Here is a 54,229-nt window from a genome sequence, read left to right on the forward strand (position 1 = left end):
AATGGATCTTGCATCGGGCCGCAGATTTTCCACCACTCCTGCGTCACCGGGTCCGCAGCGATCGCGGCGGAATCGGCATCAAAATCCTGTCCGGTGTATTCCCAGTAGCTGAACATCAGCATCTCGGGTTCGCGCAGGAAGATGGAGTAATTGGTGATGTTGGATTGCCGCAGACGCGCCAGAACCTCGGGCCAGACATCTTCGTGCAAACGCTTGTAAGCCGCGACATTCTCCGCGCGCAGCCCGATCACATGCCCCATTCGTTGCATTCTCAGTTCTCCCCTCAAAGCGACAGATCGTAGACGCGGATCGCAGTTTGCGAAAACAGCGCATCGCGTTCATGCGCGCTCAGGTCTCGGGCCAGGCTTTGCGCCGCAGAAAGCCAGCCCGGGTAGTCGCCCGCCAGCTCCAGCACGGGCCAGTCGCTCCCCCACATCAGCCGATCAGCGCCAAAGCACTCCAGCACATGATCGAACACCGGGCGCAGTGTCTCGGCGGACCATCCGGGACCATATTCGTTGGCCAGCCCCGACAGTTTGCAGCTGATCTGCGGGTGGGCGGCAAGGCGTCGCATGCCCTCTCGCCACTTCGCACCGGGATCGCCATCCGTGAACGCGGGCTTTGCGCAGTGATCAACGATAATCGACAGTTCCGGCACCCGTTGTGCCAAGGCCGCGATCACGGGCAGATGGCGCGGCGTTACCAGCGCGTCCAACCTCAGCCCGGCGCGCGCGACCTGTTTCAGCCCCGCGATCACATCATCGCGCAACACCCATTCGGTCGCGTCAATGTCCTGCAACATCGGACGAATCCCCCGCAACAGCGGGTGCGACAGGCGCGCAAGCTGTGCGGGCACATCGGCCGTCAGGTCGATCCAGCCGACAACCCCTTTGATCAAGGGGGACTCTGCGGCCAGGCCCAGCAGAAATTCGCTTTCCGCCACCGTCGGCGCCGCCTGCACGACAACGGTGCCGGTCACGCCAGCTTTCGCCGCAAGGGGGGCGAGGTCAGGGGGCAGGATATCCCGACGGATGGCCGCCACACTGTCGTTCATCCAGGAATAATCCCCGCGATTGATCCGCCAGAAATGTTGATGAGCATCTATGATCACGGTTTTTCTCTTGCATGGGAGTTGGTTCTAAATAATAACAAACCAAAATATGACGACCGTCAATGGAAAACTCCATCCGGGTCTGGCAGGATCGAGGCGCAGAAAACGCCCGCAAACTGCCGCCAGTCCGACCGGCCTTTGATGCGAGCAGAGATTTTCGCCACAGGAGATGACAGGGATGAAAACGCGACAGATTGGCCAGACCGGCCTCAGGGTAACGGAAGTCGCCTTTGGCTGTGCCAGCATCGGCAATCTGTACCGCGCCGTCAGTGATGCTGATGTCGAGGCGGTGCTGGAGCGTGCCTGGGATGCCGGGATCCGCTACTTTGACACCGCGCCGCACTATGGGCGTGGCCTGTCGGAACAGCGGCTCAAGCCATTTCTGGCCACGCGACCAGAGGCCAAGGTCTCTACCAAGGTTGGTCGCGTGCTCTCTCCCGCCGCTCACCCGATCCCCGAGGCCGATAGCTACGTCAACCCAGCACAAAACGATGTGCGCTATGACTATTCCGGTGACGGCATCGAGGAAAGCCTGGAGCAAAGCTGTGATCGCCTTGGTCGATGCGGCATCGACATCGTCTATGTCCATGACATTGGCGCATACACCCACGGCGAGGCCGGAAACAAACCTCATATGGAGGCCCTTCTTGGCTCCGGTTACGAGCGGCTGGTCCGCTTGAAAGAGCAAGGCCGCATCAAAGCCTTTGGCTTGGGCGTCAACGAATGCGAGGTCTGTCTGGACGTGATGAAACAGGCCGGCCCCATCGACGTGATTTTGCTGGCGGGCCGCCTGACGCTGCTGGATCGCTCTGCGGAAGCAGAGCTGGTGCCCGCCTGTCAGGCCGCGGGAACCAGCCTGGTGCTGGGGGGCATTTTCAATTCCGGCATTCTCGCGACCGGCCCCGTTGAGGGCGCAACCTATGACTATGGCCCCGCCCCAAAAGAGGTTCTGGACCGGGTGCGCGATCTGCAAGATCAGGCGGCGGGCTACGGCCTCCCGCTTGCCACCGCAGCGCTGCATTTTGCGATACGCCACCCCTCGGCAGCCTCGGTCCTGCTTGGCACGGCAAAGCCGTCGTCACTGACGCGAAATCTGGATGCGCTGAGCCACCCCTTGCCAGCAGACGCCGCAGATATGTTGCGCTAAGCGCGGCGCAGATTACCCCAAGTCGTGGTGGCGCAGCGACGACAGAAGCGTCGTCTTGGAGGTACGCAGATGGCGTTGTGCTGCGTCTCGGGCGGCCTCGCCATCGCGCGCCTCCAGCGCATCTATGATCTTCAGATGCTCGTCGATCGCGGCAGCATTGCGGCCCTTTTCCTCGGTCTTGTCCCACATGTAGTGGTAGTGAAAAATCAGCGAAATCACCTTTTGGAATTCTGCGATAAAGCGGTTTTTCACAACAGAATTGATGGTTTGATGAAAGCGCTCATCCAGTTTTGAGAACTCGTGGAAATCCGTGTCGATTGCCGCCTTCAGCGCCAGGTGGTCTTGCCGCAACTCAGCGAGTGCGTCCCAAACCGGATGATCAACGGGTGCCTCGGCGACCTGCATCACCGCATTGGATTCCAGCACGGAACGGAAATCCGACAACTCAATTGCGTATTCCTTGGTGAAGCCAAGCAGCATCCAGCCTCCCTTCGGACGACGGCTGACCAGCCCGAAACGGCTCAAACCGGCCAGAAACTCCTTCAGGTCATATTGCGGCACATCAAAGGTACGCGACAACTCCGCCACCGAGAGCGGCGTGTTCGCCGGGACATCGAATTTCAGCACCCAACCCAAAAACCGCTGCTCCAGATCCCGCGTCGGCTGGCTGGCCTCCGGCATCGCAATGCGATCCTCGACACGCGGCCTGCGCAACAGGCGCTTTTCACGCCCTTCCCAGGAGATAACATTCTGTTCTTTCAGACGGCTCAGGCAGCGGCGGACCACGGTTCGGCTCACGCCGACCATCTCAGCCAATTGCATTTCCGACGGGATCTCTCCCTCCAGCGGCAGGGTTTCGCAATGCATCAGAAGCTGGTTATAGGCTTCTCTGAACCTCGTATCGCTGCGCGCCATCTGCTCTGCCCTTGCTGCCCCGCTACGGGGATTAAATGTATTTGTACGAAATTATAAAAAACCGTTGACAAGAATCAACCCCTGACCGCTTATGTATTAAATAATAAAAAGCCAAATACGCGAGGAGGCGTATGTCACAAGCACTCAAACCCGCAGCGACCGGCGGCGCAAAGCCTTTTGCACAGTTGATGCCCGACGCCGCCAAGATGCATCGGCTCTCTGCCCTGTTGACACTGCTCCTGCTGATCGTCGGGTTCTCGATCGCAAGTCAGGCCTTCTTTTCGGTGAACAATGCGCTGACCGTGCTGTTGCAAACCTCGGTCATCGGGCTGTTGGGCATCGGCATGACGATGGTCATTATCACTGGCGGGATCGACCTGTCCGTGGGCTCGGTTCTGGCGCTTTCGGGTGTCGCCACCGCGATGAGCATCAAGGCCGGGTTCCCGGTGGCCCCCGCCATGGCCTTTGGCGTTGCGGTCGGCGCCGTTTGCGGTGCGATCAACGGTTTGATCGTCACCCGTCTGAAAATCCCGCCCTTTGTCGCAACCCTTGGCATGATGCTGATGGCGCGGGGCTTAGCCCTGCAACTCACGGGTGCGGCGCCGATTTCCCGCCTGGGCGAGGCCTTTGGCCTGCTTGGAAATGGCGCGCTGTTCCGGGTGGTCGAGATGCAGGACAACGGGTTTCCCAAGGTTGTGTTTCCCGGCATTCCCTACCCCGCGATCCTGCTGCTGCTGGTGGCCATCGCCGCCGCCTATATGCTGCGCCGTCGCCAGATTGGACGCCATATCTACGCCACCGGATCGCATGAGGAGGCCGCGCGCCTGTCGGGCGTTCGTGTCGATCAGATCAAGCTCTACGCCTATGTCATGTCCGGGGCGCTCGCCGGGCTGGCCGGGAACGTGCTGATGTCGCGTCTGGTCACCGCCCAGCCCAGCGAAGGCGTGATGTATGAGCTCGACGCCATCGCGGCTGCGGTGATCGGCGGCGCGTCGCTGTCGGGCGGGGTCGGGACCGTGTCGGGCACCATGATCGGCGCCTTTATCATCGGCATCCTGCGCAACGGGCTCAATATGGCCGGGGTATCGGCCTTTATCCAACAGATCGTCATTGGCGCCGTGGTGATTGGCGCAGTCTGGATCGACCAGATCCGCAATCGCCGCTGACGTCCAGCCCCATTCGGCGACGCAGGAGGGCGCCGCCGAATATATCAAAAATACCAATATCTTAGCAGAGGAGGAATAAGATGAGGTCCCTAAAACTTGGTATGTTTGCATCCGCAATCGCCCTGTCCGCCGGCATGGCGCAGGCAGGCGAGATTGCCGTCATCGTAAAAACCACCAGCTCCAACTTCTGGCAAAACGTCAACAAGGGCGCCGAAGCCGCCATTGCGGGCCAGTCCGAGCACAGCTTCACCTTTGATGGTCCCGCAACCGAAAGCGCGGTCGCCGATCAGGTCAACATGGTGGAAAACGCCATCAACCGCGGCGTGTCCGGCATCGTTCTGGCACCATCCGACCCCGAAGCGCTCGCACCGGCGGTAAAGCGAGCCTATGAGAGCGCGATCCCGGTTGTGATCATCGACAGCGCGCTTGCTGACAGCGCCAAGGGCACCTACCAGGCGTTCCTGTCCACCGACAACTGCGCCGCTGGCGAAGAAGTCGCCAAGCGTATGATCGACGAGGCCGGCACCGAGGGCAAAGTCGCGGTGATGTCCTATGTCGCGGGTGTTGGCTCGGAAATCGGCCGGGTTGGCTGTTTCTCGGACTATCTCGCCGAGCATTCCGATCTGGAAATCGTCGGCCCCTACTACTCCCAGAGCCAAATGGCGCTGGCCCTGAACCAGACCACCGATATTCTGGCCTCGAACCCGGATCTGGTGGGTATCTTTGGCGCCAATGAACCGACCGCCGTCGGCATGGGCCGCGCGATCATGCAGGCCGGCAAGGCCGGCCAACTGGTGGCGCTCGGCTTTGACGGCAACGAGGACTTGCAGCAATTCGTCCGCGATGGGCTGATGGCGGCCACCGCCGTCCAGGGCTCTTTTGCGATGGGCGAGATGGGCGTCAACACCATCATCGACATCCTCAATGGCGAGAAGGTCGAATCCTTCATCAACACCGGTGTGGTGCTGGTCGATCAAGAGAACATCGACTCCGATAAAGCGCAGAACGTGCTCTATTAATTTCCTCCCGGAGGGGGCGCCCTGGTGGTGCCCCCTCCCCCAAGACACTCCCCGTCAGAAAGGCAGCCCATGTCGCAAACCCCTCTGGTCGAGATGATCGGCATCGAGAAACATTTTGGCGGTGTTCGCGCCGTTGATCATGTCTCGCTGGACCTTTACCCCGGCGAGGTTGTTGGCGTTCTGGGGCACAATGGCGCCGGGAAATCCTGTTTGATGCGTATTCTCGCAGGCGCCATGACACCCAACGAAGGCGAAATCCGGGTCAATGGCACTCCGGTTCGTTTTGACGATCCCAATGATGCGCGCGACGCCGGGATCGAGACGATTTATCAAACGCTGGCGCTGGCGGATCATCTTGACGCCCCCTCCAACCTATTTCTGGGACGTGAGCTGAAGACCCGCTTTGGCAACCTTGATGACGCCCGCATGCTAAAGGCCGCCCGCGAGGTGCTGGCCCGGCTCAACCCGAATTTCAAGAACCTGTCGGACCCGGTCTCTTCGCTCTCTGGCGGTCAGCGACAGGTGATTGCCATCGCCCGCGCCATCTATTTCGACACCAAAGTGCTGATCATGGACGAGCCCACCGCGGCGCTCGGCCCCTCGGAAACCGCCATGGTGGCGGATCTCATTCGCCAGTTGCAATCCGAAGGGATCGGCATCCTGCTGGTGAGCCACGACATGCATGACGTGTTTGATCTGTGCAATCGGGTGGTGGTGATGAACAAGGGCCGCCTAGTCGGCGCCCATACCATCGAGGAAGTCAACAAGGACGACGTCCTGAGCCTGATCGTCAAGGGAGAGCTGCCCGCCGACTGGTCCGCCCGCAATCTGGAGGCGGCGCAATGACCAGCAGCGTACAGGAGACCATGGCCTGCGGCGTCTGCTTGGAACCCGGCCGGTTCGCCATTGAATCCCGGCCAAAGCCACAAAGCGCGCCCGACGGCTGGCGACTGGTCGATATTGCCGCCATCGGCATTTGCGGAACCGACTATCATATCTTTGAGGGCAAGCATCCGTTTCTGAACTACCCCCGCGTCATCGGGCATGAGCTCTCCGGTTATCTGGCGGATGGTCCCGACAAGGGCGATCTGGTGGTTGTGAACCCCTATCTGTCCTGCGGAAAATGCCGCGCATGTCAGCGCGGCAAACCCAATTGCTGTAGCGATATCGCGGTGCTTGGCGTGCACAAGGACGGCGGCATGTGTGCCCGGATCGCCGTGCCGGAACAGAACCTCTACACGGTGGCGGGCCTGACGCCCGTACAGGCCGCGATGGTGGAGTTTCTGGCGATTGGCGCTCATGCGGTGGCGCGCTCGGACTGCGGACCGGGCGACCGGGTTTTGGTTACCGGCGCGGGCCCCATTGGCCTTGGCACCGCGCTCTTTGCCCGCCTCACCGGCGCCGATGTGCATCTGATGGACCTCAGCGCCCGGCGTCTGGCGCTTGCGTCAGAGCTGTTTGATTTCACCAAGACCCACCAGCCCGGACAGGACATCCTGCACGGGGAACTGAGCGAGGGGTTTGACGTGGTGTTTGATGCCACCGGCAACGCCAAGGCGATCGAGGCCGGATTTCCGCTGGTGGCCCATGGCGGCACCACGGTGCTGGTGAGCGTGGTGAAAGAGACCATCACATTTACAGATTCTGAATTCCACAAACGAGAGGCCCGCATCATCGGCAGCCGCAACGCGCTGAAGGCGGATTTTGACCGCGTTGTCCAAGCGATCCGCGACGGGCATATCCCGACCGATGCCATCGCCTCTGCCATTCTCCCCCTCGACGAACTCCCGGGCCGTTTCAGGGAATTGACCCATAGCCGCGACCACCTCATCAAGGTGCTCGTGACACCATGAAAGACCTCGCATGACCGACCAGCCCTTTGCACTCTGCCTGCATGATGCGGACAACGTCTATGTCGCCCTGCGCAATATCCCCGAAGGGACCGCGCTGCCGAATGGCGTCGAGGCGCAAGAGACCATCCCCTCGGGGCACAAGGTCGCGCTAAAGCCTATTCCGGCGGGCGCGGCGGTCCTGAAATACGGGCAGATCATCGGTGCGGCCAATGCCGAGATCGCCCCCGGTGCGCATGTGCATGTGCATAACCTCGGCATGGGCGCACATAAGCAGGACTATAGTTTTGCAGCCGCAGCGACCCCCTTGCAGCCTGCACAGACCGTGGCGGAGTTCATGGGCTTTCATCGCCCCTCGGGTCGGGTTGGAACCCGCAACTACATCGGCATTCTGACCTCGGTGAATTGTGCTGGCTCCGTCGCCCGCTTTATCGCCGAGGCTGCCGAGCGCAGCGATCTGCTCAAGGACTTCCCGAATGTGGACGGTATCGTGCCGATCGTGCATGGCACCGGCTGCGGCATGTCCGGCAAGGGCGAAGGCTATGAGACCCTGTTCCGTACCCTTGCAGGCTATGGCCATAACGCCAATTTTGGCGCAATCCTGATGGTTGGGCTGGGTTGCGAGGTCATGCAGATCCCCGACCTGATCGACCGCAAGGCGCTAAAGGACAGCGCCCGGTTTCGCTATATGACCATCCAGCAGCAAGGCGGCACCCGGGCCACCGTCGACAAGGGGCTCGCGATCCTGCGCGATCTGGCGGTTGAGGCGGATAAAGCGGTTCGAACCCCCGCCTCTGCCGCGCATTTGGTGCTGGGCATGCAATGCGGTGGCTCGGACGGCTATTCCGGCATTACCGCCAACCCGGCGCTTGGGGTGGCTTCCGACCTGCTGGTGCGCCATGGCGGCACCTCGATCCTGTCGGAAACATCCGAGATTTACGGCGCCGAGCACCTGCTGACGCGGCGGGCGGTCGATGTGGAAACCGGCCAGAAGATCGTCGACCTGATCGACTGGTGGGAGGATTACACCGCCCGCAACTTTGGCGAGATGGACAACAACCCCTCGCCCGGCAACAAACGTGGTGGTTTGACGACCATTCTGGAAAAATCGCTCGGCGCGGTGGCCAAGGGCGGCAGCGCGCCGCTGGCCGGCGTCTATAAATTCGCCGAGCCCATCGACCGGGCCGGTTTTGTCTTTATGGACAGCCCCGGCTATGACCCCTGTTCGGTCACCGGGCAGGTCGCCTCGGGCGCCAATCTCATCGCCTTCACCACCGGGCGCGGCAGTGTATCGGGCTATCAGCCGGTGCCCTCCATCAAACTCGCCTCGAACCCGGATCTCTGGTCGCGTATGAAACCGGATATGGATGTAAACTGTGGCGATATCCTGGACGGCGTCAGCCTGGAGGACAAGGGCCAGGAGATTTTCGACCTGCTCTTGCGCGTCGCCTCGGGTGAGCAAACAAAGAGCGAAGCTCAGGGATTTGGTGCGGTGGAATTCGTGCCTTGGCAAATTGGCGCGGTGATGTGATCGCCGCGCGCATGGAGGAAGAGAATGACAACTGATCTAACGGGCCAGCGGGTCCTGATCACCGCCGCCGCGCAGGGCATCGGTCGCGCCAGCGCCGAAGCCTTTCAGCGCGCGGGCGCGCAGGTTCTGGCCACCGATATCAATGCGGCGGGCCTCAGCGGGCTGGAGGGATGCGAAACCGCAGTTCTTGATGTGCTCGATGCCGCCTCGGTTGCCAAAGTCTGCGAGGATTTCGGCGCCATTGATGTGCTGTTCAACTGTGCCGGGGTGGTGCATGGCGGCACCGTGCTGGAGTGTGGCGACGACGAGATGGACTTTGCCTATGACCTGAACGTCAAGGCAATGGTGCGCATGATCCGCGCCGTCCTGCCCGGCATGCTGGACCGCAAATCCGGCACAATCATCAACATGTCCTCGGTTGCCTCTTCGGTCAAAGGCGTGCCCAATCGCTTTGTCTATGGCACCACAAAGGCCGCCGTAATTGGCCTCACCAAGGCCGTCGCCGCCGATTATGTCACCCAGGGCATTCGCTGCAATGCGATCTGTCCAGGCACCGTGCAATCTCCCTCGCTCGACGAGCGGCTGGCCGCCACCGGCGACTATGACGCCGCGCGTGCCGCCTTTATTGCGCGTCAACCCATGGGCCGCATCGCCGAAGCCAGCGAGATCGCGGATCTTGCCGTTCATCTTGCCTCTGCCACCTACACGACAGGCCAGGCCTATTGTATTGATGGTGGCTGGAGCCTCTGACCAACAGGAAAGACACTTATGAAACTGCTACGCTATGGTGCCCCGGGCGCTGAAAAACCTGGTCTCATGCATTCCGATGGAACCCTGCGCGACCTCTCCGGCGTGATTGACGATCTCTCCGGCGCCAACCTGTCGCCCGAGGCACTCGCCAAACTGGCCGACACCGACGCCAGCACCCTGCCGGTGGTCGAAGGCAACCCGCGCCTTGGCCCGCCCATCGCCAACACCGGGAAATTCATCTGTATCGGCCTGAACTACGCCGACCACGCTGCCGAAAGCGGCATGGATGTGCCGCCGGAACCGGTGATCTTCATGAAGGCGACCTCTGCCATCTGCGGCCCCAATGACCCGATCATCATCCCGCGCGGCTCCGAGAAAACGGACTGGGAAGTTGAACTGGCCGTGATCATCGGCAAACCCGCCAAATATGTCTCCGAGGAAGAGGCGATGGACTATGTCGCCGGGTATACCGTGACCAATGACGTCTCGGAACGGGCCTTTCAGGCAGAGCGCGCCGGTCAGTGGACCAAGGGCAAGAGCTGCGACAACTTTGGCCAGATTGGCCCCTGGCTGGTCACCAAGGACGAGGTCGCCGATCCGCAAAACCTCGCCATGTGGCTGACGGTCAACGGTGAGACGATGCAAAACGGCTCCTCCAAAACCATGGTCTACGGTGTGGCCCATCTGGTGCACTACCTCAGCCAGTTCATGACCCTGCATCCGGGAGATGTGATCTCCACCGGCACCCCTCCGGGTGTTGGGCTCGGCATGAAGCCGCCGCGCTACCTAAAAGCAGGTGACGTCGTGGAACTCGGCATTGAAGGGCTCGGCCAGCAACGCCAGGATGTTGTCGCCGACTGAAACTTGACAGGCGCCCAATGACCTCAAACGCCTCGCTGCCCCGAGCGGCGGGGCGTTTGATTATTCTTGGCCAAGGCCCGGCTGACGCAAGAAGAGAGCCGGTCACGGCAGCAGAGTGGTCGGATCCGCAATCGGCAAGAGCCGTTTTGTCGCGCCATAGCCCAATTCGACCAATTGTTCAGCGGGATCATCACTGGCCCGCCCGTCCGAGGTCTCGAACCCTTTGACCCGACCGGTATCAATGGATTTCATGGCCTCGACCGCCAGACCGAAATGGTGCCCGTCCTTTTGCAGCACCAGAATACCGGCATCTGCCCCAAACTGTCCGACACCATAACCGCGACGCTGCGCACAATCATAGACTGGCATCAGGCGATCCCGGTGTGACAGGTTCACCAGGTGACCGTCAAAATCGGCATCCTGCACCGCAGCGGGCAACCTCATGATTTCACTGACAGCCTCGATCGGCACCGCAAATTCTCCGCCTGCGCTGATCGTCAGATAGCGATTGGAGCGCGACACAGTCCCTGCATGCATCTGCTCCGACGAGAGGTCGCGTCGCAATTGCCGCTGGGTCTTTGGGTCCATCTTTCCATGTGGCGACGTTCCCTTGCGGTGAGAGGCCTCCGCCATCATCCGCAGATCGGGATCTGCGCAGCAAGCAGCCACGTCGATCACGAAGCACTGCTCCCCGTGTTCGTCGATATGCACCCCGGAGAACAGATGCCGGCAATAGGTCACGCTGGGTGGAAAATCATGGATCGCATCCGCCTCGATGTTCATGACGCTGCTCACGTGGTCCACGTTGAACGCCAGCGCATGATCGTCGGGATACTCCAAAATGATCCCTGCGGAGTGCTGTGGACGAAGCCCGGGAGAGGGAAACCCTAGATTGGCAAGCGTATCGAGCATGGGCATTTCCATACCGTGGCGCTCAATCAATCCCAGACAGCTCCCCCCCGCCACAGGCCAGGGTTCCAGCACGCAGGTTGGAACGGTCGAAGAAATATCTTTCATCGCAACGAGGAAGTTCAGCTCGCCCACCCGGAAACGGATGTAAGGGTCGCGCCGTATCTTGGCCCGTCTCCGCGCGGTTTCAGAAATCTCGTCGGACGGGGCGAGCGGGACACGCAGCAACTCCGCCACCGAGAGCATCGAAAAATGCCCGTTAGTATCGCAGATATAGCCGCCACATATCAGCCCATCCTGATCCTCCGCGATATTCTGGCGCCACATATCGCCCAGCTGCAACAGGCAGCGGACGGAATCCACCAACAACCCGGCAACCCTGCCGCCGTCTCGCACCACGACGATCACGCCGCCCGCGCCATCCTCTTCCGCAGGCCCCGCCTGTAGGTCAGAAACGTCTGCCCCCAAACGGCGGTGCAGGCTTTGGACCGGAATAACCTTGCCCCGCAGGATCACTCCCCCCAGCAGATCGGGGTGCTGGCTTGGCAGGCGCTGAAACGTCGCCGGGGCCGGAATAACCTCTCTGACGCTGCTGATCGGAATCGCAAAGAGCATCCCGCCGATCTCGACCACGCCAACGATCATTTCCGCGAGATCTTTGGCACCGGTGTGATGTGGATCTTCGTACTCTTCCCTCACAGGATCATGCCACCTTTGGCTCGTCGGACAGGGCGCCAATCAGCTCCACGACCTGTTTAGATGCCGAAAGCTGATTTTGCGCGGCGCTGGAGATCTGATCGACCGTTTCGCCGGTTTGCGTCACACTCTCGGCAATGCGGGCAAACGCGTCCCGTGCAGCGAGCGAGCGGGTCGTGCCCTGATCCACACGCACCTCGGATTCGGCGATCAACCGCGAAATTTTCTGCGCCGCCTCGGAGCTGCGCTCGGCCAGTTTACGCACCTCTTCAGCCACCACCGAGAAACCCACACCATGTTCTCCGGCACGAGCTGCCTCGATCGCCGCATTGAAGGCCAGAAGATTGGTCTGATTGGCAATTTCGCCAATGACTTTCACGATCTCGGAAATTTCACCAGATGACCGCTGCATCAATTCGATCGTATCAATGGTATGGTTCAGGGCTTCGATACCCTGATTGGCGTTTTGCTGGGTGTCATTGGCCTTGCTGCGGGCCTCGCTGCTGGCGAAAGAGATGTCTGAAATCGCCTCGCTCAACGAATCCACCACGCGGGTCATTTCCGCCGCCTTTTCGCAGATCACCTTTTCACGGGCCACTTGTTCGGTCACGTCAGACGCATATTTGATCACGCCAATGGGATCGCCATGCAGGTCAACCAAGGGCGCGTAGGTGGCCTGGATGTGAACATCGCGCCCGAATTTCCCAACCCTGTGATAGCGGCCGGATTGATATTCCCCGCGGTTCAACGCCAGCCAAAAATCACGATAGGCCTGCGATTTCAAATGGTCGGCCGTACAGAACATCGCGTGGTGTTGGCCGATGATTTCGCGCAGCGAGTAGCCCATCACGCTCAGGAAGTTTTCGTTGGCCGCCACCACATTTCCATCCAGATCGAACTGCACAACGGCCTGGCTGCGATCAATTGCTTGCATCTTGTTGGTGGCATCGACTGCCTTTTCCTTCGCGGCGGTCACATCCGTGGCATACTTCACCACTTTCACCGGCTTGCCGCGCAAATCAAAAATCGGATTGTAAGTCGCCTGGATCCAAACATCCTTGCCGTCATGGCCGATCCGGCGATACTCTCCGGCAGCGAAGTCGCCCCGCTGCAATTGCGCCCAAAAGTCGCGATAGGCCTCGCTGGCAGCATAGTCGGGGTCACAGAACATCCGGTGGTGCTGGCCGATCACCTCTTTGGCATCGTACTCCATCAGGGCAAGGAAATTTTCGTTTGCCGCCAGAACAATACCATCCAAGTCCAGTTCTACCACTGCCTGGCTACGGCTGACAGCATTCAGCTTCGCCTCGGCTTCGACCGCTTGTTCGCGCGTTTCTGTCAGATCATTGGCGAACTTGACGATCTTGATCGGCTTGCCGTCCGGATCAAACACCGGATTATAGGTCGCCTGAAGCCAGAGATCGGTACCATCCTTGCGCAGGCGCTGATAAATGCCACTGGCATATTCCCCCACACTCAAGCTGCGCCAAAAGGCGAGGTAGCGTCGGCTTTCAACTTCCTCTTTCGCGCAGAAAATCCGGTGATGCTGACCAATGATCTCCTCTTCGTTATAGCCGGTCAGTTCCAGGAAGATCTCATTGGCCCGCAGTACATAGCCCTCCAGGTCGAATTCGATCACCGCCTGGCTGCGATTTGCCGCTTCCAGCCGGGCTTCCATCTCGGCGCGTTCCTGATGGCCCTCGCTGACATCGGTGGCGAATTTCACAATCTTCAACAGTGAACCATCCGGGCCATAGACCGGATTATAGGTGGCCTGCACCCAGACCGGCTTGCCATCCTTGCGCAGGCGACGGAATTCGCCCCGCTCGTAGTCTCCGGCGGCAAGTTTGCTCCAAAAATTGGTGTAGCCTGCGCTCTTGGCGGTGTCCGGGTCGCAGAACATCCGATGGTGGCGTCCGACAACCTCTTGCCGGGTATAGCCCATGAGTTCGAGGAAATTTGCATTCGCGTCCAAGACCGTTCCGTCGAGGTCAAATTCCACCACAGCGTTGTGATGGCTCAGCGCGTCGAGTTTGCTCGCGCTGTCGGCCGATTGGAGTTTGCTCTGCGTGACATCCATCGCGTATTCGACAATGCGCACCGCTTTGCCTTCGCGATCAAAAATCGGATTGAACGCCGCCCGCACCCAGATCTGATTCCCTTTGCGCCCGACACGCTGGTATTCGCCTTCAACGCCATGTCCCTCGCACAGCTGGTCCCAGATCTGTTGATACCCACCCGGTTTATCCTGGGTCTTTGGCCACAAGATACTGTGGTGCGCCCCGATCAGTTCGCCTTTCTTGAACCCTGTCAGGGCGCAGAAATTGTCGTTCACCCGCATGATGGTGCCGTCGACATCATATTCTGCGATCGCCTGCGCGCGTTCGATCGCCGCAACGTAGCCAAGAATCGCCTCGTCGGGCTTCACGATGCCGCCGGTCAGGAAGAGATGATCATCCTGTGATTTCTGAATGATTCCAAAAAATTGCGATGATGTGGGCGTATCCTCCAGGCGCACCCGGAACGGCGCGCTGCCCTGACCAACCGCGGTCGAGTTCAGATCCCGGCGCAAACAGGGCTGATCGACCACAAGATCCGTCAGGGTGCTGGCCTCGGGGGTGCGCAGACGTGCAAATTCCTCGCGTGCGTTTTCACTTGCAGCCACCACCTCAAGCGTATCGGGATGGATCTTGAGAATGATCGCATGGCTCATCAGCGCCTCGCCAGCGCCTTTCAGGTCGATCTCTTCGAATTTTTTGACCATATGCCTCATTCCCTGTTTCTAAACGCCTTTTGACGTTGGGGCCTTAAATAAAGTTGCGGAGATTACTGCACGCTCGCCTTTAAGAAGCGGTAAAGTCCGGCCGGCAGATCAAAAATTTCTGGTGAATTGAGGGTGCAAATTTGCCCGATGTCCCGTATCAGGACGCATGCGAAGGACGGCACCGATCCGACAGGTTGCGTGGCGTTCGACGAGCCCGATTTGCCCGACCCGGAGACCAAGATGAGCCGCTTTCCCCAGACCGATAGCCGTCTCGCCGCCCTGCGCGCACGGATGGCCGAGACCAAGACCGATCTGGTTGCGCTTGGCCCCTCCAGCCATATGGCCTGGCTATCCGGCGTGCATCCTCATGGCGACGAGCGCCCGGTCCTGCTGCTGGTCAGCCAGAGCTATGCCGGTTTTCTGATGCCAGCCCTGAACGCCGCTGCCGCAGGGGCAGAGACCGATCTGCCCTTTCACCCCTGGCGCGATGAAGAGGGCCCCGACGCGGCCCTCGCGGCGCTGATCAACGCCTGCGAGGCGACCGGGCCGGAGCTATCCGTGGTGCTGGATGAAACCATGCGCGCCGATTTTGCGCTGCGCTTGCTGGACGCGCTGGATCAACCGCGCCGCCGCTTCACCGACGACACCATCGCCGCCTTGCGCGCGGTCAAGGACGAAGACGAGTTCCGGGCCATCAAGGCGGCCCATCTGATCAACGACCGCGCCGTGCAGGCCGCGATTGACGCCCTGCGCCCCGGCCTCACTGAGCTGGAACTGGTCGAGATCATCAAATCCGCCTATGCCAAGGAGGGCGCTGCATTGGAGTTCTGCTCCATATGCTTTGGCGCCTCCAGCGCCTTTCCGCACCATTACCCCGGTGACACCAAGCTGGAACCCGGCATGGCGGTCCTGATCGACACCGGCTGCCGTGTGGACGGTTACCCGTCGGACATGACCCGCTCCGGGTTCTTTGGCAGCGCTAATGCGACCTATACCGAGGTCTTCGCGGTGGTCGAACGCGCGATTGCCGCCGCGCTGGCGACCGCAAAACCAGGTGTTCGCGCCTCGGATGTGGACAAGGCGGCCCGGGATGTCATCACCGCGGCGGGCTATGGCGAGTATTTCCTGCATCGCACCGGACATGGGCTCGGCATTGATATCCACGAACCACCCTATATCGCGGCCAATTCCGATGTGGTTCTGGCCGAGGGCAATGTGTTCTCGATCGAACCCGGCATCTACCTCGCCGGTCAATTCGGCGTGCGGCTGGAGGAAATCGTCATCCTGCGAGAGACTGGCGCCGAGATTTTCTCGGAAATGCCCCGCGACATGTTCACGGTCGAGGCCTGAGGCGCGCGATTGGTGCGGGGTCGCAGGCGGCGCGGCGTTCAGTCGGCCTCTGGCCTGCGCGCGGTGATCGCATAGCGGTGCTCGACGCGCCGAAGCAGCGACTTGCGCCACCCCAATTGCGCCGCCTGCGCGCGGTGGATCGGGCGCAGGTTGGTGTCGATCTGCACATCTTCAAACCCGGCCTCTTGTAGCAGGGCCGCAACCGCATCGGCCTGCGCGCCGCCCGAGAAATGCACCCGGGACAGGATGCCCTGATGCTGCTTGACCCTCTCGCTGACCGCCGTCGGGGCCGAAAAGCGGGCAAAGAGCCGCGCCATCCAGGTCTTGGACACAAAATCACCGTCCACCAGCAACAGCTGCCCACCCGGCGCAAGCAGACGATGCCATTCTGCAAAGGCCGCGGCAGGGTCCACCAAGGTCCAGACCAGATGTCGGGTCACGATGACGTCGACGCTGGCATTCGGCAACATTGTCCGCTCCGCATCCGCCTGATGAAAGGTCACATCCGGCAGCTTCGCCCGCGCCCGCTCCAGCATCGCCTCCGACCAGTCCAAGCCGGTGACAGCAAAGCCAAGCCGCTTGCACAGCCGCGAGATTTCCCCGGTGCCTGAGGCAAGATCCAACAACCTGCGCCCCTCCGCCGGACCAAGGTGGCGGCGAAAGAGATGTTCCCAGGCGGCCATCTCGGCCCCGTCTGCGATGCGATGCCCCGGATCATTGTCGAACCCGGCGGCCCGCATCGACCAATAGTCCCGGATATCATCCCGCAGATCGCGATTGGACCCTGTGACAGATTGCATGAACGTGACCTCCGATATGGACGGGGCGATGTCTGACGAAACCTAGTGATTTTGTCAACTTATATGATTGACTATAATACTCGGAATTAATAGGGGATGGGCATTCTCACCTAACCAAGGACAGCATCATGCCCCTTCGTTCCCTGTTCAGCGCCGCAGCGCTGACCGTCATCTCAGCCAGCCTCGTGCAAGCCGATCCCCTCACACTGACCGACATCACCGGTCGCGAGGTCACCGTCGACGCACCGGTCGAGCGGGTGATCCTGGGCGAAGGTCGGCAGATCTTCTTTGCCGCCGTCCTGGACCGGGATGACCCGTTTCACCGCGTCGTTGGCTGGCGCGATGATTTTCGCGAAGCCTCGCCCGAGAGTTACGACGCCTATGCGGAAAAATTCCCGGAGCTGACCGATATTCCGACTTTTGGCGGTTTCAAGGACGGCAGCTTTGACATCGAACAGGCGGTCTCGCTGAGCCCGGATGTGATCATCCTGAACCTGGAGGCCAAGGCCGCCACGGACGAGGCCAACTACGAGGAAAAGCTGGCAAAGGTCGGCATTCCGATCGTCTACGTGGACTTCCGCGAAAAGCCCTTTGAGCACACCCAAAAGTCGATGGAAATCATTGGCGAACTCTTTGGCAAGGAAGATCGCGCCGAAGAATTCAACGCCTTTTACGCCGAACAGCTGGCCCGCGTCACCGATGTGATTGACGCGCAGGACGACCTGAAACGCCCGCTGACCTTTGTCGAGCGCGCAGGCGGCTATTCTGAAGATTGCTGCATGTCCTTCGGCCATGGCAACTTCGGCACCTTTGTAGAACTCGCTGGCGGCGAGAACATGGCCAACCCCTTCATCCCAGGCACCTTCGGCACCGTCAATGCCGAGCAAATCATCGCCTCTGACCCCGATCAGATCGTGGTGACCGGCGGCAATTGGGATGCCTATGTTCCCGGCGGCAACTGGATCGGCGTCGGCCCCGGCTCGGACGAGGCGGTTGCGACTCAAAAGCTCGCCGCCTTGATGGAACGGCCCGCCTTTACCGGTGTGAAAGCCGTCAAGGAGAACGAGGTCCACGCGATCTGGCACCAGTTCTACAACAATCCCTACAGCTTTATCGCGGTGCAGCGTCTGGCCACCTGGTTGCACCCGGAACTGTTCCCAGACCTCGACCCCGAGGAGACGCTGAAGGAGCTGCATGCGCGCTTCCTGCCGGTGGAGTATCGCCCCGGCTACTGGGTATCGCTGAAATAACAACAAGCAAGGCGGCCTTTGGGCCGCCTTTGCGGAGGACGACCAATGAGCACCAGCCTGACTTCCAATCCCCCCCACACCGCATCGCACGCCATGGCCTACCGTGGTCTTGTGGCCCGCAGACTCGCAATTCTTCTGGGTCTGACCGGATTGCTGGTGCTGTCGGTTGCCGTCGATGTCTCGCTCGGCCCGGCCCGCTATGCGGTGTCCGATGTGTTGAAAACAATCTTTGCCCCCGCCAGTGTCGAGCTGCAAATGCGCGTTGTGGTCTGGGACATTCGCATGCCCATGGCGCTTCTGGCGGTCACCGTCGGGGCGAGCCTGTCACTGGCCGGGGCCCAGATGCAAACCATCCTCGCCAACCCTCTGGCCAGCCCCTTCACACTCGGTCTCTCGGCAGCGGCGAGTTTTGGGGCCGCTTTGGCGATGGTGCTGGGCATTGCGATCTTTCCCGCCGCCGTGTCGCTGATGGTGCCCATCAATGCCTTTGCCATGGCGATGATGGCGTCGCTGCTGATCTTTGGCCTGTCCACATTACGGGGCGTGACGGTAGAGACCATTGTTCTTCTGGGGATCGCGCTGGTCTTTACCTTCAACGCCGCGCTGGCCTTGCTCCAGTATTTCGCCTCTGAACAGGCGCTTTCGGCGGTGGTGTTCTGGACCATGGGCAGCCTGACCAAGGCGACCTGGGGCAAGGTGGCCATCACTGCCGCGATCCTCGTCATCTGCACGCCGCTGTTTGCCCGCCGCGCCTGGGCGCTGACCGCGATCCGGCTGGGCGAAACCCGCGCCGCCGCCATGGGGGTCCGGGTCAAACGCCTGCGACTGGAAGCCCTGATCCTGGTCTGCCTGCTTGCGGCTGTGCCGGTGTCCTTTGTCGGCACGATTGGTTTCATCGGCATTGTGGGGCCGCATGTGGCCCGCTTGCTGCTGGGCGAGGATCAGCGGTTTTTCCTGCCCGGCGCGATGCTTTCGGGGGCGGTGATCCTCTCGGCCACCTCTGTGCTGTCCAAGGCGCTGCTACCCGGTGCCGTGCTTCCCATCGGCATTATCACCGCATTGGTCGGGGTGCCCTTCTTCGCCGCCCTGATCCTGACAAAAGGACGCAAATCATGGTAACGCTTGAGCTGGACCACGTCGGCGCGCGCTATGGGCGCCGCGAAATCCTGTCAGACGCCAGCACCCCGCCGATCCAGGGCGGCGTGCTGACCGCGCTGGTCGGGGCCAATGCGGCCGGCAAATCCACCCTATTCCGCCGCATCGCGGGGCAATTGTCAGGCCCCGGAACGGTGCGCCTCGCAGGCGCTGACAAGAGCGATCTGCGCTACATGCCACAGGACACCGCGATGACCGCAGCGCTGACGGTGTATGAATCCATCATCCTGTCCCTGAAACAGGGCGCCGGCGGCTGGCGGCTTTCGCCACAGGAGCTGGAAGCGGTGGATACCGTGCTGCACCGCTTTGGCATATCGCATCTGGCGGATCGGCAATTGCCGGAACTCTCCGGCGGTCAGCGACAGGCGGTCTCGATCGCCCAGACGCTGGTCACCGGTCCGCGCGCCGTCTTGATGGACGAACCGACCTCGGCGCTGGACCTCTACCGCCAATACGAGGTGCTGGACGCGCTCAGCGCCTATGCGCGTGACACCGGGGCCGTTATCCTTCTGGCACTGCACGATCTGAACCAGGTCATGCGCTGCTGCACGACCACCATGGCCCTGGCCGAGGGGCGCATCCTGGCTACCGGTCCCACACTGGAGGTGCTGACACCGGCCCTGATCCGGCAGCTCTACGGAATTGACAGCCGGGTGGAGCGTTGCTCGCGGGGCTGCCCGATGATGATCGTGGACGGCCCGTCGATGGCGGCAGCGGCAGAATAGGGAACGCGCCCAAAAGAAGCAGAAACGGTATAGCAGCGCCTTGCTGCTATGCCCCTCCGGTCGTTTCAGGGAAGCGGTTCCTTGTGGAATTTGCAAAGGCCACAAGCGACAGCATCACCGGGACCTCGACCAGCACGCCAACCACGGTGGCCAGCGCCGCGCCGGAATTGAGGCCAAACAGGCTGATGGCCACGGCCACGGCGAGCTCGAAGAAGTTCGACGTGCCGATCATGGCGCAGGGGGCGGCGATCCGATGCGGCACCCGCAACACGAAGGCGGCGCCATAGGCCAGCGCAAAGATGCCATAGCTCTGGATCAGGATCGGCACCGCGATCAGGCCGATCACCATGGGCCGCGCCAGAATGACCTCGCCCTGAAGCCCAAACAGGATCGCAACCGTCGCCACCAGCCCGATCATCGACAGGGGTTTGATGCGCGCGGCGAAGGCGTCTATGGCCTCTGGCCGCGCCAGTATGCGACGCGTCACCAGCCCGGCCAGCAAGGGCAGCACAACATAGAGCAAGGTCGCCAGCACCAGCGTCTCCCACGGCACCGCGATATCCGTCACCCCGAGCAAAAAGGCCACGATCGGCGCAAAGGCCACCACCATGATCAGATCGTTCACCGAAACCTGCACCAGCGTATAGGTGGCATCGCCGCGGGTGAGCTGCGACCAGACAAACACCATCGCCGTGCAGGGCGCCGCCCCCAGCAGGATCAGCCCGGCGACATATTGCGCCGCGTCCTGAGGCGAGATCAGCGGCGCAAAGAGATGCTCGAAGAACAGAACCGCCAGCAGCGCCATGCTGAAGGGCTTGATCAACCAGTTCACCACCAATGTCACCAGCAACCCTTTTGGCTGCCGCGCGACCCCGGCGACCGCGCCAAAATCCACGTTGACCATCATCGGATAGACCATTGCCCAGATCAGCACCGCCACCACCAGGTTGATCGAGGCGACCTCGGCGGCCGCCACCGCCTGCACCAGTCCCGGCGCGACCGCACCGATGCCGATGCCCGCCAGCATCGCCAGCGCCACCCAGAGGGTCAGAAAACGTTCAAAGCTGCTCATGCTGTGGCCTCATGTGTGTGTTCTCCGCTCAGGCGCCCGGAGGTCAGCGCCGCCAATGCAACCATCACCGTGGCGGCGCCCAGGACAAGAGGCAAGCCGCCAATCTGATAGGTGAGCCCCGAGAGCAGCGTGCCCAGCAAGCGCCCCGCCGCATTGGCCATATAGTAAAACCCGACATCCATCGTCACCCGCTCCGCCTTTGTGAAGGCAAGGATCAGATAGGAATGCAGCGCCGAATTGATCGCAAATAGCGCGCCAAAGCACAGCAGGCCCAGCACCAGCGTCACCGTCAACCACGGCGCGGGTCCCGACGCCACCAGCACTGCCCCCGTCAGCGCGGCGGGAACCAGCGCGAGCATGCCCGCCCAGCGCCGCGCCGCGCCGATCAGCTCCGCCTCCGGGCGCTTGCCCGCCCGCAGGATCTTGGGCGCGCTGGCCTGCACTGCGCCGTACATGATCACCCAGATCGCCATGAAGCTGCCGATCAGAAAGAAGGCCGCGCGATTGCCGTCCTCGCTGCCATCCGACAGCACCGCGTAGAAATAGATCGGGATGCCCACCACGAACCAGACGTCGCGCGCGCCAAACAGGAACACCCGCGCCGCCGACAGCCAGTTGACGTTGGATGATTTGGAAAACACCTCGGAGAACTTGGCCCCCTTGCGCCCCTTGGGTAGCCCGGCGGGCATCAGCAGCGACACCGCTGCCAGGATCACCGCCAGCACCAGCGCCATGATCAGCACCGACCAGACAAAGCCCAGGGTCGCCAGCAGCCCCGCGCCCAGAAGAAAGCCCAGCCCTTTTACGGCGTTTTTTGATCCGGTCAGCACCGCGACCCAGCGAAACAGGCCGCCGTCCTCGCTCGGGGCCAGCAGCTTGACGGCAGATTTCGACGACATCTTCGCCAGATCCTTGGCCACGCCGCTTGCCCCCTGCACGATCATGACAAAGGCCACCGATGTGCCAATCGCCCAGGCCGGGTCCAGTTGCGTCAGCGCCAGAAGCGCGCCAACCTGAAGCGCCAAGCCGGCATAGAGCGTCGATGTCAGGCCAAACCTCGCCGCGATCCAACCCGCGGCAAGGTTGGTGCCCATACCAGCGATCTCGTAGAGGACAAAGAGATAGGCCAGCTGCACCGGAGAAAACCCCAGCGTGTGAAAATGCAGCAGGACCAGCATCCTGAGCGCCCCATCGGTGAGCATGAAGGCCCAATAGGCCGCCGTCACCGCGATATAGGCCGCAAGGCCCTCGGGCTTCTGGTTCACAGCGAGGCCCCGACCATCAGGGCGACATCTACCAGCCGATGCGCATAGCCTATTTCATTGTCATACCAGGCGTAGATCTTCACTTGCGTGCCGTTCACCACCATGGTGGAGGGCGCATCAATGATCGAAGAGCGGCTGTCGTTGGTATAGTCCGCCGAGACCAACGGGCGTTCCTCATAGCCCAGGATGCCCTTCAGCGCGCCCTCGGCTGCTGCCTTGAAGAAGCCGTTGACCTCCTCTGCCGTGGTTGCCCGCTCCACCTCGAACACACAGTCGGTGAGCGAGGCATTCAGCAACGGCACCCGCACCGCGTGGCCGTTCAGGCGGCCTTTGAGCTCGGGATAGATCAGCGTGATCGCGGTGGCGGAGCCGGTGGTGGTCGGGATCAGCGAATTCAGCGCCGAACGCGCACGTCGCAGATCCTTGGCCGGACGGTCCACGATGGTCTGGGTATTGGTCACGTCGTGGATGGTGGTCATCGACCCGTGTTTGATACCGAGATTTTCGTGAATAACCTTGACCACCGGCGCCAGACAGTTGGTCGTGCAGGAGGCCGCCGTGACAATGCGGTGCTGGGCCGGGTCGTAAGTCTCGGCGTTCACACCACAAACGATATTGGCGGTCGGCCCGTCTTTGACAGGCGCGGAGACCACAACCTTTTTCACGCCCGCATCAAAATAGGGCGCGAGCCTGGCCTCGGTCTTGAACACGCCGGTGCAGTCGATCACCACATCCACGCCTGCCAGCGGCAAGGCCGAGAGATCCCGCACGCCGAGGAAGGGCAAATGAGTGCCGTTGATGGTGACGCTCTCCGCGTCATGCGCGAAACTCGCGTCCCATCGCCCATGCACGGTGTCAAACTCCAACAGATGCGCATGCATCTCCGGGTCGCCAACGGCGTCATTGATCCAGGCAATATTGGCGCCACTCTCCAGAAGCGGTTTCAGCGCCAGCTTGCCCATGCGGCCAAGGCCATTCAATGCGTAGGTTGTCATGCGGTTTCCTCAGTCATGTTGCGGCCAATCTCGTCGATGGCGGTTTGCAGGGCGATGCGATCCAGGCTGGCCACGGGCAGCGCCGCGAAGGCTTCGATTCGCTGCTTGAGCGCCCCATAGGCCTGCTGGAACGCGAGGCTTTTTTCGGCGTCGGTTCCCTCGGCGCGGACCGGGTCAGGCATGCCCCAATGGCCGCTGACCGGCTGGCCTCGCCATGCGGGGCAATCCTCGTTGGCCGCCTGATTGCAGACGGTAAAGACAAAATCCATCTCCACCGCACCCGGCCCGGAAAACTCGCTCAGGTTCTTGGCCCGCAACCCGGAGATATCATGCCCCTTGTCGCGCAACAGCTTCAGCGCAAAGGGATTCAGCTCCGAATGAGGCTTTGTCCCCGCCGAATAGACCGTGAAGCGGTCCCCCGCATGCTGGCGCAGGATAGCCTCGGCAAAGATCGACCGGGCGGAATTCCCGGTGCAGATAAACAGAACATTATAGCTGCGGTCAGACATTGGACGCACTCCTGTGCTCAAAGGAAGGCAAAGATCTGGTCGGCCAAGGCAACAGTCAGAGAACAGGGATCCAAACATCTGTCGCACATTTGCCATGTGAATGGAGTAAAGTAGCGATGTCCCGTCGCGTTCCTGCGTCACCAGCCCGACGCGGTGCAATGCCGCCAGATAGCTGGACATGGTGCTGGACTTGATGCCAAGCGCCGAGGCCAGCTCCCCCGCCGGCACGCGATCCGGGAACCGGCGCATCAGCAGGCAGAACACAGACAATCGCTGCGGGTGACCAAGGGTGGTCAGTTGATCGGGAATCGTTTTTTCCATATTTCATGGATATTCGAAATATAGAGCGGCAGCAAATGAAGTTTTTGTAATGGATGCTGCGCATCTTCACCGGTGTTGTTTGCTGTGACGCGCCCACGTCACAGCAACACCTAGCCGGGATCAGCTCAGGCGATTTCGCGAGACGACGCCCAGCGCGTCAAAATCACCCGGCGCACAAAGGCGATCAAGAAAAACGTCGTGAGGATCAGCACAACGGTGGGCGCCGGCGCGCTATCGAGAAAGAAGCTCAGATAAGCCCCCAACAGCATCGCCGTCATGCAGACCACGACCGAGACCGCGAGCATCCGCCCAAAGCTGCGCACCAACAAGAACGCGGTCGCGCCGGGCGCGATCAGCAGCCCCACCGCCAGGATCAGCCCCGTCGCCGACAGAGTGGCCACGATGGTCAGCGACAGGATGGTCAGCAAACCATAGTGCAGCAGCCCCACCGGCAGGCCCGAGGCGCGGGCCTGCGCGGGATCAAAGGCATGCAGCATCAGGTCTTTCCACTTCAGGAGCAACGCCCCCGCGACCAATACCGAGATCACCCCCGCCGTCCACAGATCCTGCGCCCCGACCCCCAGCATATTGCCAAACAGGATATGATCGAGATGCACATTGGTGTGGAGCGAGACATAGATCACGATGCCCAGCCCAAACATGCCAGAAAACACCACCCCCATGACGGTATCCTGCTTGATGCGGCTGTTTTCCGACAGATACCCCGTCGCCAGCGCCGTCAGCATGCCAGCGGCAAAGGCCCCAAGGATCAGCGGAAAGCCCAGCACATAGGCCAGCACAATCCCCGGCAGCACCGCATGGCTGACCGCATCCCCCATCAAGGCCCAGCCCTTCAGCACCAGAAAACAGGACAAAAGCGCCGTCGGCACCGAGACAATCACCGAGATCCAAAAGGCATTCTGCATGAAGGGGAACTGAAACGGAAAGAGAAGCGCATCCCACATCACATCACCTCCGCACGCAGCGCGTCTGCGGCTTTGCGACGTGCCGCCAACAGCCCGTGTTTGGGCGCAAAAACAAAGGTCACCAGAAAGATCAGCGTTTGCAGCACCACGATGACACCGCCGGTCGCCCCATCCAGGAAATAACTGACATAGGCGCCGAAAAAGCTGGTGAAGGTGCCGATGGCGACCGATGTCACGATCAGCCGTGGGAACCGGTCACAGAGCAAATAGGCCGTCGCCCCCGGCGTCACCACCATGGCGATCACCAAAAACGCTCCCACGGTCTGCATCGCCGCCACGACACAGGCCGAGAGCAAGATAAAAAACACCGCCTTGAGCAAGCCCGGGCGCAATCCGATCGAGCGCGCATGGCTTTCATCAAAGAACACCACCATGAGGTCTTTCCACTTCACCAGCAGGATCGCCAGCGAGACAAAGCCGATGATTGCAAGCTGCAAGGTGTCCTGCGGGGTGATTGCCAGGATATTGCCCATGGTGATGGTCTGGATCGACACCGCCATCGGGTTCACCGAGGCCATGAACAACCCCAGCCCAAAGAACGAGGTGAAGATAATGCCTATGATTACATCGACCTTTAGGCCCGACCGATCCGACAGAAACAGCATCGCGGTCGCCGCCAAGCCGCCCGAGATAAACGCGCCCAGCGCAAAGGGCAGACCAAGAATATAGGCTCCCGCCACCCCCGGCACCACAGAGTGCGAAAGCGCATCCCCAATCAGCGACCAGCCCTTGAGCATCAGATAAGAGGACAGGAACGCGCAGACCCCGCCAACCAGCGCAGACACCCACATCGCATTGGTCATATAGCCATAGGTGAATGGCTCCAGCAGCGTTGTCATTTCTGCTCCTCCGTCACCTTGGTCTGATCGCCGTATTGCACAAAGGGGCGCTCATCATCGGTCAGGATCGACAGCTTTCGCACATCATTGTCGTCATGCAGATCCGCCCCGCCCAGCGTGAAATGGCGCAGCACCCCGCCAAAGGCCTCTTCCAGGTTTTCACGGGTAAAGGTCGTCTCGGTCGGGCCATAGCCAAGCACCGTGCCCTTCACCAAGACCGTCCGATCACAGAATTCCGGCACCGTCCCAAGGTTATGGGTGGAAACCAGCATCACCCGCCCCTCGTCGCGCAATTCCCGCAACAAGGCGATGATCTGCTCCTCGGTTTTCACATCCACGCCGGTGAAGGGCTCATCCAGCAGGATCACCTGCCCGTCCTGAGCCAGCGCCCGCGCCAGAAACACGCGTTTCTTCTGTCCGCCCGAAAGCTCGCCGATCTGGCGCTTGCGAAACTCCAACATGTTCACCCGGCCCAGCGCCGCATCCACCGCGTCGCGATCTGCCTGTCTGGGTCGGCGCAACAGCCCCATATGTCCGTAGCGCCCCATCATCACCACATCCTCGACCAAGACCGGAAAGGACCAATCCACCTCCTCGGATTGCGGCACATAGGCAACAAGGTTTTGTTTCAGCGCCTGTTTGACGCTTTGGCCGAGCAGGCGAATATCGCCCCTGGCCACCGGAACAAAGCCCATGATCGCCTTGAACAGGGTCGATTTCCCGGCCCCATTCACGCCCACCAATGCGGTCACGGTGCCACGGGGGATCTCAAACGAGGCATTGCGCAGCGCAGTATGACCGTTGCGATAGGTCACGGTGACATCCTGCGCGACGATCCCGCCTCCTGCCTCGGTTGCCCGCTGCGGCGTTGCTCTACTCATTTGCATCTCGTCTTTCATGTTGGTCTTTCGGCTAGTCTACAGGCGGCATCAGAAACGAAAAGATCTGCCGAGCGCGTCCGCCCGGCAGATCTTCATATGGTCGCAGGTGCTATTTGGTCGCCCCCAAGAGCCCATTGGCCACGGTCTCCGAGGTGACCCTGAGCAGGTCCAGATAAGACGGCACCGGGCCATCCGGCTCCGAGAGGCTGTCCACATAGAGCACCCCGCCGTAGCTTGCGCCAGTTTCGCGTGCCACCTGCTCTGCCGGGGCGGTGTTGACGGTGCTTTCGCAGAAGACCACCGGGATGTCATTGTCCTGCACCCCGTCGATCACTTTGCGTACCTGCTGTGGTGTGCCCATCTGATCGGCGTTCATCGGCCACAGGTACAGCTCTTTCATGCCGAAATCACGCGCCAGATAACTAAAGGCCCCCTCGCAGGTCACCAGCCAGCGCTGCGCTTCGGGAATGGTCGCTATCTCCTGCCGCAAAGGTTCCAGCGTGGCCCGCAGCTCCGCCTTGTAAGCAGCAGCATTGGTGGCGTAGGTCTCCGCGTTTTCGGGATCGTGTTCAGCAAATGCCTCGACGATATTGTCGATATAGATCAACGCATTGTCGAGCCCCATCCAAGCGTGCGGATTTGGCTTGCCTTCATAGGCGCCGGCAGCGATCGAAATCGGGTCAACCCCATCCGAGAGCGTTGCCGACGGCACGTCACCCAGATTGGCCAGGAATTGTTCGAACCACAGCTCCAGGTTCATCCCGTTCCACAGGATGAGATCCGCATCATGCGCCCGCACGATGTCCTGCGGCGTCGGTTCATAGCCGTGGATTTCCGCCCCGGGCTTGGTGATTGACACCACATCCGCGGCATCGCCAGCCACATGCTGCGCCATGTCGGCCAGCACCGTAAACGTGGTGACAACCTTCATTCGATTGTCATCCGCCGCGGCGGCGCCAGACAGAAGCGTGGTCGCGACAACCGCTCCCAAGACTTGTCTCATCGTCAAAACCATAGAGGATCCTTTCCAAATCGACCGCAATAGTTGCGCGCAAATGCCGATCATCCGAGCACCTGTTGGATCATGCATAGCTTACAGCGCAAATATTGCAACTGCAAATCATTCTCAAATAAGAAAAATGATCAAATTTGAAAGGCGCTCCTTTGACGTCGCACGAATATCACCCTGTGCCATATTACGGTCTTTTGACCTGGCCGAGCGGATGCAGTGCACCCCCATAGCCCCGGCGCCTCTCTTATCGGATCCACGCCAACAGCACGCCAACAGTAAGAGACTTGAATTGCCCTCAGCCACATCGGAGCATCGCAGAGGATGGAAGCCGCCAACGCCGGCCTGCGCCTCCATCCCTCGCGCGGGTCAGAAATCCATCCATTTGTCGTTGGCGAGACGTTTCTCCGGCGCCGCATCCTGCACATCAGCCCCCTGCCCCTGCGCATCGGGCGTGGCAACTGCCTCTATGGCGGGAAGATGCCCATCCGCTGTCTGCTCCAGCAAAAGCTGCGCAGCTTCGGCCGGGCGCACGCTGCTGTCAGCCTCTAGCGTTCTGAAACGGCCGACATATTGCATCAGCCGCTCCGCATCGGAGCGCAGCATATGCGCCGCGGCTGTATTCTCCTCGACCATGGCCGCGTTGTTCTGGGTCACCTGATCCAATTGCGACATGCCCATGTTTATTTCGCTCAAAGCGACCGACTGTTCTCGCGACGACTGCGAGATCTGCTTTACCAGATCGGAGATATGCTTCACCTGATCCACGATCAACGTCAGGGCGTCCCCGGTGCGCCCCACCATCTCGACGCCCCGCCCAACTTGCTGGCCGCTCTTTTCAATCAAGGCTTTAATCTCCAACGCCGCGCCGGAGGATCGCTGGGCCAAACCCCGGACCTCCGATGCCACCACCGCAAAACCACGTCCAGCCTCGCCCGCCCGTGCAGCCTCGACCCCGGCGTTGAGCGCCAGAAGGTTGGTCTGGAATGCGATGTCGTCGATCACCGAAATGATCTGACTGATCTGCTCCGAGGATTGCTCGATCTCCGTCATCGCCTTGACGGTTTCCTCGACCACCTCACCACTATCTTCGGCTTTGCTGCGCGCGGTTTCAACGGTGCTTTCGACGCTTTGAACATGTTCGTTGGCCGATCTCACACTTGCTGTAACCTGCTCCAGCGCAGCGGCGGTTTGTTCGAGCGTCGCAGCCTGACTCTCGGTGCGAGAGGACATATCATCGGCGGAATTGCTGATTTCCGATGCGGAGCGGTTGATGTTGTCGGCCGTTTCCCGCACCGACAACACGACGCCGTTCAAGCTCACCATCGCATCATTGATACTATACCGCAGCTTCTCGTGCTCTTCCGGGAATTTCTGGTTCACGTGATTGCGGAAATCGCCCTGCGCCAGGTTCGTCAATGCGCCGCTCAGCGCTTGTACGACCATCGCATTGTTTTCCTGCACAACCTTCTCCCGCGCCTGCGCCGCCGCGCCAGACCGCAGCCGGTCTTGCAGCTGCACCAATGTCCGCGCGATAAAGCCCACCTCATCCGCCTGGCTTTGACCCGCAATCTTGCGGTCATAGTTCTCCTTTGACAGCTCCTTGATCTCTGTCGCCAACCCCTGGACCCGCCGCGAGATTCCACGCGCTGCAAACCAGCTCAAGGCGCAGAGCAACACCGCGGTGACGACCAATTCGATAAAGGTCATGATTTTGGCCTCATTTGAAAAGGCCATGGCCTCGGCGCGATCAATCTCGAACACCACGCCCCACCTGTCGCCCGACGGCGTGGCGACGGTATCGGTCATCGCCACGACAGTTTCGCCAGAGACCCCGCGCACCGATTTGAAGTATTGCCGATTTCCAGCCAGCGCCGCCTGTATCTGCGTCAGATCAGGGAGCGTATCGAGCGTCGCAAAGCGCCCCTCAATCCGGGAATCATTCAAAACCTGGCCCGAGGCGTCAACGAGATAGAGTTCGCCACTCTCCCCCAGGAGTTGTGCATCCGAAAGAATGCTCCGCAAGATACTCAGGGGAACCTGCACCGCGACCACACCTGCGCGGACGCCATTGTCAAACACCGGCGCCGCCATGAACATCGCGGGCGCACCCGAACTTGGGGCGTATGGTGCGATATTCGTCATGTGGAATTCGCCGGGCTTTAATTCGCTTGCGGCCCGAAATGCCTCTCCTAGGCCCGAAGAAGCATACTTGCCCTGCATGAAATCAAGGCCGAAATCATCTTCTTTGTAAACGGAGTAAATCAGGTGCCCATCGGTATCAAACAGAAAGAGATCATAATAGCCGCGCGACCGCTGATACGCCCGCAAACCCGCATGGTGTCGGATATGCGCCTGGGTCCAGACTGACCCATCACCCGCATCCAAGAGCTCATCCTTCTGGCCCGCGGGATGGGGATTTTCCGAAATATAAAGCGCCCGGGGATCCATACTGCCGTCACCTTCGACGATGTGCCAGGCGTCATGAAGTTCCCTTAGCGCGCTCTGCGTTGCGTAACTTACTGATAAAGAAACAACATCTTTCTGAATCCCTTCCAGCCAACGCCCCACAGACGCGCTGCGATCATGCAGGAAACTGGAATAGGAGGCCCGGTGATCCTTTTCCATCGTTTCGGTGTTCTGCCGTATATTCAAAAGCCCCGCTGCCACCACGAGCGCAACTGTTGGCACAGCGATAACCAGAGATAATTTCCAGGCCAGCTTCAACTTTTTAAAATGGAGCATTCGAAAACCTCATAAATCGCTCACCGGACAGGCCAAGCCTGCGAAACTACGCGATCCAGATTGACGTTTTCGAGTTTACCATTGGTGAATAAAAAACGATCACTTGCCCATTTTATAGGCAGCGGCGCAAATACGTCAGAAAAGCGACGTGGCAAGGGCTGGACCGGTAACACATCGGTCACAGCCCCGGCATCAAGCGCCTAATTCTGCCCCTTGCCGATCACGACCAGAGCCGCAGAGAGGACAGCTTTCCTCTCTGTGGAATCACGCCCGGCAAAAGCGTCAGACGTTTCGCCCAGACGCGGCGCGCACAACTCAGGAGTGCATATCAGGGCAGCAAGGAGAGCCGTTTCAGAAACAGTGCCTTGACCGCCTCGGCATCGACGTCCATCGCGACAAGGGTATCGCCGCGCGCGTCCGTAGCCACCTGCGTCTTGCCGGATGTGTCTGCTTCGGTTGATACGGTGACGGGCACCGCACGGGTCTGGAACAGATCGGCATGGGTGCAGGCAATCACCGCCGCAGGATCATGCAGGGAGCAGCCGTTGAGGTTGGCAACCTCCTGATAGAACTTGATATAAAAGCGGCTCATGTCCTTCAGCATCCCGCCGAGCTCGGGTGAGCGGTCCCGGATACCATCGAAATCCTCGGGCGTGCAGAGGATTTTCAGCGTTACATCCAGTCCCACCATGGTCACCTTGCCCTGCGACGCGGCAAAGACCACCTCGGCGGCATGAGGATCGTGATAGATATTGGCCTCTGCATGCGGGGTGATATTCCCCCCGGCCTCCAGTGAGCCGCCCATGATGACGATCGCCTTGCAATTGCTGACGAATTCCGGGTCACGCTGTACCGCCAGCGCAATATTTGTCAGGGGCCCAACAGGGCAGAGCACCAGCTCTCCGCGATGTTCCCGCGCCATGCGGATCAGAAAATCTGCCGCATCTTCCTCAACCGGTTTGCCTTTGGGTTCTGCTGCGGGGATATCGCCGAAACCCTCGTCGCCGTGGACATGGGTCGAGGGTGAAAAGGGCGGCAGCACCAGCGGCTTCTCGGCGCCATGCGCCACCGGCAGGTCAAGGTCAGCGGCTTCCAGCAGGCGCAGCGCATTGCGGGTGGCCATCTTGGTGGTCACATTGCCAAAGATCGTAGTCAGGCCCAAAAGCTCGATATCCGGCGCGGCTGCGGCATAGAAAATCGCCATTGCATCGTCGATGCCGGGATCCGTGTCGATGATCAATTTGGTCATGGGAACTGTTCTCCGCTCTTCATCTGCTCTTGCCATCCGCGCGATCCTGCCAGACATGGCCGGACCTTCTGCGGCGGGCCTGATGGGTCTGGAAATCGCCGCAGTCTCTCATTTACGCGGGCGGAGCATGAAATGCCAAGGGGCTTTGCGCTGCGCGCCCCAAGGTCACGGAAGAGAGCAGCCACCCCGAACAACGCCGGGGTGGCTGGCTGGTCTTACTTGGTCAGGTCCGTCCAAATGCGGGCGTAAAGATCCTGCACTTTGGGCGGGCAGGTCCGCTGGAAGTGCGCCTCTGGCTCAAACTCGGCCGGAATGGTCATCTCCGGGGCGGCCAGGAGCTTCTCGCTCATGAAGGCCTCGCTGCCCATGATCGCGTTGGGATAGCCGGTGTAGTCAGAAACGATCGCGGCGTTTTCCGGATCCATGAGGAAGTTCAGGAACAGCTTTGCATTCTCGACGTTGTGGGCATCCGCCAGGATCGCGACGTTGTCCTGCCATTTCGGGAACCCCTCTTTGGGATAGCCATAGGCAAAGCCGCTGTTGGCTTCCCGGATGCGCATCGACGCGCCACTCCAGAAGACCGAAGCTTGCAGATCCTCGTTGACGAATTTCTCAAAGCTGGCGTAGTCGATCGAGGCCCAATAGGGCTTTGCCGCGACCAGCTTGTCGCGGGCCGCCTTCAGCACTTCCTTGTCGGTGGTGCAGCTTTCGCCACCAACCGAATAGATCGCAAGGTCGATCACGTCCGACATTGCCGGCACGACGTTGATCTTGCCCTTGAGCTCTTCTGGCGGGTTCAGGAAGATATCGGAGGTGTTGATATCACCGCTATAGACGTCGGTGTTGACCATCACGCCGGTGGTGCCCCAGACGTAAGGAATGGTGTAGGAGCGACCCTCGTCCCAGAACACATCGACCCAGGCAGGATCGACATTCTTGAAGTTCTCCATCGTGTTGGGGTCGCTCTTCAGATACAGACCCTTGTCGATGTAGATCGGAACCACTGCGGCCGAAGACACCACGATATCAAACCCGTGACCACCGGCGTCGATCTTGGCGATGGCGGTTTCGTTGCTGTCATATTCGGTCAGCGTCACGTCCACGTCATAGGTCTTTTCGAATTTCTCAATCAGATCCGGCGGCGTGTAGAGGCCAAAGTTGTAGATGTTCAGCGTTCCCTCGGCCAGCGCAGGCAGCGCCGAAACCGCGATGATCGCCGTGGTTAACCCGAGCTTGATCTTCATGTTGTTCTCCTCTGTCGGTTCACGTTTTTTTTCTGGTTAGCAGCCACGCCCCGACCACGATCAACACGCTGATCAGCAGAAGAAGCGAGGAAATGGCGTAGATTTCCGAAGTTAGGTTCCGGCGGAGCTGACCCATCAGATAGGTTGGCAGCGTGTCTTGGCCGGGCGCCTTCAGGAAATCAGAGATCACCACATCATCAAGAGACACAACAAAAGCCAGGGCGAAGCCGGCCAGGATCCCGGGCGCCAAGAGCGGCAAGGTCACCTTGCGGAAGGTATAGAACCGTCCGGCATAGAGGTCGGCGGCTGCGGTCTCCAACGTCAGATCCATGCCTTCGAGGCGAGCCCGGATCGGCATATAGGCAAACGGAATACAAAAGGCGCTGTGGGCAATAATCAGATACCCCAGACCGTTGTAGCCGGTGAACTGCCGCACCTGCGCAAGAATGATCACAAGCGCAATGGCCAAAACGATTTCAGGCACCATCAGGGGCTCGTTCAACACAAGGTGGATTGTCCCCTCCCCCTTGAACCCGCGTGTCCGGGTGGTGGCCAGCGCGGCCATCGTTGCGGTGGTGGTCGCGACCAACGCCGCACAGCTGGCCAAGATCAGCGAGGTGATACCGGCAGATATGAAAGCATCGTTTTGCAGCGCAGCCGCGTACCAGCGCAGCGACACCCCATCCCAATCCCCGATCACCTTGCCAGAGTTGAAGGAGTTGGCCACCAGAATGACCATCGGGATATAGAGGATCACGAAACAGGTGATCGCCAGAGTGGCGGCCGCGGGAAGCCGGCGAACATCAAAGCGTTTATCAGTCACGGCGAGACCCTCCTCCGGTCAGGCGGCTGTACCAGATCAGCGCCACCAGAACCAATGCCGTCAGCGTTAGGGAAAGCGCCGCGCCCAGCGGCCAGTTGCGGCCCTGACCGAATTGCATTTCGATCAGATTGCCCAGCATCATCGACTTGCCGCCGCCCATGATGCGCGGCGTGACATAGGCACCGAGCGAGGGAATGAAGACCAGGATAGACCCGGCAATGACCCCTGGCCGAACCATCGGCAGGATCACACGGCGCAGGCAGTAGAGCCGCGAGGCATAGAGATCATATCCAGCCTCGGCGAGGCGGAAATCAAACCGCTCGATCGCCGAATAAACCGGCAAGACCATCAGCGGCAGGAAGACATAGGCCATGCCCACCAGCAGCGCAAAGTTGGTGAACATCATCTGGATCGGCTCATCAATCAGCCCCAACCCCAGCATGATCCGGTTAAAGACCCCGTCCGAGCGGATCATCTCCTGCACCGCAATGGTGCGCACCAGAAGGTTGGTCCAGAACGGAATGGTGATCAACAGCAGCCAAAATGCCCTTTGCTTTTGGGGACGGGTGGCGATGAACCAGGCGGTCGGCACCCCCAGGAACAGCGTGATCACGGTTGTGGCAAGCGAGAGCACCACCGAACGGGTCAGGATGGTCAGATGCGCGTCCGACAGGCTGACGGTGTCGTCAAAGATATCGCGCTCAAACAGGACCGAAAACCATCCCTCAAAGGACAGTTTCCAATGCACCCCGCCAAAATCACCGGGGGACAAGAAGGAATAGACCACCACCACCAGCAGCGGCAGGATCGAAAACAGGGTGATAATGGCCAGAGCCGGCGACGCCAGCGCCCAGCGGCGGCGCGTATCGGCGACTCGGGCGTGATCTTCTGAGGACCGTCCCATCTTATGCGGCCTCTTGCGGCAAGAGCCGGAGCGCGCCACCGGGCAGGGAAACGGGGATCGTCTCGCCTTCGCGGCAGGCGGCGTCGCTTTGATCGGCATTCTGCACCCTTGCAACCAGCGTGTTGCCATTGGCCAGCGCCATATGCACATGGGTGTCGGTGCCAAAATAGACCAGCTGCTCCACCTTTGCCTGAAGCACAAGCGCGCCGGGCTGCGCCGCACCCAGCACCACCCGCTCGGGCCGGACCATCACGGTGACAGGCCCATCGTCATGGGCCGCCGGCACAGGCGCTTCGGCTTCGGGCAGGATCAGCTGACCGCCCTCACAACGCCCATCCAGGAAATTGGTCTCGCCGATAAAGCCGGCGACAAAGCGGTTGGCGGGTTGGTCATAAAGATCGCGCGGCTCGGCGATTTGCTGGAAGCGCCCGCCGCTCATGACCGCGATGCGGTCAGACATGGTCAGGGCTTCTTCTTGATCATGGGTCACAAAAATAAAGGTCAGGCCGGTTTCCCGCTGTAGCCGCTTCAGCTCGACCTGCATTTCCTTGCGCAGCTTCATGTCCAGCGCCGACAGCGGTTCATCCAGCAACAGGATGCGCGGCTTGGGTGCCAGGGCCCGTGCCAACGCGACCCGTTGCTGCTGACCACCCGACAGTTCGCCGCTCTTGCGATGAGCGAGGTGGCCCAGCTGGACAAGATCCAGCATGCGCCCCACCGTTTCGTCGATTTCCGCCTGACGCTTGCCCAGCGCGCCGAGCGCAAAGCCGACGTTTTCCGCTACGGTCATATGCGGAAACAATGCGTAGTTCTGGAAAACCGTGTTCACCGGGCGGCGATTGGGCGGCGTATGGGCGATATCCTGACCGTCCAGCACAAGCGCGCCACCGCTGGGCGGCTCGAATCCCGCGATCATGCGCAGAAGCGTGGTCTTGCCGCAGCCGGAGGGACCAAGCAACGTAAAGAACTCCCCCTCCTTGATCGAAAAACTCACCTCATGCAGCGCGGTTACGGCGCTCTCACCTCTGCCAAAGCGTTTGCTCAGGTTGCGAATGTCAAGCATTGGAAATCCTCTTCGTCGCCACCACAACTATTGACATAAATTTTTTAGTCAATAAAAACTTTTACACAACCATAAAAATCAGGTGCCCAAATGCCCGCCGTTAACAGCCTGCCCGCTGCAGGCCTGCGAGATCGCAAAAAAGCTAAGCGGCGAGATGAAATTATCAGCGTCGCCAAGAAGCTGTTCGCCCAGCAAGGAATCGATGCCACCACGATGGCTGACATTGCCGCCGGGGCCGAAGTTTCTCCGCCCACCGTGTTCAATTACTTCGGCTCCAAGGATGGCCTGCTGATCGCGATGATCGCCGAAGGCACCGCCGAGGCGCGCGAGAACGACCGCGCGCTGCATTGGCGCGACGGCACCGACCTGACCACGCTGATCATCACATTGTTTCGACGCATTTCCAGCCGAACGCTGGAGATCGCCAGCAAACGGGTCTGGCGCTACGCAGAAGCGGCCATGATCCGCCAGCCGAACACCAAGCTCGCCGAGGAATACAAGGATGTCTCCCATGCGGTGGTTCTTGTCATCGCCGATTTCTTTGCCGAGCTTGACCTGACCCTCCGCTCGGGCAGCAGCTGCACGGCGATGTATCTGGCCGAGATGTACCACGACCTCTGGATGCCCTGCTTCATCCAACTCATCACCCACGACGAGCAGACCCTTGAGCAACACGACGCCATCCTGCGGGAGCGCTTCGCTCCCCTGGTGGAGCTCATGTTCACAGATGACTGCATCGACACACCCCGCCGCAAGGATCCGTCCAAATGACCGCTGACCTAATCATTCTGAACGCAAGCGTCCTGACCATGGACGACAGCACCCCGCGCGCCGAAGCCGTTGCAGTGCATGGCAACCGCATCCTGGCAGCAGGCGACGCCGAGAGCCTCCGCGCGCTGGCTGGCCCCGACACCCGCATCATCGACGCACATGGCGGCACGCTGATGCCCGGTTTTGTCGAATCGCACCTGCATCTCTTTTCCGGCGCCTATGGCCGGACCCTGTTGCAGCTTGCCGATATAAAGGGCGCAGACGCGATGACAGAGGCCGTTCGCGCCTTTGCCGCCGCAAAGCCGGATGAAGGACTGCTGTTCGCCCAGGGTGCCGACTACGAGATCCTCGGAGCAGGCACCCGACTTGACCGCCATGCGCTGGATGCAATGTGCCCGGATCGGCCGCTGGCGGTGATGGCCTATGATTTTCACACGCTTTTTGCGAACACCGCCGCCCTGCGCGCGGCCGACCTGCTGCATGGGCGCGACCTGCCAACCGGCAACGAGGTGGTGATGGGCTCCGACGGGCTTGCCACCGGTGAATTGCGGGAGAAATTCGCACTGCTTCCGGTCCTGGACCTGCGCACCAGCGGCGGGCGCGAGATGCTGGGCATGTCGGGCATCGAACCGGAAACCCCGCCCACCCAAACCGAATGGGACGAGGATGTCGCAGTACTGACCGACGGGCTGCGCTTTATTGCCTCAAAGGGCATCACCTCGGTTCACAACATGGACGGCAATCGCCACCTGCTGGAGCTCTTGCGCACGGTCGAGGACAACGGCGACCTGATTGCCCGCGTTTCCGTGCCCTTCCACTATACCGGCGAGATGCAGCTGTCCGAACTGGATCGCGCCAGCGCCATGGCCGAGGATTTCACCGGTGACTGGCTGACCAGCAACCGCGTCAAGATCTTCATCGACGGGGTCATCGAAAGCGGCACCGCGTCTATGCTGGACGATTACGCCGACAAGCCTGGCCTGCGTGGCGAGCCGATCTTTGACGCGGCGACATTCGCAGAGGCCGCGATCGAAGTGGACAAGCGCGGCATGCAGATCACCGTGCACGCCATCGGCGACGCCGCCGTTCGGATCGCCCTGGATGGCTACGAGGCCGCTCGCCGCGCAAATGGGCCCCGCGACAGCCGCCATCGCATCGAACATATCGAAATGATCGACCCGACCGACATCCCGCGCCTTGCCGAACTGGGGGCTATTGCCTCGGTCCAGCCGCTTCATGCGCCGACCGAGGACAATCCGACCGCTCGCAGCATCGGCGCCGAGCGCGCACCCTACGCCTATGCCTGGCGCGCCTTGCATGACGCTGGCGCCACCGTCGCCTTCTCCTCCGATTGGCCGATTGTGCCAGTCGATCCCTTGCTGGGAATCCAGACCGCGCTGACCCGCAAGCCATTCCTGCCCGGGCTGCCGGACCATCGGCTTGGACTGACTGACGTCCTGAAAGCCTTCACCACCAATGGCGCCTATGCCGGCTTCATGGAAAAGCAGACCGGTCAGATCGTTCCGGGGATGCTCGCCGATCTGGTCCTGCTGTCGGGCAACATCGAAAACACCGACCCCGAGCGGATCGCAGAGATGGATATCGTGATGACCATCTGCGGCGGGCGGATCACCCATGAAGCGTGAGGCCAGCGAAATGGACATCTCAACCCTTGGCGCCAACCGCAGCCTCGGCCAGCCCGCCCTGCGCAAGGCCTGCGTCATCCGCGCAGACCTTGGCGAGGCCGTGGAATTCGCAACCACCCATGGCACCACCCGCGCCATGTTCCCGATCACCGGCGGCATGGCAGAGGGCATTGGCTGGCGCGCGCGCATCCTGCCCGGCGGGGCCGACTTTGCGCTCGGCCTGCCCGATGGCTCCTACGCCATCGAGGCGCGCTATTGCATGGAGCTGACCGACGGCACCCCGATCATGGTCACCAATGCCGGCAGGATGACCCCGCAACCCGATGGCAGTTTCCTTGGCCGCACCCGCGCAACGCTGGAAGTTCCCGAAGGGCCGCACAGCGCCCTGGGCGCGGCGGTCTATTTCGGCACCGCCCTGGCCGAGCCCGGCGACGAGGACCACGTCTATATCGAGCTATGGGAAGCGCCGATCTGATCGCGCGCCGCAGGCACGCCCCTGCGCCTTTTGCCTTCCGCAACGCGACTGGCCGGAACACCGGTTGAGCGGCCCCCTTGGGGCCGCAATCGCGTCGTGACACGGGTACGCCGGACCAACCCAACGTCCTGCACGCGATTCCGCCTCGCGACACCACAAGGCCCAGACTCGCCAAATGTGATCAACTTATGAACTCTCTCCGCTTTGAATTCAGATTTCACACCCTATTTTTCCATTAATTTTGGGATATCCGTTGACAGGAAGAGGACTCAAATCTAGCAAAGTGATCACATTGTGAATTTTGAGGATCGCCATGAGCAACCAAGAAACAGCCCGCCCCCTTGCGCCAGGTCTTGACCTCGCGGCGCTCACCTCCAAGGCCCGCGCCATTTCCGAACAGGAAGGCAAGATCTATGCCCAGCGCCGGGCACGCAGCAAAGCCATGTTCGAAAATCCCGAGACGGGCTTTTACGACCAGGTGCCGCAGCACTGGATGCGCGACTGGCCGATGCCCTTCCCCTTTGCCGTGGCAGGCGCATCCGGCAGCACCCTGACCGACATCGACGGCAATGAGCTGACCGACTTCTGCCTTGGCGATACCGGGTCGATGTTCGGCCATGCGCCGCAGCCGGTCGTCGAGGCCCTGGCGCAATCGGGCACGCGCGGCCTGACGACAATGCTGCCTTCCGGCGAAACCACCAAAGTCGGCAAACTGCTGACCGACCGCTTCGGCCCGTTTGTCTTCCAGGTTGCCGCCACCGCCAGCGACGCAAACCGCTTTGCCATTCGGGTGGCGCGGGCCGTGACCGGCCGCAAAAAGGTGCTGGTCTTTGATGGCTGCTACCACGGGGCCGTCGACGAAACGCTGGTCGATCTTGAAGATGGCAAAACCGTCCCCCGCTCGAACCTTCTGGGTCAGGTTGTAGACGTCACCACGACCAGCGTCAGCATCCCCTTCAACGACGTTGAAGCCCTGAAAGCCGCGCTGGAAACCAAAGAGATCGCGGTAGTTCTGGCTGAACCGGTGATGACCAACTGCGGCATGATCCTGCCGGACGAGGGCTACCTCGATACCCTGCGCGAGCTGACCCGCGCCAATGGCACCTTGCTGCATATCGACGAGACCCACACCATTTCGACCGGCCTTGGCGGCTACACCGCCGTGCATGGGCTGGAGCCGGATATTTTTGTCGTCGGCAAACCCGTCGGTGGCGGCATACCGGTCGCAATCTGGGGCATGTCCAAGGATGTGGCACAGGGCATGTCCGACATCCGTGCCAAGATGACCGGCATCGGCCATTCCGGCATCGGCACGACCCTGTCGGGCAGCACGCTGCAAATCGCCTGCCTGCGCGCCTGCCTCGAAGAGGTCATGACCGCAGAGGCCTACGCGACGATGAACCGCAATGCCGACCGGCTGGAGCAAGGTTTCACTGACGCGATCCGCGCCGCCGGGCTTCCCTGGCATGTCAGCCGCGTCGGGGCACGGCTCGAAATCGTCTTTTCCGCCACCCCCGTTCGCAACGCAAAAGAGGCCCACGCGGCCGAGATCGACGACATTCAGCACGCGTTGCATATCAGCCTGCTCAACCAGGGCTATCTGGTGACGCCGTTTCACAACATGGTGCTGGTCGCACCAACCACCACAGAAGCACAGATCGAAGGGCTGCTCGGCGCCTTTGAACAGGTGCTGACCCGCCTTGTCTCGCAGGAGGACGTGCAATGACCGAGAACAGACCCAATGAGGCCGCTTCCATCGAAGAAGCAGAAGCATTCCTGGCCAAACACCCCGACATCTCGGCCTTTGACCTTGTGCTGATCGACCCGAACGGGATCGCCCGCGGCAAGATCATCCGCCGCCACGAGCTGCTGGGCCTTTTCAAATCCGGCCGGCACCTGCCCGGCTCGATCCTCGGGCTCGACGTCACCGGCGAGGATGTGGACGAGACCGGGCTGGTCTGGGACGACGGCGATGCGGACCGGATTGCCTGGCCGATTGCCGGGTCGCTGGTGGAACTGCCCTGGACCTCGCCCAAGCGGGGCGAAGTCCGCGTGAGCCTTTATGAGCTTGACGGCACCCGCATGGCCGCCGATCCGCGCCACGCCCTGTCGCGCCAGATCGACGCTTTTGCGCAAATCGGCATGACCCCCGTGATGGCCTTCGAGCTGGAATTCTATCTGCTGGACGCCAGCCGCGACGCCACTGGCCGCCCGCAGGCCGCGCGGATGCCGATCACCGGCGATCTGAATTCGACCAATCAGGTCTACAGCCTTGACCCGCTCGACAATATGCAGAGCTTCATCGCCGAGCTATACGCCCATGCCGAAGTGCAGGGCCTGCCGGTCGAGACGATGATTTCCGAATACGCCCCCGGCCAATACGAGCTGACGCTGCGGCACCGGACCTCTGGCCTGCGTGCGGCGGATGATCTGATCATGCTGAAACGTCTGGTGCGGGGTCTCGCGATCCGGCACGGGATGCGCGCCAACTTCATGGCGAAACCCATGTCCGGGCGCTCCGGCTCTGGCATGCATCTGCACACCAGCCTCGCCAATGACGCGGGCGAGAACCTGATGGCGGACACCGGCGAGGCGCTGGCGCCGCTGCTGTTGAACGCGGTGGCGGGCCTGCAAAAGAACATGGCCGACTCGATGCTGCTGTTCGCGCCCAACATCAACTCCTGGCGCCGCTTCAGCAAGAACAGCTATGCACCCACCGCCGCAACCTGGGGACGCAACAACCGCAGCGTCGCGATCCGGGTCCCCGCAGGCAACCCCGCCAATCGCCACATCGAGCACCGCACTGCCGGCGTCGATGCGAACCCCTATCTGGTGGCGGCGGGCGTGCTGGGCGGCATGTATGAGGGCATTCGGGACAAACTGCTCCCCGATGCCGAAGCCACCTCCTATGACGCCGAAAGCGACTATGTGCTGCCAAAAGACTGGGCAGCGGCGATCGACCGCGCAGCGGCATCGAACTTCGTCAAAGACGCGCTTGGCGAAAAAATGGCGCATGTGTTCCTGGCCCTGCGGCAGTCGGAATACGACCGCTTCATGGCCGAGGTCACCGCGGAAGAGTTCGACTATTTCGCCAACACGATCTGACACTTTACTCGGATCCTAACGCTGGAGGGGCGCCATGCCTTCCCTGAAGACCGCCCTGGTCACCGGTGCCGGTGCACGTGACGGCATTGGCTTTGCGATCGCCCGACGTCTTGCGCAACGCGGGATGTCGGTTGCGATTGCCGGTGCCAGCGACCGCATCCACGACCGCGGAGAAGAGCTGCGCGTCGAGGGGTTCCAGATCACATCGCATGTGGCCGACCTGACCAAGGCGCAGCAGGTCGCGCGCCTGCGCGCCGAGGTCGGCCCCGTCGATGTATTGGTAAACAATGCAGGCATGGGCTCGATTGCGGCCCCTGCCATTCAACGCAGCTTTATGTCCCTCTCCGAGGCGGATTGGGACGTGGGCATCGACGTGACCCTGAAAACGGCCTTTCTCGTGACCAAGGCCTTCCTTGAGGACATGACCCAAAAGGGCCTGGGCCGGATCGTGAATATTGCCTCTGTCACCGGCCCGCTCGTCTCCAACGAAGGCGAGGCCGCCTATTCCGCAGCCAAGGCTGGCATGGTCGGCATGACCCATGCCCTGGCGCTGGAGGTTGCGCGCTATGGCGTCACGGTCAACGCCGTAGCCCCCGGATGGGTCGAAACCGGCGCCTCGACCGAAGAGGAACTAATCGCGGCGCGCCACACCCCACCAGGTCGCGCCGGTCGCCCGGATGAAATCGCCGCCGCCGCCGCTTTCCTCGCAGCGGAGGAGGCCAGCTATGTCAACGGATCCGTGCTTGTGGTGGACGGTGGCAACATCTTGCAGGAAAGCAAGGTTCAACTCGGATAATCACCCGCGCGTCTGCCCGCGGCGGGGTCGGTCGCCCGGGACGGATGGAATTGGCAAAACCCGCAGGACTGGTTAGGCTGGCCTATCGACCGGGACGTTCGGGATCGCCCCGTTCGGCACGCAGAATACGGGCACCATAGTGCCCAATCACCGTCGCAATGGCAGGACTGAATGCGAGATATTTCGACCCAGCACCAGCAGATCTATCAGACCCTGCGCGAGCAACTGATCTCCGGGCGCTTCGCCCCCGGCACAAACGTCAGCACACGCGGCATCAGCAAGACGATGGGGGTCGGCGTGATGCCGGTCCGGGGCGCCATTACACGCCTTAGCGGTGAACGCGCACTTGAAGTGCAGCGCAATGGTCGGATCTGCGTGCCAGAGCTGACCCGTAGCCGTTTTGAGGAACTGATGCAGGCCCGCCAGCAGCTGGAACCGCTCTGCGCCATGCGCGCCCTGCCCTGCATGACGGCAGAGAAAATCGCTGAAATGGAAGCCTGCGACAGGCGGATGAACGAAAGCTACGACACCGGCGATGTCGATGCCTATATGCGCGAAAACTACCAGTTTCACTTTACGCTCTACCGTGCCGGCGGCTCCGAGGTTCTGGTGCCTCTGCTGGAAAGCGTCTGGATGCAGTTCGGCCCCTTCATGCGCAGCGTCTTCAGCATGGATGAAAAATCCGACATCGTCGACAAGCATCAAATGACCCTTGAGGCGATCAGGCGCAACGACGCCGATGCGCTTGGATTGGCCATTCAGGCGGATATCATGGATGCGGTTCATCTGCTCAAGCAAACGCTGGGCGACAAGACAGAGGCGGCCGAGACGCCGACCCTCCAGGACTGAACCGCGCAAAAGCCGACACGCAGATCGCAGAATTTCTACCTACCGCCAGCAAAACCCCGTCCGAACAAGCTGGTTCGAACGTCTGCACCGGCTTGTTCGGTCGCGCGGGCCGGATCCGATCCGTATCTGGAGGCCAAACAGCAGATCGCGCTGACCTCTTTGAATACAGACCCAAGGACATACCATGCCTCTCTTCGCACCTCAGGCTCTCACGCTGGGCCCGCAATCTGTGGCCGACGCTTACACGCAGGATTCCGCAGCGCCCGGTATGATCATCTCCGTTTCCGACGGCGTGCGCTCTGCCTCTGTCGCAAGCGGGCTGAGCAATATCGAGGAGGCTGTCGCGCTCCAACCTGACCAGAGTTTCAAGATCGGCTCACAAACCAAGATGATGACCGGGGTCACGGTTCTGGAACTGGCAGAAGAGGGGCGGATTGATCTCGACCGCCCGCTGGCCGACTATATCGACCCCGCGCTGATTGCCGGGGTGGCGAATGCCGATACCGCAACGGTCAGGCAGGCGTTGCAGATGACAACGGGCATTCCGAACTACACCGCCGTTGCGCGCCCGGATGGCACGACGCTGTTTGACGTGATCACCGAAAACCCGGACGACATCATCGGCGCCGACCATATTCTTGCACTCTTGCAAGGGGTGCCCGCTACTGCCGAGATCGGGCAGGCCTATGAGTATTCCAACACCAACTATTTCTACCTCAGCAAAGTGATCGAAGCAGTCACCGGGCAGGATCTGGGAGAAGTGTTTCACGAGCGGATTTTTGCACTGCTCGGCATGGGCGACACCTACCTGGAAGATTACCGCGATAATCCTGGACTGGTGTCCTCCTATCTGGAGCTCGACGGCACCCTTGTCGATACCAGCGCCCTGCGGGTGGATGCCCATGGCGAAGGCGGTGTCGTCTCCACCGCCGCCGACATGACCCGCTTTCTGAAAGCGCTACTGGTGGACCGCACGCTGACGTCTGAAACCGTGCTTGCCACCATGACCGACTTTGATACCGCCGGTCAGGACCCGCGCGGGTTTGGCTTCAACTACGGGCTTGGCTTGATGGAATTCGAGGGCGTCGGCACGTTTGTGGGCTTTGCCGGCGGCATCTACGGCACCGACAGCGCCACCTATCTGCATGTCGAGACCGGTCAGATCATTTCGACCATGGTCAACCTCGGCAACGGGGACGCAACCGGAACCGGCGCCGCCATCAGCAGCGCCGCCACCCTCGCAGAGGATGACGCCTGGCAACAGCAGCCGCTCGGTGATCCGCTTTTGATCGAGGGCATCAGCGCGGCTGAGCTGAGCATCGACACACAGGATGGTATCTCCGTGCTGAGCGCCGACGGCGCAGGTTTTCAACTGCCAGACCACATCAAGTCCTTCGACAGCGATGATTTTGTCTTCTCGGATGGGTCGATCCTCGATCTCGGCACGGCTCGCGATGACGTGCTTGACGCATCCGGCGCAGGACATGACCAACTGCGCGGATTTGCCGGCAACGACAGGCTGAGCGGGGCCGCAGGCAATGACCAGCTCAGAGGCGGCATCGGTGCCGATACCCTGCTTGGCGGAACGGGGAAGGATCAGCTTTTTGGCGGCGCCGGGTCTGATCGGCTTTTGGGGCAAGGCGGCGATGACCTGCTTTGGGGCGGGGCCGGTCGTGATACCATATTCGGACAGAGGGGTGATGACACCTTGCGCGGTGGCGGCGGCCAGGACAGGCTCGTCGGCGGCTCTGGCGCGGATCGCCTGCTGGGACAGTCCGGCGACGACCGGCTGTCTGGCGGCGCGGGCGGTGACCGGCTCTCTGGCGGGCGGGGCGATGATCGCCTCAATGGAGGCCGCGGCAATGATCTGCTGACCGGCGGCCAGGGCGCGGATACTTTTGTGTTCGGCAAAGGTGCGGCTGACGGGCACAGCGATCACGATGTGATTTCCGACTATCAGATCGGTGTGGACAGCATCGCCCTGCTGGGGCGGACAGTCATCAGCCATTCGGTGGAGGACGCAGGTCTGACACTGGTGCTGGATGGAGACGCAGACACCATCCTCCTGCGCGGCCTCTCTGAGCTAACGGACATTGCGTTCCTTTAACCAACGTCCCCGAGCGGGGAAGGCTGCGACATTCCAAGTTCGCGGCCTTCCCATGCCCGCTTTCCGCCCTGGCACAACTGATCACGCCAGCGCCACGTTGCCGCCCAGACACAGCACTCCGGTCCAAGCAGAACCGTGACTTTGCATTTCCCGCGCAGGCGCTAGAACAGCCGAAGATGGGGGCCGCAACGCATGATCATCCTTCGGGAACAACTCTTTTGGGAATACCTCGGCGTCGCGGAGGCGCTGGCAGTTTCAACCTTCGTCCTGCTGGGCTTGCTCCTGCGGTTGCGCGACACCGACCCGCCAAGGATGCACATCTGGTCAATGATTGCCTTCTTCTCGGTCAATATCTGCGACTGCCTCGACTCCCTCGTCTATTCAGACATCTTCATCGGCCCGAGCGCGCTATACCGGTGGAATGACGTCCTGATCCCCGGATATATCGTTGCGCTCTATTTCTATGTGCGGGCCCTGACCAGCCCCACCCCCAAGCTCGCGCGTGCCGATCTTGTCCACCTCCTACCGTTCGTGGCGGGGTTTCTGTGTCTCTCGCCAGCGCTGATCCTGCCCGGAGATATCCGCATCGGGCTGGTTGACGGCGCGATTTCGGACCGCCGTCAGGACGTGATAGAGACCGGCGAAACGATATTCTGGATCGTGTGGGTCGCCATTCTCATGGTCTACGGCACCATATGTATCCGACGTCTGATCCTTCACAAACGCAATATCCGCGACGTGTTTTCCGATCTCGAAGGCAAGACCCTGCGCTGGCTTGACGCTTTGGTCGCAACGATCTTCACCATCGCATTCATCGTGATTGCCGATGAAATCGGGCAATTGCTCGGATACAACTCCCTGCGGGAGGGGATCTGGTCATTGCTCTTTGACGTGATCCTGCCCATGTCCTTCGGGATCTTTGCCCTGCGCGCCAATCCGCCCCTGCCCGGCTGGAGCGGTTCGGTGCTGAAAGAAGAAGCCGCCCCGAAAGAAGACCCGATCACCGAACCAGGCCCATCGACCTCTCGTTACGCGCGCTCGGGGCTGACCCAGCAAGACATCGAACGCTATGCGATGCGGCTGGAAAAGCGCATGGCAGAGGGGCAGCTTTGGCGTGATCACAACCTGAACCTGCGGGGCCTCGCGACGCTGATCTCGATCCCGCCGATCCACCTGTCCGAAGTGCTCAACACCAAGGTCGGCATGTCCTTTTACGACTACGTAAACCAATGCCGCATCCGCGATGCCTGTGAGCTGTTGATCCAAACCAATGAGTCGATCCTGGAGATCAGCGAGACCGTCGGTTTCAACGCAAAATCGACCTTCAACACCAGGTTCAAGAAGGTCACCGACCAGACGCCAACGCAATGGCGGGCGACGCATAAACCCTAGGTTCAGAAAAACGGAACGCCAATAAAACAAATGGCTTAGCCCCGTTCGATCCAGCTTGTTCGAACGTCCCGACCAGCCCGCCCGGTCGCGCGCAGCAGGACTGCCGCCTATTCCTTTTCACATCAGCCGACGCGCTGCTCGGACGAGCCGGGACCGCGTTGGCCCTATTGTTGAAAAGGACCCGAATATGAAATACCTGATCACGTTGCCCGCACTGCTTGCCATCGCCGCATGCGCTGACAGCGGCGCAAACCGCCAGCCGATTCTGGACGGCCCGCCGACGGCGGCATTCCAATCCGATCTGAGCGCCTGCCAGGCCCTCGCCCGCAATCAAAAACAATTCGATCAGGAAACCCTTGGCGCAGCGGTACTGGGCGCGGGTGCCGGGGCTATTCTGGGCGATATTGATGACGATTCGGATGCGCTGGGTGGCGCCATCTTTGGTGCGCTCGCCGGGGGTGCCGCCGGGGCTGTCAACGCCTCCGAACGGCGCGAAGCCATTGTTGTGGAATGCCTGCGCGGACGCGGGCACCGGGTCGTAGGCTAGGCAGTCGCAATGTCTGGCATCATCCGTCTGCGCCGACGCCGCTTCTCGGCGCTTCTGCACCTTGGCATAATCTGGCAGCGTCCGGGCGGCCCCCAGGCCACAACGGCGCAACGCGGTGTCAAAACGATGCCGGGCCTGTTTTACCCAAGGCGCGCGGGCTGACACGCATGCGGGCCAGACGGCATGCATCCTGTCCACTCCGGCGCGCGCCTCAGCCCGGAAAATGAGGAAACCGAAGACATGAAACGTGTTTTGATCGCAGGGGCGACCGGCTATCTGGGCCGGTTTCTTTGCCAAGAATACCAGACGCGCGGCTGGCATGTCACTGCCTTGGTCCGCAGATCGAGCCGCAACGGGGCACCCTCTGCGGACCGGATCATCGAGGCAGAAGCCACCTGGTCGGAAACGCTGACGGGAACGATGGCCGATATTGATCTGGTCATCTCCGCCTTGGGGATCACGCGCCAGGCAGATGGTGTCGGCTATTGGGATGTCGATTACCAGGCCAATGTGAACCTCCTGGAAGAAGCAATACGCAGCCCTGTCACGCGCTTTGCCTATGTCCACGTTCTGAACGCCGACCGCATGGATCACGTGCCCCTTGTCGCAGCAAAGGCCGCCTTTGTGCGCAGGCTTCAGACCGCCGATCTTGCCTCCACGGTGATCGCACCCACCGGGTATTTTTCCGATATGGGAGATTTCCTGACGATGGCGCAGGCCGGGCGCGTCTGGTTGTTCGGAAACGGACAATACCGGATCAACCCGATCCATGGCGCCGACCTTGCGGCGGCGATCTTTGACACCATTGAACGGGGCTCTGCCGGGGCGGACATCGGCGGGCCGGAGACCTTTACGCAGAACGATCTTGCCAGGCTGTGCTTTGATGTTCTGGGCTCCCGCCCCCGGATAACCCATCTGCCGGATGTCCTACGACGTTGCGCGCTCTTCCTGCTTCCCAGGCTTGCCCCCCGCCGGATCGCCGGCCCAGCGCAGTTCTTTCTGAGCGCCGCCGCAATGAACATGACCGCACCCGCGTCCGGGACGCGCAAGCTGGTGGATCATTTCAAATCAATGACAGAGCACGGCGAGTAGCCCTCTGCCCCGATTGAATCTTTAGACTGAGAACATTCATGAAACTTCAAACACTTGGAGCCATTGCCGGCCTCACCTGCGCCGCCACATATCTGTTCGGCTTTGCCGGTTTGGTCGCGGTGCTGGCGCCGTTCGGCTATGGCACGCAAGACATCAACGCAGAAGCGGTCGTGAGGTTCATAGAGGCCAACAGCGGTTTTCTGATCCTTTGGAACAGTGTGATCTATATTCTGAACGGACTGGCCCTGGCGGTTCTGGTCGTTGCGATACATGCAAGGTTGCGCAGGGCCACGGCAGATTGGGCAACCATGACCGGTGCGCTCGGGGTGATCTGGGCGACATTGGTGATCGGGGCCGGCATGATCGGCAATGTCGCGGTGGAACGTGCCGCCCATCTGGCACCGATCGACTTTGATCGCGCCGTGTCGCTTTGGGAGACCCTGCATGCGGTCGAGCTTGGCCTCGGCGGCGGCAATGAAATCGCCGGAGGGCTCTGGATCGGCTGCGTCAGCCTTGTTGGCCTCGCAGCGCGCAAGCTTGGCAAAGTGACCGCTGGCCTTGGCTTGCTCAGCGGGGCCGGCGGGATTGCAACCCTGTTTGCGCCGATAGGGGATATCGCCGGGGCACTCTTTGGGATTGGGGCCTTCGCCTGGTTCATCGCAACAGGGCTGACGCTGATCCGCAGTCGTCAAGCCCCGGCAGCGCGGTCCACACCGTAATCGCCGCAGAGTTCGGCCAACACCGCATGGAGCCGCGCGATGATCTCGGCGCGCGGCGAGGTCGTTCTCTCCACAATGCCGATCTGACGGGTCACCTGCGGGTGGCCGAAGGGAAGACGCGTGATATCAAGGTCTTCGGGTTCCTGAAGCGCCACATGCGGCACCACCGATATGCCCAGCCCCTGGCGCACACCGGTCACGATCGAGCCGATCGTGTCGATCTCGGCCACATCATTCGTCACCACTCCCAGACGGGACAGCTCAGTGTCGATGAGATTGGCCAGCGGCACCGCGCTTCGAAAACGGATATAGGGGCGGGTGTTCAGCAGGTTGATCGGATCGCTTGCCTCCATCCCGCGCGGCGCAATCAGCCAGAGCGGCTCGCGCAGGAACGGACTCCACCGCAGGGCGCTGGGAAATCCGAGATGTTCGGCGACGATGGCCGCATCCAGCCGCCCAGCGGCCACATCCGCGATGAGCGTGGACGACAGCGAAACACGCAGGTTTGGCTTGAGATCAGGATAGCGCTGGCGCATCTGCACCAGCGCCCGCGGCAGCAGGTTCAGCGCGCTTGAGCGCACCGAGCCCAGCATCAGCGTCCCGGCGATCTGATCGCCCCGCAGGCTGGCCTTGGTGTCCTCTTCGCGGCGGAGGATATCGCGTGCCATTTCAATAACCTGAAGCCCCTCGGGCGTGGTTCTGGGCGGACGGGTGCTGCGGTCAAAGATGGTCACGCGCAGCTCCTCCTCCAGCGCGTGAACCTGCTGGCTGACAGCCGAAGGCGTGAGGCCAACCACATCCGCCGCCTGCGCAAAGGTGCCATGCGACTGAATGGCCAAAAGAGTCCTGAGTTGCCGGGTATCCATCATCAAATCCATTTTTTCTAAATCTAATAACCAGAATTACGCGCTTTTGTGAAGACATTCTTGGCATTACGATAGCCCACCAAGGAGGACACCCGCAGCCCGGTTTGGGAGGCCGCTGTGGGCCATTCGACAGACAATGACACGAAATGGCGCGCCCCGACGCTTCGGGACGCTATGGAGACACGCGCGATGAGCAAAACAATCCTCGTAACGGGGCCTGACCTCGATCCGGCCGCTGCCCGCCTGGTGGCGGAACACGGGTATCAGACGGTGCATACCCCACCCTACGCCGACAGCGCGGTGATTTCTGACTATCTCCAGCAGACCGGCGCCGAGGGCATCGTCTCCCGCATGGGCCGTCTGGATGCCGCCGTGATGGATGCGGCGCCGCAGATCAAGGTGATCTCCAAACACGGGGTCGGGGTTGACAATATCGACATCCAGGCCGCCGCAGAACGGGGCATCCCGGTGCTGGTCGCCACTGGCGCCAATGCGGTATCGGTGGCCGAACATGCCATCGCGCTGTTGCTGGCGACGGTCAAGCGCGTGCTGCCGCTGGATGCCGGGCTGCGCGCCGGTCGTTGGGAAAAACCGGGGTTTTCGGGCCGCGAGATCGCCGGATCGACCATGGGCCTGATGGGCATGGGCGCGATTGCGCAGGCAACAGGCCGCATCGCGCAGGGATTGGGCCTTCAGCTGGTCGGGTTTGACCCATTTGCCCCCGACAGCGCCTTTGAAGAGCTGGGCGTCATCCGCTGCTACAGCTTCGAGGACATGCTGACGCGGAGCGATATCCTCTCCCTGCACTGCCCGCTGACCGAACAAACCCGTGGCATCCTGAACGCCGAGGCGCTGGCGCGGATGCCTGCCGGCTCCTACGTCATCAATACCGCACGCGGTGGCCTGATAGACGAGGACGCCCTGGTGGCCGCGATCCAGAGCGGCCATCTCGCGGGCGCCGGGCTGGACACGTTCGCGGTTGAACCGCCCGAAGCCGACCATCCCTTCTTTGCCCTGCCGGAAATCGTGCTGACGCCCCATATCGGCGGCGTCACCCGCCAGGCCGGGGCGCGCGTCGGCGTCGATGCGGTGCGCGGCATCTTCCAGATCCTGAGCGGCCAGCCCGTCGCCCCCGAACGTATCATCAACCGCAAATTGCTGGCCGCCGCGCAGGCGGCGCCGGCCAACAACATGGAGAAATAACCATGACCATCGGATTCCGTATCCTCAACCGTGACCGCGTCGCCCCGGCCGAGCTCGTCGCCGAATTCGCCAAGCTGCCCGTCGCCAACGTATCCGACAGCATGTCGCGCATGACCGCCGCCGGCCCGACCATGCGCCCGATGCACAGTTCTGGCGGCATGGCGGGCGTCGCCCTGACGGTCAAGGCGCGCCCCGGCGACAACCTGATGCTGCACAAGGCCATCGACATGGCACAGCCCGGCGATGTGATCGTCATGGACGCCGGGGGCGACACGTCCAATGCTCTGTTCGGCGAGATGATGCTGGCCTACGCGATCAAGCGCGGCGTGGCCGGGCTGGTGTTGAATGGCGCAATCCGCGATTCGGACGCGATGAAAGAGGTCAATCACCCGGTCTTCGCCGCCGGTGTGACCCATCGCGGCCCCTACAAGGACGGCCCCGGTGAAATCAACGTGCCCGTCGCCATCGACGGCATGGTCATTCATCCCGGCGACATCATCATCGGCGACGGCGACGGCGTGCTCTGCGTGCCGATCGATGCGGCCGAGGGCATCCTCAAGAAAGCGCAGGCAAAGCTGGCGGCAGAAACCGCACAGATGCAGGCCATCGCCGAAGGCAAGAACGACCGATCCTGGGTTGATGCAACCCTGACAAAACTCGGTTGCGCTTTGCCCAAAGACTGAACCACCAAGAGACAATCCGCATGAACAGGAGGAGTCACATGCTGAATATCTTCAAGAAAACCGCCATCGCAGGTGCGATGTGCCTTGCCGCAGGCGCGGCGCTGGCCGAATACCCGGAAAAGCCGATCGAGGTGATCGTCGGCTATTCCGCCGGCGGCGGCACCGATGTGATGGCACGCACCGCCGCGCCCTTTATCGAAAAATACCTTGGCGAGGGGGCCAGCCTCGTCGTCAAGAACATGCCCGGCGCCTCTGGCCAGATTGGCGTGACCGAGGCGGCCAATGCTGAACCCGATGGCTACACGCTTGGCACCTTCAACCTGCCCGGCATGATGGCACGCACCATCGACCGCGAGGCGGATTACGACCGCGACAGCTTTACCTACCTTGCCAATGTTGTGAATGACCCCAACGTCATCGTCACCTCCAAGGACAGCGGCCTGGACACGCTGGACAAGCTGATCGCCGAAGCCAAGGAAAACCCCTTTGCCGTGACCGTCGGCATGTCGTCTTTGGGCGGCGATGACCATTTTGCGCTGATCAAGCTGCAAAACGCGACCGAGACCGAGTTCACCATCGTACCGTTCAAGGGCTCTGCCCCCGCGCGCACCGCGCTGCTGGGTGGCCACGTTGCCATGGGCATTCTGAACATCTCCGAAGTGGCCGAATTCCAGGACCAGCTGAACGTGCTGGGCGTCGCCACCAAGGAACGTTCGCCCTTCGCACCCGACCTGCCGACCTTCAAGGAACAGGGACTCGATCTGGTGAACGGTTCCATGCGCGGCTTTATCGCGCCTGCGGGCCTGCCCGAAGATGTGAAGGCCAAGCTGATTGAAGCCTTCACTCAGCTGTCCAGCGATCAGGAGTTCCTCGACGCCATGGCCGCGACCGCAAACCCGGTCGAAGTCGTGACCGGCGATGATTTCAAACAACTGACCTCTGATCTCTATGACCTCGCCAACGGCGTGTGGGAAACCACCCCCTGGAACTGAGGCCAAATGCGTGAGGGAGCTTTCTCTCTCACGCCCACCCCCTCCCTCACATCAAGAGCAATCCCATGCCCGAGAGCCGTAATTCCCGCCTGACAAGGCCCGAGACCCTGACCGCGCTCGGTATCATCGTGGTCGCCGCCGGGTTCCTGATCCCGACCTATGATTTGCGCGCCATTTCCGCGCTGCTGCCTGCCGCCATGCTGATCGGCCTGATCGTGCTGTCGGTCGCCCTCCTGGTTGCGGATCAACGCAAGGCCAGCGCGGGCAAGGATGCCGAGCCCATGACCAAATCGCCAAAGCGGGTGATCGGGGCGTTCCTGCTGATCGTCAGCTATGCGATCGCCACCGATTTCATCGGCTTTTACATCAGCACTGCCGTGACGATCCCGCTGGTGGCGTGGATCTTCGGCTATCGCAGCCCCATCGGCCTTTTGATCGCGACGGTGATCGTCGTCGGCACGATCTGGGCGATCTTTGATTTCGGGATGTCGCAGGACTTTCCCACTGGCCGTTTTTGGGGGCGCTGAACCATGTATGCTGATCTTCTTCACGCCCTGCCCAACGTCTTTGCCCTGACGAATTTTGCCGCCGTCATCATCGGTGTGATCGCGGGCATTGTCGTCGGCGCCATGCCGGGTCTCTCGGCGACCATGGCGATCTCTGTCCTCGTGCCCTTCACCTTTGGTCTTGAGCCGCTTGTCGCGCTCGGCCTGATGGCGGGCATTTACAACGGCGCGATGTATGGCGGCGCGATCCCGGCTGTGCTTTTGCGCATCCCCGGCACCCCTGCCGCTGTCGCCACCACCTTTGATGGCTACCCGATGGCGCAAAAGGGCGAAGGCGGTTTCGCCCTGCAAGTCGCGGTCGTCTCCTCGTCCATCGGCGGCATCGCCTCGGCCTTTGCGCTGATGCTGCTGGCCCCGCCTTTGTCCAAGGTCACGCTGCTGTTCGGCCCCTCCGAAGTGTTCTGGGTCGCGGTCTTCGGGCTTGCCTCGATCATCTTCCTCTTGGGGGGCAACCCGATCAAGGGGCTGATTTCGGCTTGTTTCGGGGTCTTCGTCTCGGTCATCGGATCCGACCCG

50 protein-coding genes are annotated in these 54,229 nt (G+C 61.2%); 29 read left to right on the forward strand and 21 right to left on the reverse strand.

Annotation, left to right across the window (positions count from 1 at the left end):
* Both HCZ87_RS04215 and HCZ87_RS04220 read right to left on the reverse strand, forming a co-directional pair.
* A partial coding sequence (locus HCZ87_RS04215; RefSeq protein WP_167642525.1) for an L-rhamnose mutarotase occupies positions 1-269 on the reverse strand: 269 nt, incomplete at its 3' end.
* Positions 270-283: 14 nt separating this feature from the next.
* Positions 284-1,111 carry an amidohydrolase family protein gene (locus HCZ87_RS04220; RefSeq protein WP_167642526.1) on the reverse strand — a complete coding sequence of 276 codons (828 nt, stop codon included), beginning with the start codon at positions 1,109-1,111 and terminating at the stop codon, positions 284-286.
* A 178-nt stretch (positions 1,112-1,289) separates the two neighbouring features.
* Between HCZ87_RS04220 and HCZ87_RS04225 the strand changes: the two genes are divergently transcribed.
* Positions 1,290-2,258 carry an aldo/keto reductase gene (locus HCZ87_RS04225; RefSeq protein ID WP_167642527.1) on the forward strand — a complete coding sequence of 323 codons (969 nt, stop codon included), beginning with the start codon at positions 1,290-1,292 and terminating at the stop codon, positions 2,256-2,258.
* Between the two features lie 12 nt (positions 2,259-2,270).
* Here HCZ87_RS04225 and HCZ87_RS04230 read toward each other — a convergent pair whose 3' ends face one another.
* Entirely contained in the window at positions 2,271-3,173 is a 903-nt protein-coding gene (locus HCZ87_RS04230) for a GntR family transcriptional regulator (protein ID WP_167642528.1), read from the reverse strand.
* Positions 3,174-3,304: 131 nt separating this feature from the next.
* Between HCZ87_RS04230 and HCZ87_RS04235 the strand changes: the two genes are divergently transcribed.
* The 7 genes from HCZ87_RS04235 (at position 3,305) to HCZ87_RS04265 (ending at position 10,350) form a co-directional block, all read left to right on the forward strand.
* Positions 3,305-4,339 (forward strand): ABC transporter permease, encoded by a 1,035-nt coding sequence (locus HCZ87_RS04235; protein ID WP_217701936.1) that lies wholly within the window; start codon positions 3,305-3,307, stop codon positions 4,337-4,339.
* An 80-nt stretch (positions 4,340-4,419) separates the two neighbouring features.
* Positions 4,420-5,358, forward strand: coding sequence for an ABC transporter substrate-binding protein (locus tag HCZ87_RS04240; protein ID WP_167642529.1), 939 nt, complete (start codon positions 4,420-4,422; stop codon positions 5,356-5,358).
* A gap of 69 nt (positions 5,359-5,427) precedes the next feature.
* The gene (locus tag HCZ87_RS04245) at positions 5,428-6,204 is read left to right on the forward strand and encodes an ATP-binding cassette domain-containing protein (RefSeq protein WP_167642530.1); all 777 of its coding nucleotides are present in this window, start codon (positions 5,428-5,430) and stop codon (positions 6,202-6,204) included.
* On the forward strand, positions 6,201-7,211 hold the full coding sequence (locus tag HCZ87_RS04250; protein ID WP_217701937.1) for a zinc-binding alcohol dehydrogenase family protein: 1,011 nt from the start codon (positions 6,201-6,203) through the stop codon (positions 7,209-7,211). The genes HCZ87_RS04245 and HCZ87_RS04250 overlap by 4 nt, the downstream gene beginning before the upstream one ends.
* 10 nt (positions 7,212-7,221) lie before the next feature.
* Positions 7,222-8,739 carry a UxaA family hydrolase gene (locus HCZ87_RS04255; RefSeq protein WP_167642531.1) on the forward strand — a complete coding sequence of 506 codons (1,518 nt, stop codon included), beginning with the start codon at positions 7,222-7,224 and terminating at the stop codon, positions 8,737-8,739.
* A 24-nt stretch (positions 8,740-8,763) separates the two neighbouring features.
* Positions 8,764-9,489: an SDR family oxidoreductase gene (locus tag HCZ87_RS04260; RefSeq protein WP_167642532.1), complete on the forward strand. Its 726-nt coding sequence runs from the start codon at positions 8,764-8,766 to the stop codon at positions 9,487-9,489.
* An 18-nt stretch (positions 9,490-9,507) separates the two neighbouring features.
* Positions 9,508-10,350: a fumarylacetoacetate hydrolase family protein gene (locus HCZ87_RS04265; protein WP_167642533.1), complete on the forward strand. Its 843-nt coding sequence runs from the start codon at positions 9,508-9,510 to the stop codon at positions 10,348-10,350.
* Positions 10,351-10,452: 102 nt separating this feature from the next.
* Here HCZ87_RS04265 and HCZ87_RS04270 read toward each other — a convergent pair whose 3' ends face one another.
* Complete coding sequence (locus HCZ87_RS04270; protein WP_167642534.1) at positions 10,453-11,958, reverse strand: chemotaxis protein CheW; 1,506 nt, start codon at positions 11,956-11,958, stop codon at positions 10,453-10,455.
* A gap of 4 nt (positions 11,959-11,962) precedes the next feature.
* Complete coding sequence (locus HCZ87_RS04275; RefSeq protein WP_217701938.1) at positions 11,963-14,719, reverse strand: PAS domain S-box protein; 2,757 nt, start codon at positions 14,717-14,719, stop codon at positions 11,963-11,965.
* Positions 14,720-14,959: 240 nt separating this feature from the next.
* Here HCZ87_RS04275 and HCZ87_RS04280 point away from each other — a divergent pair, with 240 nt between their 5' ends.
* Positions 14,960-16,069, forward strand: a complete 1,110-nt coding sequence (locus HCZ87_RS04280) for a Xaa-Pro peptidase family protein (RefSeq protein WP_167642571.1) — start codon at positions 14,960-14,962, stop codon at positions 16,067-16,069.
* Positions 16,070-16,107: 38 nt separating this feature from the next.
* On the opposite strand, the gene HCZ87_RS04285 is transcribed toward HCZ87_RS04280, so the two are convergent.
* Positions 16,108-16,869 (reverse strand): class I SAM-dependent methyltransferase, encoded by a 762-nt coding sequence (locus HCZ87_RS04285; RefSeq protein WP_167642535.1) that lies wholly within the window; start codon positions 16,867-16,869, stop codon positions 16,108-16,110.
* Between the two features lie 128 nt (positions 16,870-16,997).
* On the opposite strand from HCZ87_RS04285, the gene HCZ87_RS04290 reads away from it, so the two are divergent.
* The 3 genes from HCZ87_RS04290 to HCZ87_RS04300 are packed head-to-tail and all read left to right on the forward strand — an operon-like array spanning position 16,998 to position 19,999.
* The gene (locus HCZ87_RS04290; protein ID WP_167642536.1) at positions 16,998-18,119 is read left to right on the forward strand and encodes an ABC transporter substrate-binding protein; all 1,122 of its coding nucleotides are present in this window, start codon (positions 16,998-17,000) and stop codon (positions 18,117-18,119) included.
* Positions 18,120-18,164: 45 nt separating this feature from the next.
* Positions 18,165-19,238 carry an iron ABC transporter permease gene (locus tag HCZ87_RS04295; RefSeq protein WP_175582148.1) on the forward strand — a complete coding sequence of 358 codons (1,074 nt, stop codon included), beginning with the start codon at positions 18,165-18,167 and terminating at the stop codon, positions 19,236-19,238.
* Entirely contained in the window at positions 19,232-19,999 is a 768-nt protein-coding gene (locus HCZ87_RS04300) for an ABC transporter ATP-binding protein (protein WP_167642537.1), read from the forward strand. The genes HCZ87_RS04295 and HCZ87_RS04300 overlap by 7 nt, the downstream gene beginning before the upstream one ends.
* Positions 20,000-20,045: 46 nt before the next feature.
* Here HCZ87_RS04300 and arsB read toward each other — a convergent pair whose 3' ends face one another.
* From arsB to HCZ87_RS04370, 14 genes are all read right to left on the reverse strand, one after another.
* Positions 20,046-21,071: an ACR3 family arsenite efflux transporter gene (gene arsB / locus HCZ87_RS04305; RefSeq protein ID WP_167642538.1), complete on the reverse strand. Its 1,026-nt coding sequence runs from the start codon at positions 21,069-21,071 to the stop codon at positions 20,046-20,048.
* Entirely contained in the window at positions 21,068-22,336 is a 1,269-nt protein-coding gene (gene arsJ, locus HCZ87_RS04310; protein WP_167642539.1) for an organoarsenical effux MFS transporter ArsJ, read from the reverse strand. Before arsJ ends, arsB begins: the two co-directional genes overlap by 4 nt.
* On the reverse strand, positions 22,333-23,331 hold the full coding sequence (locus tag HCZ87_RS04315; RefSeq protein WP_167642540.1) for an ArsJ-associated glyceraldehyde-3-phosphate dehydrogenase: 999 nt from the start codon (positions 23,329-23,331) through the stop codon (positions 22,333-22,335). The genes arsJ and HCZ87_RS04315 overlap by 4 nt, the downstream gene beginning before the upstream one ends.
* Entirely contained in the window at positions 23,328-24,161 is an 834-nt protein-coding gene (locus HCZ87_RS04320) for a helix-turn-helix domain-containing protein (RefSeq protein ID WP_167642541.1), read from the reverse strand. Before HCZ87_RS04320 ends, HCZ87_RS04315 begins: the two co-directional genes overlap by 4 nt.
* 125 nt (positions 24,162-24,286) lie before the next feature.
* Complete coding sequence (locus tag HCZ87_RS04325) at positions 24,287-25,126, reverse strand: metal ABC transporter permease (protein ID WP_167642542.1); 840 nt, start codon at positions 25,124-25,126, stop codon at positions 24,287-24,289.
* Positions 25,126-25,986, reverse strand: coding sequence for a metal ABC transporter permease (locus HCZ87_RS04330; protein ID WP_167642543.1), 861 nt, complete (start codon positions 25,984-25,986; stop codon positions 25,126-25,128). The genes HCZ87_RS04325 and HCZ87_RS04330 overlap by 1 nt, the downstream gene beginning before the upstream one ends.
* Complete coding sequence (locus tag HCZ87_RS04335; RefSeq protein WP_167642544.1) at positions 25,983-26,867, reverse strand: manganese/iron ABC transporter ATP-binding protein; 885 nt, start codon at positions 26,865-26,867, stop codon at positions 25,983-25,985. The genes HCZ87_RS04330 and HCZ87_RS04335 overlap by 4 nt, the downstream gene beginning before the upstream one ends.
* Positions 26,868-26,976: 109 nt before the next feature.
* Positions 26,977-27,870 (reverse strand): metal ABC transporter substrate-binding protein, encoded by an 894-nt coding sequence (locus HCZ87_RS04340; protein WP_368484081.1) that lies wholly within the window; start codon positions 27,868-27,870, stop codon positions 26,977-26,979.
* Positions 27,871-28,245: 375 nt separating this feature from the next.
* On the reverse strand, positions 28,246-30,621 hold the full coding sequence (locus HCZ87_RS04345) for a methyl-accepting chemotaxis protein (RefSeq protein WP_167642546.1): 2,376 nt from the start codon (positions 30,619-30,621) through the stop codon (positions 28,246-28,248).
* A 328-nt stretch (positions 30,622-30,949) separates the two neighbouring features.
* Positions 30,950-31,870 carry a nucleoside hydrolase gene (locus HCZ87_RS04350; protein WP_167642547.1) on the reverse strand — a complete coding sequence of 307 codons (921 nt, stop codon included), beginning with the start codon at positions 31,868-31,870 and terminating at the stop codon, positions 30,950-30,952.
* A gap of 215 nt (positions 31,871-32,085) precedes the next feature.
* The gene (locus tag HCZ87_RS04355) at positions 32,086-33,114 is read right to left on the reverse strand and encodes an extracellular solute-binding protein (protein ID WP_167642548.1); all 1,029 of its coding nucleotides are present in this window, start codon (positions 33,112-33,114) and stop codon (positions 32,086-32,088) included.
* Between the two features lie 19 nt (positions 33,115-33,133).
* Positions 33,134-33,937, reverse strand: a complete 804-nt coding sequence (locus HCZ87_RS04360) for an ABC transporter permease (protein WP_167642549.1) — start codon at positions 33,935-33,937, stop codon at positions 33,134-33,136.
* A complete protein-coding gene (locus HCZ87_RS04365; protein ID WP_167642550.1) occupies positions 33,930-34,841 on the reverse strand; it encodes an ABC transporter permease in 912 nt (303 codons plus the stop codon). Before HCZ87_RS04365 ends, HCZ87_RS04360 begins: the two co-directional genes overlap by 8 nt.
* A gap of 1 nt (position 34,842) precedes the next feature.
* Positions 34,843-35,904: an ABC transporter ATP-binding protein gene (locus tag HCZ87_RS04370; protein WP_167642551.1), complete on the reverse strand. Its 1,062-nt coding sequence runs from the start codon at positions 35,902-35,904 to the stop codon at positions 34,843-34,845.
* Positions 35,905-35,994: 90 nt separating this feature from the next.
* Here HCZ87_RS04370 and HCZ87_RS04375 point away from each other — a divergent pair, with 90 nt between their 5' ends.
* From HCZ87_RS04375 to HCZ87_RS04430, 12 genes are all read left to right on the forward strand, one after another.
* Positions 35,995-36,675: a TetR/AcrR family transcriptional regulator gene (locus HCZ87_RS04375; protein ID WP_167642552.1), complete on the forward strand. Its 681-nt coding sequence runs from the start codon at positions 35,995-35,997 to the stop codon at positions 36,673-36,675.
* Positions 36,672-38,321, forward strand: a complete 1,650-nt coding sequence (locus HCZ87_RS04380) for an amidohydrolase (protein WP_167642553.1) — start codon at positions 36,672-36,674, stop codon at positions 38,319-38,321. The genes HCZ87_RS04375 and HCZ87_RS04380 overlap by 4 nt, the downstream gene beginning before the upstream one ends.
* Positions 38,322-38,331: 10 nt before the next feature.
* Complete coding sequence (locus HCZ87_RS04385; protein WP_167642554.1) at positions 38,332-38,796, forward strand: DUF3237 family protein; 465 nt, start codon at positions 38,332-38,334, stop codon at positions 38,794-38,796.
* Between the two features lie 313 nt (positions 38,797-39,109).
* Entirely contained in the window at positions 39,110-40,522 is a 1,413-nt protein-coding gene (locus HCZ87_RS04390) for an aspartate aminotransferase family protein (RefSeq protein WP_167642555.1), read from the forward strand.
* Positions 40,519-41,901: a glutamine synthetase family protein gene (locus tag HCZ87_RS04395; RefSeq protein WP_167642556.1), complete on the forward strand. Its 1,383-nt coding sequence runs from the start codon at positions 40,519-40,521 to the stop codon at positions 41,899-41,901. The genes HCZ87_RS04390 and HCZ87_RS04395 overlap by 4 nt, the downstream gene beginning before the upstream one ends.
* 34 nt (positions 41,902-41,935) lie before the next feature.
* Positions 41,936-42,697 (forward strand): SDR family NAD(P)-dependent oxidoreductase, encoded by a 762-nt coding sequence (locus HCZ87_RS04400; RefSeq protein ID WP_167642557.1) that lies wholly within the window; start codon positions 41,936-41,938, stop codon positions 42,695-42,697.
* 171 nt (positions 42,698-42,868) lie between these two features.
* Complete coding sequence (locus tag HCZ87_RS04405) at positions 42,869-43,546, forward strand: GntR family transcriptional regulator (RefSeq protein WP_167642558.1); 678 nt, start codon at positions 42,869-42,871, stop codon at positions 43,544-43,546.
* Positions 43,547-43,730: 184 nt separating this feature from the next.
* Positions 43,731-45,653 carry a serine hydrolase gene (locus HCZ87_RS04410; RefSeq protein WP_167642559.1) on the forward strand — a complete coding sequence of 641 codons (1,923 nt, stop codon included), beginning with the start codon at positions 43,731-43,733 and terminating at the stop codon, positions 45,651-45,653.
* A gap of 192 nt (positions 45,654-45,845) precedes the next feature.
* On the forward strand, positions 45,846-47,045 hold the full coding sequence (locus tag HCZ87_RS04415) for an AraC family transcriptional regulator (RefSeq protein WP_167642560.1): 1,200 nt from the start codon (positions 45,846-45,848) through the stop codon (positions 47,043-47,045).
* 187 nt (positions 47,046-47,232) lie between these two features.
* On the forward strand, positions 47,233-47,592 hold the full coding sequence (locus tag HCZ87_RS04420; RefSeq protein ID WP_167642561.1) for a glycine zipper family protein: 360 nt from the start codon (positions 47,233-47,235) through the stop codon (positions 47,590-47,592).
* A 240-nt stretch (positions 47,593-47,832) separates the two neighbouring features.
* Positions 47,833-48,684, forward strand: coding sequence for an SDR family oxidoreductase (locus tag HCZ87_RS04425; RefSeq protein ID WP_167642562.1), 852 nt, complete (start codon positions 47,833-47,835; stop codon positions 48,682-48,684).
* Between the two features lie 38 nt (positions 48,685-48,722).
* Positions 48,723-49,403 carry a DUF4386 family protein gene (locus HCZ87_RS04430; RefSeq protein ID WP_167642563.1) on the forward strand — a complete coding sequence of 227 codons (681 nt, stop codon included), beginning with the start codon at positions 48,723-48,725 and terminating at the stop codon, positions 49,401-49,403.
* Here the strand turns inward: HCZ87_RS04430 and HCZ87_RS04435 are convergent.
* Positions 49,373-50,269 carry a LysR family transcriptional regulator gene (locus tag HCZ87_RS04435; protein ID WP_167642564.1) on the reverse strand — a complete coding sequence of 299 codons (897 nt, stop codon included), beginning with the start codon at positions 50,267-50,269 and terminating at the stop codon, positions 49,373-49,375. The two genes, HCZ87_RS04430 and HCZ87_RS04435, sit on opposite strands and share 31 nt — an antisense overlap.
* 189 nt (positions 50,270-50,458) lie before the next feature.
* Here HCZ87_RS04435 and HCZ87_RS04440 point away from each other — a divergent pair, with 189 nt between their 5' ends.
* The 5 genes from HCZ87_RS04440 to HCZ87_RS04460 form a co-directional block, all read left to right on the forward strand.
* Positions 50,459-51,472, forward strand: coding sequence for a hydroxyacid dehydrogenase (locus tag HCZ87_RS04440; protein ID WP_167642565.1), 1,014 nt, complete (start codon positions 50,459-50,461; stop codon positions 51,470-51,472).
* 2 nt (positions 51,473-51,474) lie between these two features.
* Positions 51,475-52,155, forward strand: coding sequence for an RraA family protein (locus HCZ87_RS04445; protein WP_175582149.1), 681 nt, complete (start codon positions 51,475-51,477; stop codon positions 52,153-52,155).
* A gap of 38 nt (positions 52,156-52,193) precedes the next feature.
* Positions 52,194-53,147: a tripartite tricarboxylate transporter substrate binding protein gene (locus HCZ87_RS04450; RefSeq protein WP_167642566.1), complete on the forward strand. Its 954-nt coding sequence runs from the start codon at positions 52,194-52,196 to the stop codon at positions 53,145-53,147.
* A gap of 65 nt (positions 53,148-53,212) precedes the next feature.
* Positions 53,213-53,674 carry a tripartite tricarboxylate transporter TctB family protein gene (locus tag HCZ87_RS04455; protein ID WP_167642567.1) on the forward strand — a complete coding sequence of 154 codons (462 nt, stop codon included), beginning with the start codon at positions 53,213-53,215 and terminating at the stop codon, positions 53,672-53,674.
* A 3-nt stretch (positions 53,675-53,677) separates the two neighbouring features.
* On the forward strand, positions 53,678-54,229 hold a 552-nt coding region (locus HCZ87_RS04460; protein ID WP_175582150.1), incomplete at its 3' end, for a tripartite tricarboxylate transporter permease.

The sequence above is a fragment of the Phaeobacter sp. HF9A genome (assembly GCF_011806385.1).
Classification (GTDB): Bacteria; Pseudomonadota; Alphaproteobacteria; order Rhodobacterales; family Rhodobacteraceae; genus Epibacterium.

Bases quoted from the DNA above. Each gene is read 5' to 3' on its own strand.
- HCZ87_RS04235 (WP_217701936.1), top strand. From the start codon at position 3,305: ATGTCACAAGCACTCAAACCCGCAGCGACCGGCGGCGCAAAGCCTTTT.
- HCZ87_RS04280 (WP_167642571.1), top strand. From the start codon at position 14,960: ATGAGCCGCTTTCCCCAGACCGATAGCCGTCTCGCCGCCCTGCGCGCA.
- HCZ87_RS04250 (WP_217701937.1), top strand. From the start codon at position 6,201: ATGACCAGCAGCGTACAGGAGACCATGGCCTGCGGCGTCTGCTTGGAA.
- HCZ87_RS04415 (WP_167642560.1), top strand. From the start codon at position 45,846: ATGATCATCCTTCGGGAACAACTCTTTTGGGAATACCTCGGCGTCGCG.
- HCZ87_RS04265 (WP_167642533.1), top strand. From the start codon at position 9,508: ATGAAACTGCTACGCTATGGTGCCCCGGGCGCTGAAAAACCTGGTCTC.
- HCZ87_RS04455 (WP_167642567.1), top strand. From the start codon at position 53,213: ATGCCCGAGAGCCGTAATTCCCGCCTGACAAGGCCCGAGACCCTGACC.
- HCZ87_RS04245 (WP_167642530.1), top strand. From the start codon at position 5,428: ATGTCGCAAACCCCTCTGGTCGAGATGATCGGCATCGAGAAACATTTT.
- HCZ87_RS04345 (WP_167642546.1), bottom strand. From the start codon at position 30,621: ATGCTCCATTTTAAAAAGTTGAAGCTGGCCTGGAAATTATCTCTGGTT.
- HCZ87_RS04375 (WP_167642552.1), top strand. From the start codon at position 35,995: ATGCCCGCCGTTAACAGCCTGCCCGCTGCAGGCCTGCGAGATCGCAAA.
- HCZ87_RS04390 (WP_167642555.1), top strand. From the start codon at position 39,110: ATGAGCAACCAAGAAACAGCCCGCCCCCTTGCGCCAGGTCTTGACCTC.
- HCZ87_RS04395 (WP_167642556.1), top strand. From the start codon at position 40,519: ATGACCGAGAACAGACCCAATGAGGCCGCTTCCATCGAAGAAGCAGAA.
- HCZ87_RS04445 (WP_175582149.1), top strand. From the start codon at position 51,475: ATGACCATCGGATTCCGTATCCTCAACCGTGACCGCGTCGCCCCGGCC.
- HCZ87_RS04285 (WP_167642535.1), bottom strand. From the start codon at position 16,869: ATGCAATCTGTCACAGGGTCCAATCGCGATCTGCGGGATGATATCCGG.
- HCZ87_RS04385 (WP_167642554.1), top strand. From the start codon at position 38,332: ATGGACATCTCAACCCTTGGCGCCAACCGCAGCCTCGGCCAGCCCGCC.
- HCZ87_RS04435 (WP_167642564.1), bottom strand. From the start codon at position 50,269: ATGGATACCCGGCAACTCAGGACTCTTTTGGCCATTCAGTCGCATGGC.
- HCZ87_RS04370 (WP_167642551.1), bottom strand. From the start codon at position 35,904: ATGCTTGACATTCGCAACCTGAGCAAACGCTTTGGCAGAGGTGAGAGC.
- HCZ87_RS04255 (WP_167642531.1), top strand. From the start codon at position 7,222: ATGACCGACCAGCCCTTTGCACTCTGCCTGCATGATGCGGACAACGTC.
- HCZ87_RS04315 (WP_167642540.1), bottom strand. From the start codon at position 23,331: ATGACAACCTACGCATTGAATGGCCTTGGCCGCATGGGCAAGCTGGCG.
- HCZ87_RS04405 (WP_167642558.1), top strand. From the start codon at position 42,869: ATGCGAGATATTTCGACCCAGCACCAGCAGATCTATCAGACCCTGCGC.
- HCZ87_RS04420 (WP_167642561.1), top strand. From the start codon at position 47,233: ATGAAATACCTGATCACGTTGCCCGCACTGCTTGCCATCGCCGCATGC.
- HCZ87_RS04260 (WP_167642532.1), top strand. From the start codon at position 8,764: ATGACAACTGATCTAACGGGCCAGCGGGTCCTGATCACCGCCGCCGCG.
- HCZ87_RS04410 (WP_167642559.1), top strand. From the start codon at position 43,731: ATGCCTCTCTTCGCACCTCAGGCTCTCACGCTGGGCCCGCAATCTGTG.
- HCZ87_RS04290 (WP_167642536.1), top strand. From the start codon at position 16,998: ATGCCCCTTCGTTCCCTGTTCAGCGCCGCAGCGCTGACCGTCATCTCA.
- HCZ87_RS04340 (WP_368484081.1), bottom strand. From the start codon at position 27,870: ATGAGACAAGTCTTGGGAGCGGTTGTCGCGACCACGCTTCTGTCTGGC.
- HCZ87_RS04380 (WP_167642553.1), top strand. From the start codon at position 36,672: ATGACCGCTGACCTAATCATTCTGAACGCAAGCGTCCTGACCATGGAC.
- arsB (WP_167642538.1), bottom strand. From the start codon at position 21,071: ATGAGCAGCTTTGAACGTTTTCTGACCCTCTGGGTGGCGCTGGCGATG.
- HCZ87_RS04350 (WP_167642547.1), bottom strand. From the start codon at position 31,870: ATGACCAAATTGATCATCGACACGGATCCCGGCATCGACGATGCAATG.
- HCZ87_RS04335 (WP_167642544.1), bottom strand. From the start codon at position 26,867: ATGAGTAGAGCAACGCCGCAGCGGGCAACCGAGGCAGGAGGCGGGATC.
- HCZ87_RS04240 (WP_167642529.1), top strand. From the start codon at position 4,420: ATGAGGTCCCTAAAACTTGGTATGTTTGCATCCGCAATCGCCCTGTCC.
- HCZ87_RS04355 (WP_167642548.1), bottom strand. From the start codon at position 33,114: ATGAAGATCAAGCTCGGGTTAACCACGGCGATCATCGCGGTTTCGGCG.
- HCZ87_RS04300 (WP_167642537.1), top strand. From the start codon at position 19,232: ATGGTAACGCTTGAGCTGGACCACGTCGGCGCGCGCTATGGGCGCCGC.
- HCZ87_RS04425 (WP_167642562.1), top strand. From the start codon at position 47,833: ATGAAACGTGTTTTGATCGCAGGGGCGACCGGCTATCTGGGCCGGTTT.
- HCZ87_RS04440 (WP_167642565.1), top strand. From the start codon at position 50,459: ATGAGCAAAACAATCCTCGTAACGGGGCCTGACCTCGATCCGGCCGCT.
- HCZ87_RS04450 (WP_167642566.1), top strand. From the start codon at position 52,194: ATGCTGAATATCTTCAAGAAAACCGCCATCGCAGGTGCGATGTGCCTT.
- HCZ87_RS04430 (WP_167642563.1), top strand. From the start codon at position 48,723: ATGAAACTTCAAACACTTGGAGCCATTGCCGGCCTCACCTGCGCCGCC.
- HCZ87_RS04325 (WP_167642542.1), bottom strand. From the start codon at position 25,126: ATGTGGGATGCGCTTCTCTTTCCGTTTCAGTTCCCCTTCATGCAGAAT.
- HCZ87_RS04400 (WP_167642557.1), top strand. From the start codon at position 41,936: ATGCCTTCCCTGAAGACCGCCCTGGTCACCGGTGCCGGTGCACGTGAC.
- HCZ87_RS04295 (WP_175582148.1), top strand. From the start codon at position 18,165: ATGAGCACCAGCCTGACTTCCAATCCCCCCCACACCGCATCGCACGCC.
- HCZ87_RS04320 (WP_167642541.1), bottom strand. From the start codon at position 24,161: ATGGAAAAAACGATTCCCGATCAACTGACCACCCTTGGTCACCCGCAG.
- HCZ87_RS04275 (WP_217701938.1), bottom strand. From the start codon at position 14,719: ATGGTCAAAAAATTCGAAGAGATCGACCTGAAAGGCGCTGGCGAGGCG.
- HCZ87_RS04330 (WP_167642543.1), bottom strand. From the start codon at position 25,986: ATGACAACGCTGCTGGAGCCATTCACCTATGGCTATATGACCAATGCG.
- HCZ87_RS04365 (WP_167642550.1), bottom strand. From the start codon at position 34,841: ATGGGACGGTCCTCAGAAGATCACGCCCGAGTCGCCGATACGCGCCGC.
- HCZ87_RS04230 (WP_167642528.1), bottom strand. From the start codon at position 3,173: ATGGCGCGCAGCGATACGAGGTTCAGAGAAGCCTATAACCAGCTTCTG.
- HCZ87_RS04225 (WP_167642527.1), top strand. From the start codon at position 1,290: ATGAAAACGCGACAGATTGGCCAGACCGGCCTCAGGGTAACGGAAGTC.